The 55,952-nt window shown below is 72.8% G+C and carries 50 protein-coding genes (2 of these 50 cut by a window edge); 22 read left to right on the top strand and 28 right to left on the bottom strand.

Going from position 1 to position 55,952, the window contains the following annotated elements; translation table 11 throughout:
* Positions 1–3,633 carry the 3' portion of a chemotaxis protein CheB gene (locus ABD331_RS40150; RefSeq protein WP_344487346.1) on the top strand. The gene continues 135 nt to the left of window position 1, outside the view, so only the last 3,633 of its 3,768 coding nucleotides appear in the window; its start codon lies beyond the left edge, outside the window; its stop codon occupies positions 3,631–3,633.
* Between the two features lie 12 nt (positions 3,634–3,645).
* Here ABD331_RS40150 and ABD331_RS40145 read toward each other — a convergent pair whose 3' ends face one another.
* A complete protein-coding gene (locus ABD331_RS40145) occupies positions 3,646–5,685 on the bottom strand; it encodes a SpoIIE family protein phosphatase (protein ID WP_344487344.1) in 2,040 nt (679 codons plus the stop codon).
* A gap of 71 nt (positions 5,686–5,756) precedes the next feature.
* Positions 5,757–6,341, bottom strand: a complete 585-nt coding sequence (locus ABD331_RS40140; protein ID WP_344487342.1) for a TetR/AcrR family transcriptional regulator — start codon at positions 6,339–6,341, stop codon at positions 5,757–5,759.
* 66 nt (positions 6,342–6,407) lie between these two features.
* Between ABD331_RS40140 and ABD331_RS40135 the strand changes: the two genes are divergently transcribed.
* The 3 genes from ABD331_RS40135 (at position 6,408) to ABD331_RS40125 (ending at position 9,610) form a co-directional block, all read left to right on the top strand.
* Entirely contained in the window at positions 6,408–7,103 is a 696-nt protein-coding gene (locus ABD331_RS40135; protein WP_344487340.1) for an SDR family oxidoreductase, read from the top strand.
* Positions 7,104–7,114: 11 nt separating this feature from the next.
* On the top strand, positions 7,115–7,537 hold the full coding sequence (locus ABD331_RS40130; RefSeq protein ID WP_344487338.1) for a tautomerase family protein: 423 nt from the start codon (positions 7,115–7,117) through the stop codon (positions 7,535–7,537).
* 123 nt (positions 7,538–7,660) lie between these two features.
* Positions 7,661–9,610, top strand: a complete 1,950-nt coding sequence (locus ABD331_RS40125) for a glycoside hydrolase family 71 protein (RefSeq protein WP_344487336.1) — start codon at positions 7,661–7,663, stop codon at positions 9,608–9,610.
* A gap of 6 nt (positions 9,611–9,616) precedes the next feature.
* On the opposite strand, the gene ABD331_RS40120 is transcribed toward ABD331_RS40125, so the two are convergent.
* Complete coding sequence (locus tag ABD331_RS40120) at positions 9,617–10,009, bottom strand: Imm7 family immunity protein (protein ID WP_344487334.1); 393 nt, start codon at positions 10,007–10,009, stop codon at positions 9,617–9,619.
* 169 nt (positions 10,010–10,178) lie between these two features.
* Here ABD331_RS40120 and ABD331_RS40115 point away from each other — a divergent pair, with 169 nt between their 5' ends.
* Positions 10,179–11,327: a serine hydrolase domain-containing protein gene (locus tag ABD331_RS40115; protein WP_344487332.1), complete on the top strand. Its 1,149-nt coding sequence runs from the start codon at positions 10,179–10,181 to the stop codon at positions 11,325–11,327.
* A gap of 9 nt (positions 11,328–11,336) precedes the next feature.
* Here ABD331_RS40115 and ABD331_RS40110 read toward each other — a convergent pair whose 3' ends face one another.
* From ABD331_RS40110 to ABD331_RS40100, 3 genes are all read right to left on the bottom strand, one after another.
* The gene (locus ABD331_RS40110; protein WP_344487330.1) at positions 11,337–11,987 is read right to left on the bottom strand and encodes a class I SAM-dependent methyltransferase; all 651 of its coding nucleotides are present in this window, start codon (positions 11,985–11,987) and stop codon (positions 11,337–11,339) included.
* A 93-nt stretch (positions 11,988–12,080) separates the two neighbouring features.
* Positions 12,081–12,821 carry a MerR family transcriptional regulator gene (locus tag ABD331_RS40105; RefSeq protein ID WP_344487328.1) on the bottom strand — a complete coding sequence of 247 codons (741 nt, stop codon included), beginning with the start codon at positions 12,819–12,821 and terminating at the stop codon, positions 12,081–12,083.
* Positions 12,822–12,846: 25 nt separating this feature from the next.
* Positions 12,847–14,274, bottom strand: a complete 1,428-nt coding sequence (locus tag ABD331_RS40100; RefSeq protein WP_344487325.1) for a serine hydrolase domain-containing protein — start codon at positions 14,272–14,274, stop codon at positions 12,847–12,849.
* Positions 14,275–14,423: 149 nt separating this feature from the next.
* Here ABD331_RS40100 and ABD331_RS40095 point away from each other — a divergent pair, with 149 nt between their 5' ends.
* Positions 14,424–14,840, top strand: coding sequence for a DUF1048 domain-containing protein (locus ABD331_RS40095; RefSeq protein WP_344487323.1), 417 nt, complete (start codon positions 14,424–14,426; stop codon positions 14,838–14,840).
* 22 nt (positions 14,841–14,862) lie between these two features.
* On the opposite strand, the gene ABD331_RS40090 is transcribed toward ABD331_RS40095, so the two are convergent.
* Both ABD331_RS40090 and ABD331_RS40085 read right to left on the bottom strand, forming a co-directional pair.
* Positions 14,863–17,085: an arylsulfatase gene (locus tag ABD331_RS40090; RefSeq protein WP_344487321.1), complete on the bottom strand. Its 2,223-nt coding sequence runs from the start codon at positions 17,083–17,085 to the stop codon at positions 14,863–14,865.
* On the bottom strand, positions 17,082–18,425 hold the full coding sequence (locus ABD331_RS40085; protein WP_344487320.1) for an MFS transporter: 1,344 nt from the start codon (positions 18,423–18,425) through the stop codon (positions 17,082–17,084). The genes ABD331_RS40090 and ABD331_RS40085 overlap by 4 nt, the downstream gene beginning before the upstream one ends.
* A 72-nt stretch (positions 18,426–18,497) precedes the next feature.
* Between ABD331_RS40085 and ABD331_RS40080 the strand changes: the two genes are divergently transcribed.
* A complete protein-coding gene (locus tag ABD331_RS40080) occupies positions 18,498–19,442 on the top strand; it encodes a LysR family transcriptional regulator (protein WP_344487319.1) in 945 nt (314 codons plus the stop codon).
* Positions 19,443–19,538: 96 nt separating this feature from the next.
* Here the strand turns inward: ABD331_RS40080 and ABD331_RS40075 are convergent, their stop codons facing one another.
* Both ABD331_RS40075 and ABD331_RS40070 read right to left on the bottom strand, forming a co-directional pair.
* Entirely contained in the window at positions 19,539–21,071 is a 1,533-nt protein-coding gene (locus ABD331_RS40075) for an FAD-dependent monooxygenase (RefSeq protein ID WP_344487318.1), read from the bottom strand.
* Between the two features lie 131 nt (positions 21,072–21,202).
* Positions 21,203–24,031, bottom strand: coding sequence for an AfsR/SARP family transcriptional regulator (locus ABD331_RS40070; protein WP_344487317.1), 2,829 nt, complete (start codon positions 24,029–24,031; stop codon positions 21,203–21,205).
* 334 nt (positions 24,032–24,365) lie between these two features.
* On the opposite strand from ABD331_RS40070, the gene ABD331_RS40065 reads away from it, so the two are divergent.
* Both ABD331_RS40065 and ABD331_RS40060 read left to right on the top strand, forming a co-directional pair.
* Positions 24,366–25,466: a HesA/MoeB/ThiF family protein gene (locus ABD331_RS40065; protein ID WP_344487316.1), complete on the top strand. Its 1,101-nt coding sequence runs from the start codon at positions 24,366–24,368 to the stop codon at positions 25,464–25,466.
* Positions 25,463–26,695 carry a hypothetical protein gene (locus ABD331_RS40060; protein WP_344487315.1) on the top strand — a complete coding sequence of 411 codons (1,233 nt, stop codon included), beginning with the start codon at positions 25,463–25,465 and terminating at the stop codon, positions 26,693–26,695. The genes ABD331_RS40065 and ABD331_RS40060 overlap by 4 nt, the downstream gene beginning before the upstream one ends.
* Here ABD331_RS40060 and ABD331_RS40055 read toward each other — a convergent pair.
* Both ABD331_RS40055 and ABD331_RS40050 read right to left on the bottom strand, forming a co-directional pair.
* Entirely contained in the window at positions 26,692–26,883 is a 192-nt protein-coding gene (locus ABD331_RS40055) for a hypothetical protein (RefSeq protein ID WP_148432307.1), read from the bottom strand. The genes ABD331_RS40060 and ABD331_RS40055 overlap by 4 nt on opposite strands.
* Before the next feature lie 100 nt (positions 26,884–26,983).
* Entirely contained in the window at positions 26,984–27,880 is an 897-nt protein-coding gene (locus ABD331_RS40050) for a TIGR03564 family F420-dependent LLM class oxidoreductase (RefSeq protein ID WP_344487311.1), read from the bottom strand.
* Between the two features lie 88 nt (positions 27,881–27,968).
* Here ABD331_RS40050 and ABD331_RS40045 point away from each other — a divergent pair, with 88 nt between their 5' ends.
* The 4 genes from ABD331_RS40045 (at position 27,969) to ABD331_RS40030 (ending at position 31,069) form a co-directional block, all read left to right on the top strand.
* Complete coding sequence (locus ABD331_RS40045) at positions 27,969–28,499, top strand: TetR/AcrR family transcriptional regulator (RefSeq protein ID WP_344487309.1); 531 nt, start codon at positions 27,969–27,971, stop codon at positions 28,497–28,499.
* Between the two features lie 40 nt (positions 28,500–28,539).
* The gene (locus ABD331_RS40040; protein WP_344487307.1) at positions 28,540–29,592 is read left to right on the top strand and encodes an AraC-like ligand-binding domain-containing protein; all 1,053 of its coding nucleotides are present in this window, start codon (positions 28,540–28,542) and stop codon (positions 29,590–29,592) included.
* Positions 29,593–29,718: 126 nt separating this feature from the next.
* Entirely contained in the window at positions 29,719–30,294 is a 576-nt protein-coding gene (locus ABD331_RS40035) for a PadR family transcriptional regulator (RefSeq protein ID WP_344487305.1), read from the top strand.
* Positions 30,295–30,346: 52 nt separating this feature from the next.
* Positions 30,347–31,069: a VOC family protein gene (locus tag ABD331_RS40030; RefSeq protein WP_344487303.1), complete on the top strand. Its 723-nt coding sequence runs from the start codon at positions 30,347–30,349 to the stop codon at positions 31,067–31,069.
* A gap of 203 nt (positions 31,070–31,272) precedes the next feature.
* Here ABD331_RS40030 and lysA read toward each other — a convergent pair whose 3' ends face one another.
* The 3 genes from lysA to ABD331_RS40015 all read right to left on the bottom strand — a co-directional run bounded on the left by lysA (position 31,273) and on the right by ABD331_RS40015 (position 33,915).
* Positions 31,273–32,580 carry a diaminopimelate decarboxylase gene (lysA, locus tag ABD331_RS40025; protein WP_344487301.1) on the bottom strand — a complete coding sequence of 436 codons (1,308 nt, stop codon included), beginning with the start codon at positions 32,578–32,580 and terminating at the stop codon, positions 31,273–31,275.
* Complete coding sequence (locus ABD331_RS40020; RefSeq protein WP_344487299.1) at positions 32,580–32,840, bottom strand: SAV_915 family protein; 261 nt, start codon at positions 32,838–32,840, stop codon at positions 32,580–32,582. The genes lysA and ABD331_RS40020 overlap by 1 nt, the downstream gene beginning before the upstream one ends.
* Before the next feature lie 127 nt (positions 32,841–32,967).
* Positions 32,968–33,915 carry a hypothetical protein gene (locus ABD331_RS40015; RefSeq protein WP_344487297.1) on the bottom strand — a complete coding sequence of 316 codons (948 nt, stop codon included), beginning with the start codon at positions 33,913–33,915 and terminating at the stop codon, positions 32,968–32,970.
* A gap of 145 nt (positions 33,916–34,060) precedes the next feature.
* Here ABD331_RS40015 and ABD331_RS40010 point away from each other — a divergent pair, with 145 nt between their 5' ends.
* Positions 34,061–34,555 (top strand): mycothiol transferase, encoded by a 495-nt coding sequence (locus ABD331_RS40010; RefSeq protein WP_344487295.1) that lies wholly within the window; start codon positions 34,061–34,063, stop codon positions 34,553–34,555.
* A 30-nt stretch (positions 34,556–34,585) separates the two neighbouring features.
* Here the strand turns inward: ABD331_RS40010 and ABD331_RS40005 are convergent, their stop codons facing one another.
* A complete protein-coding gene (locus ABD331_RS40005; protein WP_344487293.1) occupies positions 34,586–35,821 on the bottom strand; it encodes a glycosyltransferase in 1,236 nt (411 codons plus the stop codon).
* Between the two features lie 54 nt (positions 35,822–35,875).
* On the opposite strand from ABD331_RS40005, the gene ABD331_RS40000 reads away from it, so the two are divergent.
* Positions 35,876–36,463, top strand: a complete 588-nt coding sequence (locus tag ABD331_RS40000) for a TetR/AcrR family transcriptional regulator (protein WP_344487291.1) — start codon at positions 35,876–35,878, stop codon at positions 36,461–36,463.
* Between the two features lie 91 nt (positions 36,464–36,554).
* Here the strand turns inward: ABD331_RS40000 and ABD331_RS39995 are convergent, their stop codons facing one another.
* From ABD331_RS39995 to ABD331_RS39960, 8 genes are read right to left on the bottom strand one after another with little or no spacing between them, the layout of a single operon-like run.
* Positions 36,555–37,589, bottom strand: a complete 1,035-nt coding sequence (locus tag ABD331_RS39995; protein WP_344487289.1) for an LLM class flavin-dependent oxidoreductase — start codon at positions 37,587–37,589, stop codon at positions 36,555–36,557.
* Positions 37,586–38,491: a serine aminopeptidase domain-containing protein gene (locus ABD331_RS39990; RefSeq protein WP_344487287.1), complete on the bottom strand. Its 906-nt coding sequence runs from the start codon at positions 38,489–38,491 to the stop codon at positions 37,586–37,588. The genes ABD331_RS39995 and ABD331_RS39990 overlap by 4 nt, the downstream gene beginning before the upstream one ends.
* 16 nt (positions 38,492–38,507) lie before the next feature.
* The gene (locus ABD331_RS39985) at positions 38,508–39,410 is read right to left on the bottom strand and encodes an ABC transporter ATP-binding protein (RefSeq protein WP_344487285.1); all 903 of its coding nucleotides are present in this window, start codon (positions 39,408–39,410) and stop codon (positions 38,508–38,510) included.
* Positions 39,407–40,273: an ABC transporter ATP-binding protein gene (locus ABD331_RS39980; RefSeq protein WP_344487283.1), complete on the bottom strand. Its 867-nt coding sequence runs from the start codon at positions 40,271–40,273 to the stop codon at positions 39,407–39,409. The genes ABD331_RS39985 and ABD331_RS39980 overlap by 4 nt, the downstream gene beginning before the upstream one ends.
* Entirely contained in the window at positions 40,257–41,123 is an 867-nt protein-coding gene (locus tag ABD331_RS39975; protein ID WP_344487281.1) for an ABC transporter permease, read from the bottom strand. The genes ABD331_RS39980 and ABD331_RS39975 overlap by 17 nt, the downstream gene beginning before the upstream one ends.
* Positions 41,120–42,112 (bottom strand): ABC transporter permease, encoded by a 993-nt coding sequence (locus tag ABD331_RS39970; protein WP_344487279.1) that lies wholly within the window; start codon positions 42,110–42,112, stop codon positions 41,120–41,122. Before ABD331_RS39970 ends, ABD331_RS39975 begins: the two co-directional genes overlap by 4 nt.
* On the bottom strand, positions 42,109–43,623 hold the full coding sequence (locus ABD331_RS39965) for an ABC transporter substrate-binding protein (protein ID WP_344487277.1): 1,515 nt from the start codon (positions 43,621–43,623) through the stop codon (positions 42,109–42,111). Before ABD331_RS39965 ends, ABD331_RS39970 begins: the two co-directional genes overlap by 4 nt.
* Positions 43,624–43,628: 5 nt before the next feature.
* Entirely contained in the window at positions 43,629–44,732 is a 1,104-nt protein-coding gene (locus tag ABD331_RS39960; protein ID WP_344487275.1) for an LLM class flavin-dependent oxidoreductase, read from the bottom strand.
* A gap of 236 nt (positions 44,733–44,968) precedes the next feature.
* On the opposite strand from ABD331_RS39960, the gene ABD331_RS39955 reads away from it, so the two are divergent.
* Both ABD331_RS39955 and ABD331_RS39950 read left to right on the top strand, forming a co-directional pair.
* Entirely contained in the window at positions 44,969–45,844 is an 876-nt protein-coding gene (locus tag ABD331_RS39955) for a LysR family transcriptional regulator (protein WP_344487273.1), read from the top strand.
* Entirely contained in the window at positions 45,844–46,344 is a 501-nt protein-coding gene (locus ABD331_RS39950) for a cupin domain-containing protein (protein ID WP_344487271.1), read from the top strand. The genes ABD331_RS39955 and ABD331_RS39950 overlap by 1 nt, the downstream gene beginning before the upstream one ends.
* 120 nt (positions 46,345–46,464) lie before the next feature.
* Here the strand turns inward: ABD331_RS39950 and ABD331_RS39945 are convergent, their stop codons facing one another.
* Positions 46,465–47,304 (bottom strand): helix-turn-helix transcriptional regulator, encoded by an 840-nt coding sequence (locus ABD331_RS39945; RefSeq protein ID WP_344487269.1) that lies wholly within the window; start codon positions 47,302–47,304, stop codon positions 46,465–46,467.
* A 142-nt stretch (positions 47,305–47,446) separates the two neighbouring features.
* Between ABD331_RS39945 and ABD331_RS39940 the strand changes: the two genes are divergently transcribed.
* Positions 47,447–48,391, top strand: coding sequence for an SDR family oxidoreductase (locus ABD331_RS39940; RefSeq protein ID WP_344487267.1), 945 nt, complete (start codon positions 47,447–47,449; stop codon positions 48,389–48,391).
* A gap of 126 nt (positions 48,392–48,517) precedes the next feature.
* Here the strand turns inward: ABD331_RS39940 and ABD331_RS39935 are convergent, their stop codons facing one another.
* The 3 genes from ABD331_RS39935 to ABD331_RS39925 all read right to left on the bottom strand — a co-directional run bounded on the left by ABD331_RS39935 (position 48,518) and on the right by ABD331_RS39925 (position 51,005).
* A complete protein-coding gene (locus ABD331_RS39935; RefSeq protein WP_344487265.1) occupies positions 48,518–49,723 on the bottom strand; it encodes a cytochrome P450 in 1,206 nt (401 codons plus the stop codon).
* 274 nt (positions 49,724–49,997) lie between these two features.
* Complete coding sequence (locus ABD331_RS39930; RefSeq protein ID WP_344487263.1) at positions 49,998–50,663, bottom strand: maleylpyruvate isomerase family mycothiol-dependent enzyme; 666 nt, start codon at positions 50,661–50,663, stop codon at positions 49,998–50,000.
* Between the two features lie 108 nt (positions 50,664–50,771).
* Positions 50,772–51,005, bottom strand: coding sequence for a hypothetical protein (locus ABD331_RS39925; protein ID WP_344487261.1), 234 nt, complete (start codon positions 51,003–51,005; stop codon positions 50,772–50,774).
* A gap of 200 nt (positions 51,006–51,205) precedes the next feature.
* On the opposite strand from ABD331_RS39925, the gene ABD331_RS39920 reads away from it, so the two are divergent.
* The 4 genes from ABD331_RS39920 to ABD331_RS39905 all read left to right on the top strand — a co-directional run.
* A complete protein-coding gene (locus ABD331_RS39920; protein WP_344487259.1) occupies positions 51,206–51,415 on the top strand; it encodes a hypothetical protein in 210 nt (69 codons plus the stop codon).
* A 26-nt stretch (positions 51,416–51,441) separates the two neighbouring features.
* Positions 51,442–51,918 carry a hypothetical protein gene (locus ABD331_RS39915; RefSeq protein ID WP_344487257.1) on the top strand — a complete coding sequence of 159 codons (477 nt, stop codon included), beginning with the start codon at positions 51,442–51,444 and terminating at the stop codon, positions 51,916–51,918.
* 378 nt (positions 51,919–52,296) lie between these two features.
* Positions 52,297–55,452, top strand: a complete 3,156-nt coding sequence (locus ABD331_RS39910; protein WP_344487255.1) for an AfsR/SARP family transcriptional regulator — start codon at positions 52,297–52,299, stop codon at positions 55,450–55,452.
* Between the two features lie 113 nt (positions 55,453–55,565).
* On the top strand, positions 55,566–55,952 hold the 5' end (the start) of the coding sequence (locus ABD331_RS39905) for a hypothetical protein (protein ID WP_344487253.1). 543 nt of this gene lie beyond the right edge of the window; only the first 387 of its 930 coding nucleotides appear in the window; it begins with the start codon at positions 55,566–55,568; the stop codon falls past the right edge of the window.

Here is a 55,952-nt window from a genome sequence, read left to right as displayed (position 1 = left end):
CAGCACCTGGGCGGCCAGGGCAGCGCGCTGACGCAGATCCTGAGCCAGCGCACCGGCCGCGAGGTGGCCTGGACGGTGGACGGCGGGCTGCTGTCGGCGGGGCAGATCCTGGTGTGCCCGCCGAGGGCGCGGATGGAGGTGCTGCCGGACGGCACGTGCGCGGTGATCGACAGGGAGGTGGGGGCGCGCGACCATCCGCACGACGCGCTGCTGCGCTCGCTGGCGGACGCGTACGGCTCCCGCGGGCTGGCGGTGGTGCTGACCGGGATGGGACGCGACGGCGCAAAGGGCGCGGTGGCGGTGCGGGAGTCCGGCGGTTTCGTGATCGCGCAGAGCGCCGAGAGCGCCGAGCACGAGTCGATGCCCTCCGCCGCGGCGCCGGCCGCGCACCTGGTGCTGCCGCTCGGCGAGATCGGCTCGGTGGTCGGCGACATGGTGCACGGCCGGCCGCTGCCCCGCCCGCGCTCGGAGATCGAGGCGGCGGCGCAGTTGTTCCACGGGCCGGGGGAGATCGAGCGGCTGCTGCGGGCCAAGGACTGGTTCGCCACGCCGCTGGGCCCGGTGACGCAGTGGCCGCCGGTGCTGCGGGCGATGGTGCGCACGACCCTGGACTCCGGTTATCCGATGGCGGTGTGGTGGGGGCCGCGGCTCATCCAGATCTACAACGAGCTGTGGCGGCAGTTCCTCGGCACCACCAAGCATCCGCAGGCGCTGGTGGGCCGGGCCGAGGAGACGTGGCCGGAGCTGTGGTGGTTCGTGGGCCCGATGACCGAGCACGTCATGACGCGCGGGCAGGCCACCGGCGGCGAGAACATGCCGATGCTGATGGACCGCAACGGCCTGCTGGAGGAGGTGTTCGCCACCTTCACCTACTCCCCCATCACTGACGCGTCGGGCGCGGTCGCGGGCATCCACAACACCGCGCTGGACACCACCGCGACGATGGTGGGCGAGCGGCGGATGCGCACCCTGCGGGCGGTGGCGGCCCAGACGACCGGGGCGGAGACGCCGCGCCGGGCCTGCGAGCTGGCCGCGGCGGCGCTCGCGTCCGAGCCGGCCGACGTGCCGTTCGTCCTGCTCTACCTGCTGGACCACCGGCGAAGGCAGGCGCGGCTGGCGGGCGCCGCCGGGCTCGAACCCGGCACGTTCGCCGCGCCGCACCTGATCGACCTCGCCCTCGGCGGCGCGGTCTGGCCGGTGCCGCGCCTGCTCGGCGAGACGGCCTCGGCGAAGGCGGGCGATCGCGGCGGCATGATGGTGGAGAACCTGGACGAGCGGTTCAAGGGGCTGCTCCCGCCGCCGCCCACGCCCGCCGGGGCGCTGCCGCCGCGCGCGGCGTTCCTGCTGCCGATGCATCTCGAGGCCGACGCGAACGTGCCGGGCGTCCTGATCGTCGGGCTGAACCCGCACCGGCCGTTCGACGACGGCTACCGGGGCTTCCTGGACCTGCTCACCGGGCAGATCAGCGCCGCGGTCGCCCAGGCGCGGGCCCGCTGGCGCGAGCAGCAGCGGCTGCAGCGGCTGGCCGACCTGGACCGGGCCAAGACGGAGTTCTTCTCCAACGTCTCCCACGAGTTCCGCACCCCGCTGACCCTGATGCTGGCGCCGCTGGAGGAGATGCTCACCCAGGCCGACCGGCTGCCCGGCGGGATGGCGGCCGAGGTCGCCTTGGTGCACCGCAACGCGCGGCGGCTGCTGCGGCTGGTGGGCACGCTGCTGGACTTCTCCGCCGTGGAGGCGGGACGGCTGCGGGCGCACTTCGTGCCGACCGACCTGGCGGCGCTGACGGCGGAGATCGCCTCCATGTTCCGCAGCGCGGCCACGGTCGCCGGGCTGGAGCTGATCGTGGACACGCCGCCGCTGCCCGAGGCCGTGTGGGTCGACCAGGAGATGTGGGAGAAGATCGTCTCCAACCTGATCTCCAACGCGCTGAAGTTCACCTGGACCGGATCGATCAAGGTCTACCTGCGGGCCCTGCCCAAGCACGCCGAGCTGGTGGTGCGCGACACCGGCGTGGGCATCCCGGCCGCGGAGCTGCCGCACATCTTCAAGCGCTTCCACCGGGTGCCGGACGTCCGCGGGCGCACCCACGAGGGCGTCGGCATCGGGCTGGCGCTGGTGGACGAGCTGATCCGCCGCCACCACGGCCGCGCGCGCGTCACCAGCGAGGAGGGCGGCGGCACCACCTTCACCGTGTGGCTGCCGCTGGGCCGCCGGCCCGCCCTCGGCTCGGAACCGGCCGCCGAGCCGCATCCGGGGGCGATCGCCGCCGCGATGGCGGAGGAGGCCAGGCACTGGGACGCCGACCGCGAGCAGACCCTCGCCGCGATCGGCCTCGACGACACGCCGCTGCCGGACGGCCTGGCCGCCCCCGGCTTCGCGGCGACCCTGGCGCGCGTCCTCGTCGTGGACGACAACGCCGACATGCGCGACTACCTGGCCCGGCTGCTCAGCCCCGCCTGGGAGGTGAGCGTCGCCGGCGACGGCGAGGAGGCGCTCCGCCTGGCCCGGCGCGACCCGCCCGACCTGGTGCTGGCCGACGTGATGATGCCGCGCCTGGACGGCTTCGCGCTGCTGCGCGGGATCCGCTCCGACGAGACGCTGGCCGCCGTCCCTGTCATCCTGGTCACGGCCCGCGCCGGCGAGGAGACCGCGATCGAGGGGCTGCTGGCCGGCGCCGACGACTACGTGGTCAAGCCGTTCTCGGCCCGCGAGCTGGTGGCCAGGGTCGAGGCGCAACTCCAGCTCGCCGGGATGCGCCGCCGGGTCGCGGCCACCGACGCCTACCGGCTGGCGCTCACCGACGCGCTGCGCTCTCTGGAGGACCCGACCGTCATCCAGCAGCGCGCCGTGGAGATACTCGGCCGGGAGCTGCGGGTCGAGAACGCCCACTACGCCGAGGTGGACACCGGCGCCGGGCTCATCCACGTCTACGGCGACTACAGCCCGGGACGCCCGCCGCTGCGCGGCACCTACCCGCTGGCGGACTGGGGCGGCGACCTGCTCGCGCGTACCCTCGGCAAGGGCGAGACGCTCGTCGTCGCGGACGTCACCGCCACCGACATGGGGCAGGACGCCCAGGCCCGCTGGCTGGGCGCGGGGGCCTGCGCGGTCGTCGAGGCGCCGCTGATCAACGTGGGCCGGTGGGTCGGGCACCTGGCCGTCCTGCAGAGCCTGCCGCGCAAGTGGACCGCTGACGAGATCGCCATCGTGGAGGAGACGGCGGTCAGGACGTGGGCGTTCGTGCAGCGCGCCCGGGCCGAGCAGGAGCTGCGGGAGTCGGAGCAGCGTTTCCGCTCGCTGGCCGACGCCGCTCCCGCGCTGATCTGGCACCTCGACACCCGGGGGCTCACCCGGTTCGTCAACCGGCGCTACCTCGACTACACGGGGCTCGCGCTGGAGCGGGTGCTCGGCGAGGAGTGGCATCACGTGCTGCACCCGGACGACGCGGACGGCTACCTGGCCGCGCTGCGCGGGGGTGCGGCCAGCCGCGGGGCGTGGCAGAGCCGGGCCAGGATCCGGGGGCACGACGGCCTCTACCGGGAGTTCGAGACGCACGCCTCGCCGCTGTTCGACCGCGACGGCACCTATCTGGGTCAGGTGGGCATCTCCTTCGACGTGACGAGCGGCTGACCGGGCGCGGGCTCAGCCCTGGGCCGGCAGGCGCAGCGCGATGACGGCGATGTCGTCCAGGCCGGTGGTGGGCAGCCCGCTGAGCAACTGGTCGCAGAACTTGTCCACGGGCTGGCCCGCGAGCGGCTCCGCCATCCGCCGCAGCCGGTCCAGCCCCCGGTCGAGATGCTCGCCGGGATGCTCGACGAGACCGTCGGTGTAGAGCAGGAGGGTGCTGCCCGGCGGCAGCGGCGCGGTCCGCGAGACGCGGCCCTCGCGGGAGGGCAGGCCGAGCAGCGGGCTGACGGCGTCGTCCAGGTAGCGGCCCCGGCCCTCCTGGGTGATCAGCAGCGGCGGCGGATGGCCGGCCGTGGCGTACCGCAGCCGGTGGCCGTCCTCGCACTCCTCCACCCTGGCGTACACGCAGGTGGCGGTGATGTCGCCGGACAGCGACTCCATCGCGATGTTGAGCCGGGTGAGGATCTCCCCCGGCGGCTCGCGGCGGTCCATGGCCAGCGCGCGCAGCATGTTGCGCAACTGGCTCATCGCCACGGCGGCGCCCAGGTCGTGTCCGGCCACGTCGCCGATCACCAGCGCGGGCACGCCGTCGGGCAGCACGAACGAGTCGTACCAGTCGCCGCCCACCTCCGCCGCGGCCGGGCTGGCGCGATAGCGGGCGACGATCCGCATGCCGGGCACCCGGGGCGGCTCGGCGAGCAGGCTGTACTGCAGGGCCAGCGCGATCTGCTGGGCGCGCTGGAAGCGGATGGCCCTGCTCAGCGCGTCGTGGGCGTTGACGAACATGCGGTTCAGCAGGGAGATGTCGGCCCGCCTGATCGCCGGGCGGTTCCCGCACGTCACCACGCAGACCAGCGCCGACACCGCCCCGTCGACGATGACCGGGAGCACCAGCACGCCGTTGGCGTCGTTCGCCTCCAGCCACGGCCTGGTGCCCCGGGGCACCAGGCCGGGCGGCGGCGAACCGGCGGGGAAGGTCTTGAGCACGGGCCGCCGCTGCCGGACGACCTGGGCGAAGGTGTTGCTCGCCGGCAGGCGCTCCTCGCTGTACGGCGGCAGCCGCACCAGCCCTGGACGCGCCGCGGTCGCCAGCCGCTCGACGACGAACGGGTCGGCGTCGTCCCGCTGGCCGATGAGGTCGGTGACGAGGTAGACGCCGCAGCCGTCGGCCAGCTCGGGCACGATCACGTCGGCCAGCGCGCCGAGCATCTCCTGCAGGCTCCGCAGTTGCGCCGTGGCGATGGCCGCGCGGTCCAGCAGGCGCTGGCGCCGCTGCTCCTGCCACTGCTGCTCGACGTCGATGGACGAGCCCACCCACTCCACGATCTGCCCGTCCTCGCAGATCGGCACCGCGCGGAGCTGGAAGTGCCGGTAGCCGCCCGCGACGGTGCGCAGCCGGTAGACGTGCTCCCACAGCTCGGTGGACCGGCCGACGGCCCGCAGCCAGGACTCCACGGTGGCGGGGCGGTCGTCGGGGTGCACGGTGCGCAGCCAGCGCTGGCCGCGGTAGTCCTCCCATCGCTGCCCAGTCACCCGCTCCCAGCTCGGGCTGGGCTCGGACACGTACCCGTCCCTGCTGGTCACCCAGAAGATGTCCGCGCTGACCCGCATCAGGCTCTCGTAGCGGCGCAGGATGCGGCGGCGCTGCTCGGCCAGGTCCGTGACCTGGCGGGCGGCCGTGGTCTGCTCGGTCACCTCCATCATCACGGCGAGCACGCCGTAGTCGCCCGGGCCGAACACGACGCGTGACAGGCTGCGGGTGTAGAACCGCTCCCTCGCACCCGGCTGCCCCGGCTCGGCCTCCGAAGTGGTGACGAACGGCTCGCCGGTGCTGTGGACGCGGTCGAACTGGCGGCGGTGGTGGCGCCGTACGAAGCCGGCGAACGCCTCGTCGAGCGGCACTTCGCCGCGCGGGTCGCTGAACTGTGACCGGTACAGGGCGTTGGTGTAGACCAGCCGGTGTTCGGGGCCGCGTGTCACCGCGATCCCCACCGGCGCGAGGTCCAGCGTCTCGAACGCCAGGCCGGTGTGCCCGTCGTCGCCAACAGCACCCATGGTGACCTCCCCCGAGGGCCACGAACACCACGGCTCTACCCGGTCATGGGCAGGTGAGAACGCTTTTTTGCTCAGCCCGTACGATCGCCGCCGTCCAGCAGACGGCCGCGCACGGCGTCGAGGATCCGCTCCGACAGGGCGTCGCCGGCGCAGGCCCGCGCCAGCATCAGCGCCCCGACCATCGCGGACAGCTCGGCGAGCACCGTCTCCTCGTCGGCCCCGTCGAGCTGCCGCATCGCCTCGACCAGGTCGCGCAGGCCGTCGGTGAAGGCCTGCCTGAGCGGGTCGCCGGGCTCCGCGCGGCCCGCGTCCACCGCCAGGGCCGCGCCGGGGCAGCCGAGCGCGGCGTTGTCGCGGTGCAGCACGGACAGGTAGCCGTCGAGGAAGGCGGCCCTGGCGGGGGTCTCGGGGTCGCCGCCCTCGGTCAGGTCGTCCAGGGCCTTGACCCGTTCGGCGAAGGCGGCCGAGCAGGCCCGTGCGATCAGGTCGTCCTTGGAGGCGAAGTGGCGGTAGAAGCCGCCGTGGGTGAGCCCCGCCGCCGCCATCGCCTGCGGGACGCTCACGTTTCCCGCGCCGTACGCGCGCACCAGCTTCGCCGCGGCCTCGATCACCTGCTCGCGGTGCCGCTCCGCGTCGGCCCTGGATGCTCTGGGCATGTCGTCCGCACTTCCCTCGTGATATAGATGATGCTCATAATCTATTCTATCGGAAGGAGGCCCCCCATGGTCGCGATCAAGAACGCGGTGGCGCTGGTGACCGGCGGTCAGCGAGGTCTGGGCAAGGCGATCGCCGAAGCGCTCCTGGAGCGCGGGGCGGCCAAGGTCTACGTGACCGCCCGCAAGCCCGCCCCCGACGCCGACCCGCGCGTCCACCCCGTGCCCCTCGACGTCACCGACCAGGACGCCGTCTCGGCCCTGGCCGGGCAGGCCCGCGACGTGAACGTCGTGGTCAACAACGCGGGCGTCCTGCTCCCCGCCCCGCTGCTGAAGGCCGACATGGCGGACGTGCTCGCGACGTTCGACACCAACGTGTTCGGCGCCCTGCGCGTGGCGCGCGCCTTCGCCCCGATCCTGGCCGCCAACGGCGGCGGAGCCCTGGCCGACCTGCACTCCGTGTTGTCCTGGGGCGCCGGCGCCGCCGCCTACGGCGCCTCGAAGGCCGCCCTCTGGTCGATCACGAACTCCCTGCGCATCGAGCTCGCGCCGCAGGGCACGCAGGTCGTCGGCGTGCACCTGGGCTTCGCCGACACCGACATGGTGGCGGCCATCACGGCCCCCAAGGTCTCCCCCGCCGAGGTCGCCGCGGCGGTGCTGGACGGCCTGGAGAACGGGGACAGCGAGGTCCTGGTCGACGACTACACCAGGCGGATGAAGGCGGCGCTGGCCGGCCCCGTCGAAGGTCTCACCGTGTCCATCTGATTGGAGCGAACATGCCGCTGTGGCAGGTCTACCATCCCGCCGATGCCTTCTCCGAGCAGCAGAAACGCGAGTTCGCCGAGGAGGCCACCGGCTTCTACACCCGGTTCGGGCTGCCCGGGTTCTACGTCGTGACGCTCTTCCATCCGGTCCCGCCGGAGTCGTTCCTGGTCGGCGGCGTGCCGTCAGGCGACACCGTGCGGGTCGTGATCGAGCACATCGCCCGCCACGCCGACGACCCCGGGCTGCGCGAGCGCATGGCAGGGGCGCTGGGGCGCCTGCTGGCCAGGCACACGCAGGAGCGGGGGCTGCACTGCGAGTTCCACGTGGACGAGACGCCGCGGGACCTGTGGATGATCGACGGGCTGGCGCCGCCGCCCACGGGCAGCGAGGCGGAGCGGCTCTGGGCACGTGAGAACCGGCCTGTCCCGTATTGATGACGTTCCAAAATCAGCATTTATGGCGAAGTACGAACAACGCAATGATCTTTGCCCCATCCTTGGTCCGCAGAGCGGGCTCCCCCTCTTCCGGAGCCCGTGCCGATCATCGATGGGAGTTTCATGCTCAACCGATATGGGGCGCTGCTGACGGTGGCGACGGCCCTGGCCGCCCTGGGAGCCGTCGCCCCCGCCCAGGCGTCCGCGGCGGCCCCGGTCAGCGTGTCGTTCGCCGCCGCGGAGGACGTGTTCGTCAGCCAGGCGGAGCCCGCCAAGAGCTTCGCCACCGCGACGTGGCTCAGCGTCTGCGGCTCCGGCTGCGGCGGGACCGCCGCCGGGCAGCGCCTGGCACTGACCCGCTTCAAGGTCACCGGCATCCCGGACGACGCCGAGGACGTCAAGGTCACCCTGGACGTCGTCTCGGCCAGGACGACCGCCACCACCGTCTCCGCCTTACCCGTGACGGGCTCCTGGACCGAGGCCGCCACCACCTGGAACACCCGCCCGGCCGTCAGCGGGAGCGCCGTCGCCACGCACACCGGGTTCACCACCGGCGCGACCGCCAAGCTGGACGTCTCCTCCGCGATCGACGGTGACGGCACCTACGCCTTCGCCCTCACCGGGACGTCCGACACCACGACCGTCCTGATGTCGTCGCGCGAGACCGGCGAGCGCGGGCCGAAGCTCACCGTCACCTACACGCCGGGGACGGGCGAGGAGCAGACCGACGGGCCGCTGCCGTTCACCCTGGCGAGCACCTCTGCGCTGCGGGCCGCGGGCAAGAAGGTGTTCGCGCACTACTTCCCGCCCTACCCGATCTCCCTTGACAACGCCGCTGCGGAAAACGATTACTACGCCCGCAACTACCTCAAGCCGGAAGGGGAGAGCGGCAAGCACGCCGCCTACGGCGGGCTGCTGCGCGACCGCCCGACCGGCCGCTCCCCCATCACCGGCGACTACGCGCTCGCCGACCTGAAGACCGAGGTCAAGCAGGCCATCGCCGCCGGCCTCGACGGCTTCACCGTGGACATACTCTCGGTGACCAGCGCGAACTGGACGCGGGTGCAGAACCTGGTCAAGGCCGCCGAGGCCGTCGATCCCGGCTTCAAGATCGTGCTCATGCCCGACACCAACGGGCTGGCCTCCGTGGACAGCGCCACCCTGGCCAAGGCCGTCGCCGGGCTCGCCGCGTCCGACTCGGTCTACCGGCTCGCCGACGACCGGCTGGTCGTCGCCCCGTTCAAGGCGGAGGGCAGGACCGCCGCCTGGTGGGCCGACTGGATGAAGACCATGGAGACGACGTACGGCATCAAGGTCGCCCTGGTGCCCTGCTTCGTCGACTTCGGCAAGAACCGCGACGCCTTCGCCTCCATCAGCTACGGCTTCTCCAACTGGGGCAGCCGCAGCCCCGCCGGCAACGCCGGCCTCAGCACCAACATCACCACCGCGCACAACCTGGGCAAGATCTGGATGCAGCCGGTGTCGGTCCAGGACGAGCGCCCCAACCAGGGCGTCTTCGACGAGGCCGGCAACACCGAGAACCTGCGCGCCTCCTGGAAGGGCGCCATCGACGGCAAGGCCGACTGGGTGCAGCTCACCACCTGGAACGACTACTCGGAGAACACCCAGTTCGCCCCGTCGAGGAACGCCGGATGGACCTACCTGGACATCAACGCCTACTACCTGACCTGCTACAAGCTGGGCTGCCCGAAGATCACCAACGACGTCGCCTACCTCACCCACCGGGTGCAGCCGGTCGCGGCCACGCCGTCGTACGCGCAGACCAAGCTGATGAAGCTGCGAGCGGGCAGCACCGCCGCCCGCGACACCGTGGAGGTGCTCAGCATGCTCACCGCCGCCGGCAAGGTTTCGGTCACGGTCGGCGGCACCACGCAGACCTATGACGCGCCCGCCGGGGTGTCCGCCAAGACCTTCCCGCTCAGGACGGGCACCGCCTCGGCCGTCGTGACCAGGAGCTCCGCCACCGTGGCGAAGGTGACGTCGCCGTACCCGGTCACGGCGACGCCGTACGTGCAGGATCTGCACTACCGGGCGGCCTCCAGTGAGCGCTGACGGCGGTCACGGATCTTCCAGGGCCGGGACCGCCGGGGACAGCAGCCCGTCCGCGTGCTCGGTCACCTCGCCCCTGACCAGCCGGAAGACGCGGAACTCGTTCGCGTGCGGGCCGCCCTCGGCGTCCCACACGTACAGGAGACCGTAGGAGCCGGGAGCGATCCTGCCGACGTCTGCGAACAGGCCGATGACCGCCGCACCCCACGCGCCGCCGCGGTTGGGGTTGCCGGCCAGGTGGACGAACGGCACGCCGTTCATCCACCGCAGGTCGATCAGCCCGTAGTCGCCGAGCGCGGCCAGGCGCTCCCGGATCTCCCCGACCTGCCGGCGCAGCAGCGCCGGATCGTCGTCCGGGCCCGCGCTCTCGCGGATGGTCAGCCAGCCGTGATACTCGAACACCCGGCCACGCTACCGATCTCCCCTACGACATCAGCAGCAGGGCGGCGATCGACGCCATGAGGCCCGGGCTGTGAGCTGGATCACGGTTGAGGTTGACCTTGGGTCAGGGTGGAAGCTCGGCGCACCGGCCCGGCAGCGGGCCGGATCCTCCAAAGGAACGGAACCCGCCATGACACTCACCAGCCAGGACCAGAGCACCGACGCCGCCGGGCCCGACCGCCCCGAGCTGCGCGAGACGATGGAGGAGCTCGTCGGCTCCGGCTTCCTCGGGATGTCGCTGCGCGTGCGCGACGAGCGCGGCGAGTGGGCCGGCAGCGCCGGGCTGGCCGAGCTGGGCGGCACCACCCCGCCGCCGATCGACGGGCACGTCCGGGCCGGCAGCAACGTCAAGCCGTTCATCGCGACCCTGGTGCTGCAGTTGGTGGCCGAGGGCAGGGTCGGGCTCGACGATCCGGTCACGCGGCACCTGCCCGGGTTCGCGCTGGACGGGCGGATCACGGTGCGGATGTTGCTGCAGCAGAACAGCGGCCTGTTCAACTTCAGCGGCGAGGTGTACGAGGACGGCACGATCGTGCATGGCATCCCCATCCCCTACGGCGCCACGGGCAAGGAGTGGGTGAACGACCGGTTCAGGACCTACCGGCCGCAGGAGCTGGTGGAGCTGGCGCTGTCGAAGCCGCCGCGGTTCGAGCCGGGCGCCGGCTGGAGCTACTCCAACACCAACTACGTGCTGGCCAGGCTGCTGATCGAGAAGGTCACCGGCCGTCCGGTCGCCGAGGAGATGCGGCGGCTGATCCTCGGGCCGCTCGGGCTGACCGGCACCCTCGTGCCGGACGACTCGCCGGAGATCCCCGCGCCGCACGCCCACGCCTACTACCGCTACGAGGAGGACGGCCGGGCCCGGACGGTGGACGTCACCCGGCAGAACCCCTCCTGGGTATCCAGCGGCGGCGACCTGATCTCCACCACCCGGGACCTGCAGACCTTCATCTCCGCGCTGCTGGGCGGCCGGTTGCTGCCCGCCGAGTTGCTGGCCGAGATGTGCACGCCGTACCCGACGGGCATCCCGGACATGGACTACGGGCTGGGCGTGTTCGTGCTGACCACGGCCGGTGGCGGCACCGTCGTCTCGCACAACGGCGCGAGCGTCGGTCATGCCGCGCTGATGTACGGCACGCCCGGCGGCGGCCGGACCCTGACGGCTGCGATCAACTGCGTGGACGACGCCGACCTGACCGTCGCGGCGGCCTTCGCCTCCGCCCAGCACCGGCTGCTCGACGAGGTGTTCGGCGAGGTGTTCGGCGACTCAGCCTCTTGACCCGGCCGTTCAGCCGGTCGGTCTGGCGACACCGATGACATGCTCGAAGTGCCGGAAGGCGAACCGTTCCGCGCTCTCGACGGTGAACCCAGCCCGCCGGATGGCGGCCAGGGTGTCACGCGCGGGGTGGCAGCCTCCTGCGGCCAGCGCCCAGAAGGGCGTCACCAGCCGCTCCGCCAGCGTCACCAGCGGGTTGCCGGAGCGCTGATGCTCGTAGAAGCGCAGCTCACCCCGGGGCGCCAGCACCCTCCGCACCTCGGCCAGCGTCTCCCGCACCCGGGCTGAGCAGCACAGCACCAGCGAGCAGACCACGGCGTCGCAGGAGCCGTCGGCGACGGGCAGGGCCAGCAGGCTCCCGTCCAGGATCCGCACCGGCGTCGCCAGCCGGTCGGCGACGCCCCTGGCCGCCGCCCGGAGGAACGGGTCGGGCTCCACCAGGACGATCTCCGTCACGTCCGCCGGGTAGCAGCTCAGCTTCACCCCGTCGCCCGCCCCCAGCTCCAGGACGCGCCCGCGCAGCCCCGCGAGGAGACGCCCGCGCTGCGGGGTCGGCGTGACGCCGTTCCGCACCCCGCGCGGGTGATGGAACTGTTCCATGCCCTCGGCGAGGCTCTGCCTCAAGAAGGGCGGGGCCGCCCGGCCGCCCGTGTGCACGGTCATGTCTCCTCCTGGGATCCGCATTTCCACTATCGGGCCGGGAGGCTCAGGAGGGGCGGGGTCGCTACGTAATCCTGACGGGTTCGGCCGGGATTCCTACGCGTCCTTGAGGTCAGGCCGGTCGTTCATGAGCCGGGCGAGGCGGTCCCAGGCCGGGGACGAGGCGCCGGCCTGCGACTGGGCGGCCAGCCTGGCGATGGCCGGGTTGGTGACCGGCCGCCCCTCGGATCGGCTGTGGTGGCGGCCGAACCAGTCGCGGGTGCGCTCGGCCAGGCCGGGCAGGCGGTCGTCGTCCGGCGGCCAGTCGTAGGCGGCGTCGTGCTCCAGGTACAGGTCGCGGAACTCGGGGTCGGCCAGCAGCTCGGCCTTCTCGGCGATCCAGATGGAGGCGTCCTCGGGTGAGGCCGTCTGCATGAGGATCCAGCCGTCGCGTTCCAGCCGCCTCTGCCGCTCGCTGACGCCGAGCCGTCGCAGGTCGTCGAGGTAGTCGGCGACCTGCGGGGAGACGAACAGCCGGTCGCCGCCGTGGAGCTGGGCGAGTTGCTCGCGGGTCCGCCGCAACTGCTCGATGCGTTCCTCGAGGCCCTGGTCGATCTCGGTGATGGCCGCCGTGAGCGTCTCCTGGTCGGCGTCGAGCAGGTCCTTGATGCGGGCCAGCGGCACGCCCGCCTGCGCCAGCGTCCTGATCTTGACGAGCAGGACGGCGTGCTCGGCGGTGTAGCGGCGGTAGCCGGAGGAGTCGCGGCCTGGTTCGGCGAGCAGGCCGCGCTCGTGGTAGTGGCGGATGGCCTTGGTGGTCACCGCGGCGTAGTCCGCGAGCTGGCCGATCGTGAGCATGCCGGACATCCTTCCACCCCCGCCGTCAGGCGCGTCTGGTCAGGCGGCCGCCCCCGTTGCGGAAGCGCGCCCGGCCGTCGCGGACGTCGTGGTAGGAGACGAGCAGCAGCCGCAGGTATCCGTCGAACGTCTCCAGCGGGTACCCGGCGGGCGCGAACAGGCCGGGCCTGATCGCCACGTACCGCTGCGGCGGGGCGGAGGTGGTGCCGCCGGCGAACTCCGTGAAGATCCGCTCCTGCGAGGCGTCCGCCGGCTCGTAGGTGGTCCGCTCCTCCAGCTCGCCGTCCACGATGGTGACGTCGATGCGGAGCTGGTTCGAGCGGTACGTGCCCACGTACGGGGTGAGGTCGACGTCCTGCCCCACCTCGGTGATCAGCGAAGGGATCGGGACGCCGAGATGGTCGCGCAGCAGCCACTGCAGGAGCTGGTCCTGCAGCATGAGCGCGCCCGGGGTGTTGCCGAACGCGGTGAAGACCAGGTCGTACTCGGGCACGACGCACAGGATCGACACGCCGCCGGGCGAGGCGCCCGACATGGCCAGCACGGTCGTGCCGCCGAACGGGTACAGCACCCAGCCCAGGCCCATCGGCGGGGTGTTGGGCGCTTCCATGTCGTACGAGACCCGCTGCATGAGCGCGACCGACTCGGCGGACAGGACCCGCTCGCCGGTGGGGGACACCCCGCCCGCGAGGTGGGTGCGCCCGAAGGCGAGCAGGTCGGCGACGGTGCCGATCGGGGTGCCGCCGGCCGGGCCCCAGGTGTCGGGCAGCGTGAACATGCCCGTGACCTTGGCCTCCATGGTCTCGGGGTCCGGGAAGTGGCCGACCGCCGTGCCGCGCAGGATGGCCTGCTCGGCCGAGGTGCTGGAGTCCTTCATCCCGGCGGGCGCGTAGACCTCCCGTTCGAGCAGCTCGGGGAACGGCGTGCCGGTGACCACTTCCAGCAGCCGGCCGGCGACGATCATGCCGCCGTTGGAGTAGCTGAGCTGCTCGCCCGGCTCGAACAGGGTGCCGCAGCCGCTCGCCAGCCCGGCGACGTACGTCTTCAGCGCGTCCCGGCCCTTGGCGTCGGGGAAGAACAGGTCGGCGTCGATGCCGTTGGTGTGCGAGATCAGGTGCCGGACCAGGATCTTGTCCGCCGCGCCCGGCACGGCCAGGGCGAACTCGGGCAGGTACGCGACGACGGGCGCGTCGAGGTCCAGCCGGCCCCGCTCGGCCTGCTGCAGGACCAGCGTGGTGGTCAGGACCTTGGTGACGGAGCCGAACAGGAAGCCGGTGTCGGCGAGCATCGGCGCGCCGGTGGCGAGGTTCGCGGTGCCGTGGGCGACGATGACCTGCTCGCCCGCGTGGTGGACGCCGGCGACGAACCCGGGGACTTGGGCGGTCTCGCAGTAGTCCGTGATCTGGTGGCGGATCTGGGCTTCGACGGCGGTTTCGAGTGCGTTGTTCTCCATGCGTCAGATCGTCCAACCTTGCCCCTGGGGCAAGGTCAAGCAAGAATCTCCGGGCGCTATCCGGCGTTGCTAAGTACCGGTAGTGAGTGCTACTTTCTACCGGTAGTCAGCGACACCGATTAGCTGAGCGCGTACGGGGGGACCTGGACATGGCCGCGGAGCCGACCGAGCCGAAGAGCCGCTACCTGCACTACCTGGAGGCCGTCACCGGGCCGCTGGAGGACAAGAAGCGCTTCCGGCAGTACAAGGCGCGCGTCAAGCGGCTGCCCGGCCACTACCGCATCGCCGCCGAGGCGCTGGAGCGCTACCTCATGCACTTCGGGCCCGCCGACGGCAGCGGCGCCATGCAGATGTACGAGGACCTCGCCGAGCTGCTCGAACGCAGCGCCGCGGACGGCACGCCGATCCGGGACGTGTTCGGCCAGGACCCGGTGGAGTTCGTCGAGGCGTTCATGGCCAACTACCCGCTCGGCCAGTACCGCAGGCGGGAACGCCGCCGCTTCACCGACGCCATCGCCCGCGCCGCCGGCGAGGAGCCCGCCTCCTCCCGCAGCGACGACCTCTGATGACCGCGCCGCGCACCGCCCGTCAGTCGAAGGTCTCGTGCACCGTCTCGGGACCGTCGTCGTCCAGCTCGATCCGGACCCGGTCGATGACGCCGGTGAACGCGAACCCGCGCGGATAGTCCCAGCTCACCGGCGACAACGCGTCCCGCCCCAGCACCAGCCCCTGCCACCCGATCAGGTACCGGGCGGTGGTGAGCGGCTCCTTGGCGGAGGCCGGGCGGCCGTCCACGGCGAGGCTGGCGACGCCCTGGCAGGGGCCGGTACGGGTGAGGACGACCGACAGGGTGTGCTCGCCGGGCGGGACGTCACGGTCGCCGTGCACGCGGTAGCGGGTGCCGTGGTGGTGGTACTCGTAGTGCAGGCGGCCTCCGGCGAGGTAGAGGACGTGGCCGCCGTTGACGTCGCCCTGCGACAGCAGCACGCCCTCGTCGCCGGCGCGCAGCCGCACCTCGGCGTCGATGCGGTAGGAGCGGTCGTAGATGAGCGGGGTGACGCCGCCGGGGATGCGGCTCAGCTCGGGGTAGAGGACGAAGCTACGCCGCCGCCTGGGTGAGGCGGCGCTGTGGTACCTGGCGGCGCGTTCGGCGAAGTTGCGGTCGTCCAGCGGGAAGACGTCGTACCGGTCGGCCTCCGACCACCAGCGGCCGATCAGCTCGTGCAGCACGTCCGGGCGTTCGGCGGCCAGGTCGTGGCATTCGGAGAAGTCGTCGTCCAGGTGGTACAGCTCCCACCGGTCGTCGTCGTAGGAGGTGCCGCGCTCGTGGTAGGCCACGGCCTTCCAGCCTTCGTGCCAGATGGCGCGGTGCCCGTACATCTCGAAGTACTGGGTGGTGCGGCGGGTCGGCGCGGCGGGCGCGTCGAAGGTGTAGCGCATGGAGACGCCGTGCACGGGGAGCTGGGCGAGGCCCTGGCGGGTGGCGGGCATCTCGGCGCCGACGGCGTCCAGGATGGTGGGGGTGACGTCGATGACGTGGTGGAACTGGCCGCGCACGCCGCCGGGCGGGGTGTGGCCTGGCCAGGAGACGATGAGCGGCGCGCGGACGCCGCCGGCGTGCGTGTTCTGCTTGTAGCGCTTGAGCGGGGTGTTGCCGGCCTGCGCCCAGCCCCACGGGTAGTTGCCGTGGCAGCGGGGCCCGCCGATCTCGTCGAGGCGGGCGAGGTTGTCGGCGTGCGGCACCTCGGCGCCGTTCTCGTAGGCGATGGAGTTGGTGTTGCCGAGCGGCCCGCCCTCCTGGCTGGCGCCGTTGTCGGACAGGAGGACGACGAGGGTGTTCTCGCGGGTGCCGAGCCTGTCGAGGTGGGCCAGGAGCCGGGCGAGGTGGGCGTCGGTGTGCTCCATCATCGCGGCGAACGCCTCCTGCAGGCGGGCGGCGACGCGGCGCTCGTCCCCGGGCAGCTCGTCCCAGGGGCGGACGCCGTCGTTGCGCGGGGCGAGCGCGGTGCCGGGCGGGATGACGCCGAGCTCGATCTGGCGGGCGTGCCGGCGCTGCCTGATGACGTCCCAGCCCTCGTCGTAGCGGCCCCGGTAGCGGCGCAGGTACTCCTCGGGCGCCTGGTGGGGCGCGTGGCCCGCGCCCATCGCCAGGTAGAGCAGGTACGGCTTGTCCGGGCCGACCGACTTGTGGTCGGAGACGCAGGCGATGGCCCGGTCCACGAGGTCCTCGGTCAGGTGGTAGCCCTCCTCCGGGGTGCGCGGCGGCTCCACCCGGTGGTTGTCCTGGACGAGCTCGGGATGGTACTGGTCGCTGATCCCCTCCAGGAAGCCGTAGTAGCGGTCGAAGCCCCTGCCGAGGGGCCACTGGTCGTAGGGGCCGATCGCGCTGGTCTGGTCCATCGGCGCCAGGTGCCACTTGCCGAACGCGTAGGTGTTGTAGCCGGTGTCGCGCAGCACCTCGGCGAGCGTGGCGGCGCGGTGCGTCACGGTGCCGCGCTTGCCGGGGAAGCCGCTGTCGGCGTTCGACAGCAGCGACATGCCGACGGCGTGGTGGTTGCGGCCGGTGAGCAGCGAGGCGCGGGTGGGCGAGCACAGGGGCGTGACGTGGAAGTTGGTGTAGCGGACGCCGGAGGCGGCCAGCGCGTCCATCGTCGGGGTGGCGATCTCGGAGCCGTAGCAGCCGAGGCTGCCGAAGCCGACGTCGTCGAGGACGATGACGATCACGTCCGGCGCGCCCTCGCGCGGCGTGGGCGGCTGCGGCCACCACGGCGTGGAGTCCCGGTAGGTGCGGCCCACGTGTCCGGGCGTCATGCGTAGATCCTCTCTTCGAGCTGGCGCAGGGTCAGGCCGCGCGTCTCGGGGGCGAGCCAGGCGGTGACCACCACGTTGACCAGGGCGAGGGCGGCGATCACCAGGAACGACGCGCCGCCGAGCGCGTCGAACATGCTGGGCAGCGCCAGCGTGCCGACCACGCTGCCGCTCTTGCCGACCATGTTCACGACACCGACCGCGCGGCCCCGCACGGAGGCGGGGAACAGCTCGGGCGCCCACGAGTAGAACGCCAGCGAGGTGCCGCCGTTGATGACCGCAATCGTCACGGCGAAGGCCACCAGCACGATCCACGAGGTGCCGAACGCGGCCCAGATGAGGAACGTGCACGCCGCCGCGACCGCCGTGCCGGTGATCGCGATGAAGCGGCGGCCGATCGACTCGATCACCCACAGGCAGACGACCAGGCCGAGCACGACGGCCAGGGCGGTCGTGGAGGCGGTGAAGAGCAGTGAGGTGAACGTGCTGGGCGTGACGATCCGGTTGATCAGGGTGGGCTGGTAGAGCAGGATGGCCGAGCCGTACAGGTTGTTGAAGCCCCAGTACACGCAGAGCATGACGAGGCTGGTCAGGAGGGGTTTGCGGAACAGGATGCGGATGGAGGCGGCCTGCCTGCCGGTGTGGGTGGCCGGGGCGGGGTCCGGGCCGGTGTTCTCGCCGGAGGTGGCGTAGCGCCAGGCGGCCAGTGCCTCCTCGTGCCGGCCGTGCGCGCGCAGCCAGTACGGCGACTCGGGCGTACGGCGGCGCAGGAACAGCAGCAGCACCGCCGCCAGCGCGCCCGTGGCCATCACCCATCGCCAGTGCTCCACCCCCGCCGCCGTGAAGATCAGCAGCGTGACGGCGATGGCGGTCAGCGCGCCGAGCATCCACGCCACCCCGCCCAGCCCGGTGAACGTGCCGCGCCGCCTGGACGGGATGAACTCGGCGATCAGCGCGGCCGAGGCCGGCATGTCGGCGCCGATGGCGAAGCCGACGAAGAAGCGCAGCGCGATGAGCTGCCACACGTCGCCGACGAGCAGGAACCCGAGCGAGGCCAGGACGAACACCGCCATCGAGGCGAAGAAGACCGGGCGGCGGCCGAGCCGGTCGGTCAGCGGTCCGGTGAGCAGGGAGCCGAGTGCCATGCCGATGAACGCCGACGCGCCCACCAGGCCGAGGATGCCGGGGTCCGGCGACAGCTCGGGCACCACGCCGAGCAGTGCGCCGGACAGGACCAGCAGGTCGTAGCCGTCCACGTAGTAGCCGCCGATGGCGGTGAGCGCGATGCGGCGCTGCCCGCGGGTCAGGCCTCCCGCGTCGAATTCGACAGTCTCGCTCGTCATGCGGGCGAATCTATGCGCGCCGTAACCATTCGTCTATTGCCATGGTGCGACTCATGACCATACGTTTTTCGGATGATCGAACGTATGGACCTGCAGCTCGCCTGGCTGACGACCTTCGTCGCGGTCGTGGACCACGGCGGTTTCACCGCGGCCGGGCGGGCGCTCGGCCGGTCGCAGCCCCGGGTCAGCGCGCACGTCGCCGCGCTGGAGCGGGCCGTCGGCGACACGCTGCTCATCCGTACGAGCAAGGAGGTCACGCTCACCGTGGCGGGGGCCAGGTTCCTGCCGAAGGCGCGTGCGGCGCTGGCGGAGCTGCAGGCGGGGGTGGAGGAGGTCCGCACGCTGCGCGCCAAGCTCAAGGGGCGCGTCACCGTGGGCGGGTACCCGGGGCTCAGCGCGGTGCTGCTGGCGCCGCTGATGCAGCAGTTCAGGCGGCTGCATCCGGGCGTCTCCGTGGTGCTGCGCGAGGGTGACCCGATGCAGCTGGAGGAGGGGCTGGCGCACGGGGAGGTGGACATCGCGCTGCGCACGTCGGACGTGCCGCAGGTGCACCACGACCTGCGGTCGTCGCAGCTGTTCCACGAGAAGATCGTGCTGGTGGCGCCCAAGGGGCATGCGCTGGGCGCCGGGTCGCCGGTGGAGCTGGCGTCGCTGTCCGGCGGCACCGTCATCGTCACCGGCGATCCGTATGCCGGGTGGGCCGACTATCGTGACCGGCTCGATCGGGCCGGGGTCGATCCGGCCGAGGTGATGGTGATCGCGCAGGCCACCACGATCGTGGCGATGGTGGCGGCGGGGCTGGGGGTGGCGCTGCTGGGGGCGTTCGCGGCGCAGGTGGCGGCGCTGGGGGACGGGGTGGTGACCCGGGAGCTGCCGGGGCCGTTGTGGCGGCGGGAGATCCGGATGTACCGGCGGGCGGGGCGGGTGTCCGCGCCCGCCGTCGATGCCTTCGTCGAGCTGCTTCGTCAGGAGGCGCCGGGCCTGACCTCCCGCACGGCCGTCTGGCCGCGCGGCTGACCTCATCGCCGCACGGCCGGGTGGCCGGCCGCAGAAGTGACCCCGTGCCGGTGCCGTCCGCTCGACAGGCCCCTTGCCGGGCGGACGGCCGCCGTCCTAGCCCTTCGAGGGCTGCCCGAACCAGCCGGTGAGCGCTTCCCGCAGCGCCTGCGCGGCGGTTTCGGCGGGCGCGTCGAGGGGGGCGGCCCAGGCGATGTGGGCGTCCGGGCGGATCAGCAGGGCGTCGGCGGGCCGCTCGTCGGTCTTGGCGGTGTGGACGTCGACGCGCCCGTCCCACTCCTGGGCGACCTGGCGCAGCTCAGGACGTCCGGCGAGGTCGAGCAGGACGGGCCGTGCGGCGCGCATGAGCTCGGCGACGCTGGTGGCGCCCTGGTCGGTGTGCAGGGCCAGGTCAGGGGCGAAGGCGCCGGCGAGGGGGTGGGGGTCGGCGCCCGGCATCGGGTAGCGGATGTCGGCCCCGGCGATGAGCGCGCCCATGCGGCGCAGCGGCTGCTCGTCGGACAGCAGTTCCTGGAAGACGGCCCGCAGCGCCTCGGCGGCCGGGTCGTGCCCGCGCCGCAGCGCCACCTGGGCGCGGGTGTGCAGCATGGTGCGGGCGCCGGCGAGGTGGCGTTCGTCGTGGTAGGTGTCGAGCAGGCCGGCCGGGGCCCGGCCGTTCAGGTCGGCGGCCAGCTTCCAGGCCAGGTTGACGGCGTCCAGCATGCCGGCGTTGATCGCCACGCCGGTCGCCGGGAACAGGTGCGCCGCGTCGCCGGCCACCAGGACGCGCCCCTGCCGGTAGCGTTCGGCCTGGCGGGCCTTGAAGGTGAAGCGCGACAGCCGGTGCGCCTCGCCCACCGGCAGCCGCACGCCGAGCACGCGGTGCAGGCTGTCCTGCAGCTCTTCGACGGTCATCGGGACGTCGTCGTCGTACTCGGCGGTCTCGTCCTCGATCGTGTAGAGGGAGACACGGCGGGAGTCCGGCGAGGAGCCCAGCCCGAACAGGCCGCCGTCCGTCCGGGTGAAGCCGGCGCTGACGGTGCCGGAGCCGGGGACGTCGAGGTCGCCGTTGCCGAGCACGGTGACCGTGTCGGGCAGGGTGACCTGGGCGAGCCTGTTGACCTCCGGGTAGGTGACGCCGGGGAAGCCGATGCCCGCCCAGTCGCGCACCCGGCTGCGGGCGCCGTCGCAGCCGACCAGGTAGCGGGCGGTGAGCTGGTAGGCGCCGTCGGGGCCGCGCACGTCCACGGTCACCGCGCTGTCGTCCTGGCTGACCGCGGTCACCTCGTGGCCGCGCCGGACGTCGAGGCCGAGTTCGGCGGCGTAGTCGTCGAGGACGCGTTCCAGCGACTGCTGCGGGAGCGGCAGGGCGTGCATCGGGGTTTCCGGCAGCTTGGTGAGGTCCACGTGCACGCCGCCGTAGGGGAAGACGGGCGGCGGGACGGGGTCGGTGCAGGCCGCCTGGAACCGGTCCAGCAGGCCGCGGTAGCGCAGCAGTTCCAGGATCTGCCCGCCGAGGCCGCCCGCCTTCGGCGTGTCGCGGCGTTGCGGTTTGCGCTCCAGGACCAGCGGGTGCACGCCGGCCAGGCGCAGTTCTGCGGCCAGCATCAGGCCGGTCGGGCCTGCGCCCACAATGATCACGTCAGTCATTCAGGTGTTTCCTTCACGTTCGGCTGGGCGGCGCGGGTCTGGCTACGACTGGCGCGTTCGGTCACCTCAGGGGCGATCCCATCTCGGGGTCGCATAGTAGTGCAGAGGACGCGGCACGGGCCTAACCGGACTTATCCGCCGAGCCCGTCGATCCGGGCGCGCAGGGCGCCGGCGTCGCCCGGGGCCAGCTCGGCGACGAGGTCGAGGGCGCGCCCCAGGGTCCGCCGCCCCTCCGCCACCCGGCCCGCCGCCACCTGCGCCTCCCCCAGCCGCTGCAACGTTCTGGCGCCCAGCGCGCGGTTGCCGCCCCGCCACGACAGTGACCGCAGGTAGTAGGCGATGGCCTCCTCGTACTGGCCGAGCAGGTGGTGGATGTAGCCCATGCTGTCGAGGGTGGCCGACTCGCCCGGCTCGTCGTCCAGCTCGCGGTGGATCAGCAGGGCCTCCTCGCAGCGGCGCAGCGCCTCCCCGTACGCGCCGAGCCGGGCGTGGAACCAGCCGACGTTGTTGAGCACCCGCCCCTCGCCCGCGCGGTCGCCCGCCGACCGGTGCAGCCGCAGCGCCTCCTCGCACAGGGCCAGGCCCTCCGCGTAGCGGCCCTGGCGGTCCTCCAGCACGCTCAGGTAGGTGAGGCAGACGCCCTGCCCGACCGGGTCGTCCAGCGTGCGGAACAGGGCGAGGGCCTGGCTCAGGTGGGCTCCGCTCGTCCCGTCCTGGCCGAGGCGGATGAGCGCCTGGGCGAGCCCGACGCGGACGTGCGCCTGCGCGGCCGGGTCCGCCAGCCGCAGGGCGGCCTCCAGCGCTGTCCGGTACATCGCCACCTGGTCGTCCGAGCGGCCCTCCTGCGACAGGAAGCCCCAGCAGGCGCAGGCGAGCTGCCAGGCGTGCGCGTCGAAACCGGCGCGCGCGGCATGCCGGATGGCCGCCAGCAGCGTGCGGTGCTCGCGGCCGAACCAGGCCAGGCTCTGCGCGCGGTCGGTGATGCGGGCCACGACCACGCCCGGCCTCGGCCCCGGCAGGGTCAGGGGCACCCGGTGCAGCATCTCCAGCAGCCCGTCGCCGAGGTGGGCGCTGTGCAGGTAGTGGTCGAGCAGCCGGTGCAGGGCCTCGCGGCGCTCGCCGTCCGAGTCGTGCAGGAGCGTCAGCTCCTCGGCGTACGCGCGGAGCAGGTCGTGCCAGCCGTAGCGGCCGGGTGAGGGTTCGGCGGCCAGGTTGGCGCGGGTCAGCTCGGTCAGCAGGCGGCGGGCCTCCCGGACGGTGACCCCGGCCAGGCTGGCGGCGGCCGACGTGGAGATCTCCGGCGCCGGTAACAGGCCCTTCAGGCGGAACAGGCGGGCGGCGTCCGGGGTGAGGGCGCGGTAGGACCAGGAGAAGACGGTGCGGAGGTTCGTCCCGGTGTCGCCGCCGTCGAAGACGTCGAGGTTGCCTGGTTCGTCCCCTGCCTCCGGGCCGTCCGCTTCTTCCAGGCCTGTGATCAGGGCGCGGAGCGGGAACGCCGGGCGGGTGTGGGCGCGGGCCGCCACGATGGACAGGGCCAGCGGCAGCCCGGCGCACCGGGAGACGATGTCGTCCACCGCCTGCGGCTCGGCGCCCACCTTGTCCTTGCCGAGCCGGCGCGCCAGCAGCTCGCGGGACTCGGCGGGCGAGAACAGCCGCAGCGACAGCGTTCGGGCGCCCTCCGCCGCGACCAGGCCGGTCAGCTCGGCCCGGCTGGTGATCAGCGCCAGGCAGCCCGGCGCGCTGGGCAGCAGCGGGCGGACCTGGTCGGCGTCGAGGGCGTTGTCGAGCAGGATGAGCATCCGGCGGCCGGCCAGCAGGCTGCGGTAGAGCCCCGCCTGCGCGTCCAGGGTGGCGGGGATCAGCTCGGGCGGCACTTGCAGGGCGTCCAGGAACAGGCGCACCGCCTCGGCGGGGGAACGGGCGGCGTGCGTGGGGCCGTAGCCCTGGAGGTTGACGTAGAGCTGGCCGTCGGGGAAGCGGTCGCGGGCGCGGTGCGCCCAGTGCACGGCCAGGGTGGTCTTGCCGACGCCGCCGGTGCCGGTGACGACGACGCACGGGGCCGGGGCCTGGTCCGGTCCTGGGGCGGTCAGCCGGTCCAGGGCGGCCAGTTCGTCCTGGCGGGCGGTGAACGGCTCGGTGTCCGGGGGGAGGTGGCGGGGGACGGCGGGCTGCGGCGTCGAGGGCGAAATCGGGCCCTTCACCGCAGAAGCCGCGCCGCGTGCCGAGGCTTCTTCGCGGCCCGCCAGGATCGCCTGGTGCAGGCGTTGCAGCTCCTCCCCCGGCTCGATCCCGAGCTCCTCGGCGAACCGCCGCCTGACCCCGCGGAAGACCGCCAGCGCCTCCGTCCGATGATCACCCCGCAGCAACGCCGTCATCAGCAAGGACACCAGCCGCTCCCGCAGCGGGTTCTCCCCCACCAGCGGCGTCAGCTCGGCGGCCACCTCCTGGTGCCGCCCCTGCCGCAGGTCGAGCGCGACCCGCCGTTCAAGGGCCGCCAGCCGCTCCTCCTCCAGGCCGGGCAGCACGACGTCGGGCAGCCAGCGCCCCGCCACGTCCGCCAGGGGCGGCCCCTGCCAGAGCGTCAGGGCGGCGCGCAGCAGGTCGGCGGCGCGTGCGGGGTCCGGCTCGCCGCCGGCGTCGCGCACCAGGTCGCGGAAGCGGTGCAGGTCGACGCGGTCGCGGCCGGCGGTGAGGCAGTAGCCGCGCGCCGAGGTGGTCAGCGCCGCCTCGGGGAACGGGGCGAGCAGGCGGCGCAGCCGGGAGATGTGCCCCTGGACGGCGTTGCGGGACGACTCGGGCGGCTCGCTCCCCCACAGCGCGGTCTGCAGCCGGGCCACGGGCACCGGACGTCCCGGTTCGAGCAGCAACATCGCCAGAACGGTCCGGTGCTGCGGCGTGGCCGGGCCCAGGCGCCGCCCGGCGTGCCACGCTCCCACCGGCCCCAGCAGACGGAACTCCACGCCCTCGACGGTCACGTCGTCCCAAGCCTCCAGCCGCTTCCCCGGCGATCGCCGTCATTGATCACCGAGGGCAGCCTAACTGCGCGTTCAGCAGAAAATCAGCGCTATTTCAGTACCTCATCGCACTCTGGTCACAGTTGGCATCCAGCGCCACATGAGCCATGAGGAGGCACATCATGGAGATCAAGGTCAAGAAGGTCGAGTCCGTCAAGGCTACTCAGAACCCCGCCACGTGAGGCGCTGACACCGCCTGACGATTTTCCCCGCGGGGAGGGGCGCCACGCTCCTCCCCGCGGGCCCTGGCATGTGTACTTGGCTGGCCGCGGGAGGCACGATGCGTGTGGCGTTGAAGGAATGCGAGTGGGAGACGATCGGCGCGGATCTCCTGGTGGTCTTCGACGCTCGCGAGGCGATCACCCTGGACGATCCGGAAGGGCACGTGGCCGCGCTCCTGGCCGAGCTGCGCCGGGCCCCGCAGACCGCGGCCGAGCTGAGCGTCTCGCTCCAGCGGCGCGGCATCCCGCTCTCGGAGGAGGACGTCGGCGGCGGCCTGACCGGCCTCGACTCGCTGGGCCTGGTGGAGGACGCCGACGGCCGTACGCTCGGCGACCTCGACGAGGACGAGCGGCACTTCTCCAACCTCAGCTTCTACGGCACCTACTCCGGTCTGGAGCGGCGGCGGGCCGGGTTCCACCGGCCGCTGAGCGAGGCCCACGTGCTGGTGCTCGGGGTCGGCGGCGGCGGTTCGTCCCTCGTCCAGTGCCTGGCCGGGCTGGGTGTCGGCGAGCTGACGCTGGTCGACCAGGACCGCGTCGAGTCCCGTAACTTCGCCCGGCAGTTCCTCTACCACCACGCCGACATCGGGCTGTCGAAGGCCGAGCGGGCCGCCGCGTGGGTGCGCGACTACGACCCGCGCATCAAGGTGCGCGCCGCCGATCGCTGGGTGTCCGCGCCGGAGGATCTGGAGGACCTGATCCAGGGCGTGGACCTCGTCGCGGGCGGGCTCGACGGCCATCCGCACGCCAACCTCTGGGCGAACGAGGCCGCGGTGCGCAACGGCGTCCCGTACGTGCTGGGCGGGGCCAACCGCAGCCAGCTCATGTACCTGTCCGTGGACCCCGGCCGCACGGCCTGCCTGGCCTGCGACTACGCCGACCGGCCTGTCGGTGACGGGCCGGACGCGGCCGCGTACCGGATCGTGGAGAACATGAAGCTGAGCAACCCGCTCACCGGGCCGATGGCGATGCAGGTCGGCTCGCTGCTCGCGCTGGAGGCGCAGCGCTACCTCACCGGGTACGAACCGCCGCGCGCGGCCGGCCACCGCGTCACCCTGGACCTGCGCACCGGACTGGTGCCCGAGTGGCAGCCGCTGCCCAGGAACCCCGGCTGCCAGGTCTGCGCCCTGGCCCCGGCGCGCGAGAGCGGGCGCCGATGAGCACCGCCCCGGTCAGGCTGAAGCCGCTCAGCGTCGTGCCGGAGGGCGACGACGAGGTCCTGGTGGGCGACCCCGCCAGTGGCACGTTCGTGACGATCCCGGCGGTGGGCGGGGTGGTGATCGCCGCTCTCCAGCGCGGCGCGAGCGTCGAGGAGGCGGCGGCCGAGGCCGAGGCGTTCGCCGGGGAGCCGGTCAACGTCCCGTCCTTCGTGGAGACGCTCGGTGAGCTGGGGTTCCTGGCTCCCGGGGAGAACGGGGACGCCGCGGAGCCCGTCCGCACCGCGCCCATCCAGGCCCGCCGCTGGATGACCAGCGTCCGCCCCGAGCTGGTCCGCCCGTTCTTCGGCCGGGTGGCCTGGGCCTGCTACGCCGCCTGCCTGCTGTACGCGCTGGCCGTCTTCGCGCTGCGGCCCGGCCTGCTGCCCGACCCCGCGGTGGACGCGTTCCCGTTCGAGGACGTCGGCCTGAGCGCGCTGGCCTGGCTGCCGTTCGTCTGGTTCGCGGCGGCCAGCCACGAGTGCGGCCACTGGCTGGGCGCGCGGGCCCTCGGCATCCAGACGCGCTTCGGCGTCGACCGCCGCCTGTGGATGCTGGTCTTCGAGACGGACCTGACCCAGCTCTGGACGCTCCCCCGCCGTCAGCGGTACGGCCCCCTGCTGGCGGGCCTGGCCGTGGACTGCGTCCTGCTGGCCGCGCTGCTCACCGGGCGGCTGCTGATCGACACCGGGGTGTGGCACGCGCCGGAGCTGGCAGGGAGGCTGCTGGCCGCGTGGGTGTTCATCAAGGTCATGCAGATGCTCTGGCAGAGCCTGGTCTTCCTGCGCACCGACCTGTACGCGGTGCTCGTCAACGCCCTGGGCTGCCGCAACCTGTGGCGGGTGAAGACGCTGATGCTCAAGCGGGCCCTGTCCGGGCTGACGGCCGAGGAGGCGGCGGAGCTGGCGGACGCGACCGACACCGACCTGCGGGTGGGCCGCTGGTTCCGGTGGGTGTGGCTGGCGGGCTTCGCCGGTGTGATCGTCTGGTTCTGCGTCCTGCTGCTGCCGGTCTTCGCCGAGACGCTGAGCTGGGCCGCCGAGGGGCTCGCCGAGGGGCCGCTGACGGCCGCGTTCTGGTACCGCCTGCTCTGCGTCACCCTGCTCCTGGGGCCCGAGACCCTGGCGCTGGTCCTGACCGTCAAGGAGTACGCGGGCCGCCTCACGGCCCGGCGCGCGGCGCGCGCGAGCTAGTCGGCGGACCTCAGCAGCATCGCCTCCACCTCGGTGCCCGCGTCGGCGGTGCAGACGTACGTGCAGCTCCCTGTCGCCGGCTCGACGTAGTACAGGGTCGCCCGCTTGCCGCACTTGGCGCAGAAGGCGGACGGCCCGCCGCCGAGCTCGGCCAGGCCGACCTTGATCTCCGGGATGAGAAAAGCCATGCGGGCAGCATAGATCAGCATGTCCCGGACTTCTGGGGCGACAACGGGTCTTGCCGGATTCATGGCCCGCAGATGGTCCTACAGGGATGCCGGCGCTTGGCTAGAGCTGCCGGACGAGGTCGAGCGTCCGCCGCCGGACGGACTCGTCGCCCAGGGCGCTGACGAGCAGATCGGTGACGCCCGCCTCGGCGAAGCGGGCCAGCTCCTTGGCGACCGTGTCCTCGTCCCCCGCGATGACGGTCTCGTGCAGGCCGGACAGCCCTTGCAGCTCCAGCAGGGACCGGTAGCTGGCGAAGCCCGCCGCGAAGCCGAGCCGGTCGGCGACCTGGCGGCGCACGCCGTCGGGGTCGGACGACACGGCCACCAGGGCCGCGGCGACGACGCGCGGGGCGGGGCGGCCCGCCGCCCGCGCGGCCTCGGTGATGCGCGGCACGATGTGGTCGGCGAGGGCGGCTGCCCCGGTCCAGGTCGTGACGGTGCCGTCGGTCAGCTCGCCGGCGATGCGCAGCATGGCGGGGCCGAGCGCGGCCAGCAGGACGGGCGGCGGGGTGGCGCCGGGCACCTCGACCTGGCCGGCGGCCGACAGCGTCTCGCCCCGGTACTCGACGGCCTCGCCGCGCAGCAGGGGCAGCAGCGCGTTCAGGTACTCGCGCGTGTGCCGGGCGGGCCGGTCGTAGGACAGGCCGTAGGAGCCTTCGATGATCTGCCGGTGGCTGGGGCCCACGCCGAGCGTGAAGCGGTTGCCGCCGGCTGCCTGCGCGGTGAGCGCCTGCACGGCGAGTGCGAGCGGGTGGCGCGGATAGGTCGGGACGACGGCGGTGCCCACCTCGATCCCGGGCGTCAGGCGGGCGGCGAGCCCGGCGACGGTGATCGCGTCCAGGGAGGTGAGCTGGCTGAGGAAGGCGCTGGTGAGCCCGCTCGCGGCGGCGGCTGCCACGTCGCCCAGCAGGGTGTCCAGGTCGGTTCCTGCGGTGTTGAGGTAGACGCCGACGCGCATGGGGGCCTCCTTAAGGTGAAGCGGAAATTCCGCTTCCTGTTCCGCAGGGTACAGTAACCTGAATCTGAGATTCCGGATAGGGGAGGCCATGCGAGCCGACGCCAGGCGCAACCGCGAGCGCATCGTCGGCGCGGCACTCGGACTGTTCGCCGAGCACGGGTCCGGCGTGTCGATGGAGGAGATCGCCCAGGCCGCCGGCCTCGGCGTGGGCACGCTGTACCGGCACTTCCCCGACCGGCGCGCGCTGGTCGAGGACCTCGCGGTGAGCACCCTCACGGCGCTGCGCGACCGCCTGCGGTCCACCCGCGACCGGCCGCCGTGGGACGCGCTCGCGGACCTGGTCGGCTACTGCGCCGGCCAGCCCCTCGCCCTGGTCACCTCGCTCACCGGTGCCGCGCCCGCCTCCGAGAGCCGCACCCGGCTCGTCGGCGAGGTGGACGTCCTGCTGCACGACCTGGTCGAACAGGCCCAGAAGCAGCGCGTCCTGCGCGGCGACCTGTCGCCCGAGCAGATCGCCGGGCTGCTCAACGTCGCCATCTGCCGCCCTGGCGCCCGCGCGGACGACCCGCTCACCACGGTCCTCCTGGACGGCCTGCGCACCCACCGTCCGGGCGCCTGACGGTCTTGCGCGGCGGTCCGGGGATGTGCACCCTTGGACGGTGCCCGAGAACGTGGACGGGGTGTGCGAGCACCCGTACGGAAACTCGTGGATCCACCACACGCCCCAGCGGAGCCCCGTGGTCAGCGTGTCGACCGACGCCGTGCCGCGCCAGGACCGCCTGGCCTGGTGGGCGCACATGTCCGCGCACGAGATCGCGCCGACGGCGCTGTCCAGCTCGCACGCCGACGACTTCCACGGCCGGACGCACTCCGTCGACCTGGCGGGCGTGCGGGTGGCCGAGTTCGCGGTGTCGCCGGTGACCGGCACCCGCACCCCCGCCCACATCAGGCGGCACGACCCCGACGTCTACCAGCTCCTCCTGGTGCACGACGGCCCGGTGCGGCTGGAGCAGCGGCGCACCGACTCCCTCCTGCGGGCCGGCGACTTCTCCCTGTTCAGCACCTCGCACCCGTACTTCACCACGTTCGCCGACCTCGGCGCCCTCACCCGGCTGACCATCCTGTTCCTGCCGGGCGACGCGCTCCCCCTGCCCCGCGGCAAGTTCGAACGCCTCCTGGCGCACCGGCTGCCCGCCAGTACCGGCACGGGCGCGATGCTCGCCCGCTACCTCACCGGCCTGCGCGAGCACGCCGCCGGCTGCGACCCCGCCGACCTGCCCCGCCTGGGCACCATCGGCCTCGACCTGGCCGCCACCTTCCTCGCGGGCCGCCTCGGCGCCGAGAGCCTGCTCACGCCCGAGACCCGCCGCCGCACCCTGGCCGCCCGCGTCGACGCCTTCATCGACCGCCACCTCGGCGACCCGGACCTCGATCCGGCGGCCATCGCCGCACGTCACCACATCTCCGTGCGCACGCTGCACCTGCTCTTCCAGGATCAAGCCGAGACCGTGAGCGCCACCGTCCGGCGGCGCCGCCTCGAACGCGCCCGCGCCGACCTCGCCGACCCGCGGCTGCGTGACCAGCCGATCGGCGAGGTCGGGCTGCGGTGGGGGTTCAGGACGGCCGCCGAGTTCAGCCGGGCCTTCCGGACGGCCTACGGCGTCAGCCCGCGCGACCATCGGCGGCAGGCGCTCGGGGCGGAACCCGCCTGAGCACGGACGCCGAAGGCTCATGAGGGGGCCCACGCGACCGGGCGGCATTTGACCTGCCGCGTCCGCGGTGGTGATACTTGTCCCCCAAGCTAGCCAAATTTGGCTAGTGAGCCCCCGGGGAGTCTCATGAGTTCGGTACGGCTGCTGGTGCTGGGAGCGTTGCGCAGGCGAGGCCGCGCGCACGGCTACCAGGTGCGCGCGGATCTCGAGTCATGGGGCGCCCACGAGTGGGCCACCGCCACCTCGGGCTCGGTGTACCACGCGCTCAAGAGCATGGCCGGCCAAGGGCTGCTGGTGGCGCACGGGCAGGCGCCCTCGCAGGCCGGCGGCCCGTCCAGGATCGAGTACGAGCTGACCGGCGACGGCGAACGGGAGTACCTGACCCTCCTCAGCCGGGCCCTCGCCGACCGCACCCCCGACCTGGACGTGCTGGGCGCCGCCATCGGCCTGATCGAGGACCTGCCGAGGGAGCACGCCCTGCGCATGCTGCGCGAGCGGGCGCACGCGATGCGCGAGTGGCGTGCGAGCATCACCGCCCACCTGCCCGCCGGCGCCGACCTGGAGACGTGGGGGCCGATCGGCGAGGTGCTGTCGCTGTGGCTGACCACGGCCGACACCGGCGCCCGCTGGACCGACCGGCTCATCCGCCGCCTTGAGGAAGGCGCGTTCACCATGGCCGGCGAGAACCCCGCACCCCGATAGCCGGAGACACCATGGCCGGCGAGAAACCCGCACCCCGATAGCCGGAGACATCATGGCCGACGAGATCACCGTGCCGTTGCTTCCCTGCCGCTCCATCGACGAGATGGTCGGCTTCTACACGATGCTGGGCTTCGCCCGCACCTACTACCAGACCCGCCCGAACCCGTACGTGTCGCTGCAGCGAGAGGACCTGCGGCTGGACTTCTTCGGCATGCCCGACTTCGACCCGGAGAACTCCTACGGCACCTGCGTGGTCCTCGTGCCCGACACCGGCGAGCTGTTCGAGGCGTTCGCCGCGGGCATGCGCCGGGTGCACGGCAAGCTCCTGGTGACCGGCATCCCCCGGATGACCCGGCCGCGCAAGAGGAAGAACGCCGGCAACGTGTCCGGGTTCACCGTCATCGACCCGGGCGGCAACTGGATCAGGATCATGGCCGCCGCCCCCGTGCCCGAGGAGGAGACGGCCACGGGCAAGCTCACCACGACCCTGCACAGGGCGGTCGTGATGGGCGACTCCCACGGCAAGCACGTACGGGCGGCTCAGATCCTGGACGCGGCCCTCGACCGGGACAGGGACACCGCGACGGCGGCCGAGCAGCTCGAAGCGCTGGCCTACCGGGCCGAGCTGGCGCTGCGGGCCGGGGACCCGGCGGCGGCCGGCGACGCGCTCGCCCGGGCCCGCGCGCTTCCGCTGTCCGGCGACGAGCGTGACAGGCTCGCCGGAACGCTGGCCGCCCTCGACGACGTGGCCGCCGCGCTCCGGCCCGCACCCTGACCACGGGACGAGATCACGACAGGGGTGGCTGCTCCGTGCCCGGGGTGGCCGACGATCCCCCGCGAGCCCGCGCGCGACCTGCTTCGCCACCATCACCACCACGGAGCTGGTCACTCGCCGGCGGTAGGTCTCCCCATGTGCGGCGGCCTGCGCTCGGTCGGCGATGCGGGTTCGGATCCTCGGAGGTGCGGGCCGGATCCTGATCACAGCCCCACGTCCCGGCGGAGCAGGTCGTCGATCTCCTCGCGCCGCACCACCACGCGGGCCGCGCCGTCGACGACCGCGATGACGGGCGGGCGGCCGGTGAGGTTGTAGGTGGAGGCCATCGAGTAGTGGTAGGCGCCGGTGGCGGGGATCGCGACGACGTCGCCCGCCCGCAGGTCGGCGGGCAGCGGCACGTTCTCGGCGAGCACGTCGCCCGCCTCGCAGTGGTGCCCGACCAGCGTGACCTCACGGTCCGGCGCCGTGGCGGCCCGGCCGATCAGGCGGGCGGTGTAGCGGGCGCCGTACAGGGACGGGCGCGGGTTGTCGCTCATGCCGCCGTCCACGGCGACGTAGGTGCGCATGAGCGTGCGCTTGACCGCGATGACCCGGTACAGCGTCAGCCCTGCGGGGCCGCTGATCGACCGGCCGGGCTCGACGCTCAGCCGGGGCACCGGCAGTCCCAGCTCCGCGCACGACTCCTCCAGCGCCTTGAGCACGGTGGCGGCGTACTCGGCGGGGGTCAGGCCGTGCTCGGCGGGCAGGTAGGCGATGCCCTGGCCGCCGCCGAGGTCCAGCTCGGGCAGGACGACGCCGTGCGTGTCCCGGACGCGGGCGAGCTGCTCCACCATGACGCGCACCGCCCGCCCGTACGGCTCCGCGGCGCCGATCTGGGAGCCCAGGTGGCAGTGCAGCCCGGCCAGCTCCAGCTCCGGCCGGCGCAGCACCCGGTCCACGGCCGCGGCGAGGTCCCCGGTGGCGATGGACAGGCCGAACTTCTGCCCCTCGCCGCCGGTGCGGACGGCCGCGCAGGCGCCCGCCTCGATGTCAGGGACGACGCGGAGCAGGATCTTCTGCCTGCTCCCCGGCGGGACCAGCGCCGCCAGCCGGACGATCTCGGCGAGGTTGTCGACGACGATGCGCCCCACCCCGTACCGCACCGCCTCCAGCAGCTCGTGCGGGGTCTTGGCGTTGCCGTGGAAGACGATCCGCCCGGCGGGGAACCCGACGGACCGGGCGATGGCCAGCTCGCCGCCCGAGCAGACGTCCAGGCCGAGCCCCTCCTGGCGGATCCAGGTGGCCATCGCGCGGCACAGGAACGCCTTGGCCGCGTACAGGATGGTCGCGTCCGGCAGCGCGGCGCGGAAGGCGCGGCACCGCTCGCGCACGTCGGCCTCGTCCACCACGTACGCGGGCGTGCCGTGCCGCTCTGCGATCCGCATGAGCGGCACTCCCCCGGTGCTGGCGACCGGCTGGAAGCGGGTGGTGGCCGACCAGGGCTCCACGTGGTCCTGGTGGAGGGCGTGCATCAGGCCACCCGCCTGGCCGGGCGGGACATCGTGCCCGCCGGGTCGATGACGATGCCGACGACGTCCAGCTCGGTGAGCATGCCGCGCAGCGCCGGCTCGGTGAGCACCACCCACCGCTGGTCCGGTCCGAGCACCTGGGCCAGCTTGAGCGGCGAGGTGAACGCGACCGCCGCCCGCTTGCCGGCGGCGGTGCGGAACAGCCGCAGGGCCGAGGCGAACCTGCCCATGCTGACGGGGACGAACAATCGGGGCTCTGACATCTGTTTCCCTCCTGCGAAGGTCGTACATGAGGGACGCTAGAACCGTTTCAGGGCGTGTTTCGCAATCGCTGCGCAATCCGGACGCGCGACCCCGGGAATCCTGACGCGATGTTGACAGCCGACGCGATCACCACAGCCTGCCTCGGGCGCGGAACACCCCGGCGGCCGAGCCGATCACGCCGGTGGCCAGCAGCGGGCCGCCGGGGACGGCGGACAGCGACGTCAGCTCGCCACCGGCCGGAACCCTCGTCCACCGGCCGGATCGGTCGCGGTGGGCGAGGGCGGAGTCGATCCCGTTGACGTCCATGGAGCCGAGGAACCAGTGGCCGCCCCTGCCGTCGGGCACGGGCGGCACGTCCCGGACCATGCGCCCGGCCTGCGCGGAGGTGCTCTCGCTCCGCCAGCCGGCGTCGGTCCGGTGAAGCAGGAACGACGACGTCCCGATCTCCCCGGTGATCCAGACGCCGGACGGATCGGCGGTGATGGCGCGCAGGGGAGGGCTGAGCGGGGCCTCCGGCAGGTGGGCGCTCAGGTCGGCACGGGTCCAGGCCCGCCCGTCGAAGTGGTGCACGAAGGGGCCTTCGGCGTCGAGGGCCCAGATGTCCGAGGCGGAACTGGCGCTGACCCGCATGGCACGGAAGGCGATGTCCGATTCCGACCACTTCGTGCCATCGTAGCGCCACGCCTTGAAGTCACCGAAGATCCACACGTCGTGCCCGGCGACGGCGAGCGTCCAGGCCGTCGCGGGCGCCTTCCTCGCGGCCGTCCAGGCGCTCCCGTCCCAGCGCAGGACGCGGCCACCGGCCAGGGCCCACACCGCGGACGGGCCGGACGCGGCGACCGGGCCGACATCTCCGCGTTCGACGGGGAGATCACTCTTCTTCCAGGAGCCGCCGTCCCAGCGGAAGGCCATGGGCCGGTGCGGGCCGTCGGCCACCGGCACCCAGGCGGCGATGCCCAGGACCTTCCAGCCGAACGCCCAGGCGTCACGCTCGCCGGTGGCGATGACCCGGCCGTAGGTGACGGACGGCCGGCGGGCCACCAGTTCCCAGCGGTCGTTCCCGTCCATCGGCATGTTGCGTAGCGTAGAGCCCGCCGCGTCCCGCCAGTGCGGTGACCATGAACATTCACCGGCTTGACCGCGCTCACGGTGACCCACGCGTTCGCCGATCTCGTCGTTGTGTATGGTCTGTCTTCCGCATCGTGGGGAGGGCAAGGCCGTGGAGCGCGAAACACTGACCGGTTACCTGGACTCGCAGCGCAAGCACGTCCTGGGCATCCTGGACGGCCTTGGAGAGGGGCAACTACGCGAGGTGGTGCTGCCGTCCGGTTGGTCGCCCCGCGACCTGGTGCACCATTTGACCTGGTCCGAGGCGCTTTGGTTCCGCGGCGCGATGGCCGCCGATCGCCAGGTCATCGACACGCTCGTGGAAGGCGAGTTCGGTTGGAAGGTCCCCGAGGAGCTCTCCGGTGCGGACGTGCTCGCGCGGTATCGACGGACGATCGAGCTGTCCAACATGGTCATCGGGGCGACGGCGATCGATGCCGCGCCGGCCTGGTGGCCGACGAAGATGTTCGGTTCGGGGTCATGGCGGCTGGATTCTTTGCGCGAAGTGCTGCTGCACGTGATCGTCGACACTGCGACGCACGCCGGACAACTCGACGCGGTTCGGGAGCTGATCGACGGACGGCAGTGGCTGGTCAACGACGACTGACCGGCCGCGGGTCACTGAACCCGGTGAACGTCAGCGGTCACCGCACCAGCCGAGCCCGAGCCTGTTCACCGCCTCGACGACGGGCGCCGCGCCGTCCTCCACCGAGACCTGGGCCGCGAGCGCCCGCGCCCGCCGCTCATACGCCGGGTCGCCGGCCGCGGTGCTGAGCGCGGCGGCCAGCCGTGCGGAGGTCAGGCGGCGGAACGGGATCGCGGCCGGGGCCACGCCGAGCGCCGCCAGTCTGGACGCCCACAGCGGCTGGTCGTTCATGACCGGCACGGCCACGGCAGGCACCCCCGCCCGCACCCCGCTCCCGGTGGTGCCGCTGCCGCAGTGGTGGGCGACGGCGGCCATCCGGGGGAACAGCCAGTCGTGCGGCACGTCACCGACCGCGAGCACGTCGTCCGAGAGCGGTCCCCGCGGGCCGGTCTGCAGCACGCCGCGCAGCCCGGCCCGTCGCAGCGCCCGTACGGCCAGTTCCGTGTACCGCTCGGCCCGCGCGCCCGCCAGGCTGCCGAACCCGACGAAGACCGGTGCGGGCCCGGAGGAAAGGAAGTCGCGCAGCACCGGATCCGGCTGCCAGGCCCGTGACCGGAACGGCCACCAGTAACCGGTGACCTCCAGGCCAGGCCGCCAGTCGGCAGGGCGGGGCAGCACCAGCGGGCTGACCCCGTGGAAGACCGGCCAGCGGGTGTCCTCCCTGCGCCGGTAGAGGTCGCGCGGGCTCATCGGGGGCAGCCCGAGCCGGGCCCGCAGCTTCGTGTTCGCCCCGGCGAGCAGCGGCGACTCGAACCAGAGCCGGGCCGCCCTGCGGTTCCCCCACCGTCCGAGCGAGCGGCGGAACAGGCTCATGACCGGCGGGAAGTCCCCGGTGGGTTCGATCGGCTGCAGGTGGACGCCCATGCTCGGCACGCCCATCGCCTCGGCGACGTGACGGCCCGGCGCGCCCGCCACGCCGAGCAGCAGCAGGTCGGCCTCCTGTTCGGCGAGCCCGGCCAGGCCGTCCATGAGCCGCCCGCCGTACTCCGCGTACGCGCGGACGGAGAAGCGGCCGGTCAGCGCGGCGAGGGGGTCGCCGGGAAGCGGCAGGTGCTCCAGGCCCGCGCCGGTCACCAGGTCCGCGTACGGCTGGTGCGCGGCGACGGCCACCTCGTGCCCGGCCTCGCGTAAGCGCGCTCCCAGCCCCGTGTACGGCGCCACGTCCCCCCGCGTACCGGCGCCGACGATCAGAACCCGCACCCCCATCACCCCATCCCCGTTTATCATGCACTCGCATGATAAACCTTTTCCCATGCACTCGCATGAGAAAGCGACGGGGAGATGCCGAAGATCGTGGACCATGACGCCAGGCGGCGGCACATCGCCGAGGCCGTGCACCGCATCATCCACGACAGGGGCATGGAGAGCGTCAGCCTGAGGGAGGTCGCCGCCGCGGCCGGGATGTCCATGGGGACGGTGCAGTACTACGTCCAGACCAAGGACCAGATGCTGCTGCTGGCGCTGGAGCACTTCAGGGTCTGGATCGGGACCCGGGTGGCGGCCGTGGCCGCGCGCCGCTCCACGCCGCTCGACCTGCTGCGGGACACCGTGCTGGAGCTGCTGCCGCTGGACGACGAGCGCCGCCACCTGAACCGCGTCGGGCTGGCGTTCCAGGCCAGCTCGGTGGTGGCCGCCGATCAGGCGGCGGCGATGCGGCTCGGGCTGCCGCACCTGCTGTCCTTCCTCGCCGAGCAGATCAGCGCCGCCCAGACCGCCGGGCAGCTCGCCGCGCACCTGGACCCCGGCAAGGAGGCGAGCATCCTGTACGCCTTCGCGCAGGGCATCGTGAACGCCACCCTGGTCGGCCACTACTCGCCCGAGGAGGTCGTGGCGGCGCTCGACTACCACCTGGCACGGCTGCGCGCCTGACCCCCCTCCTCGGGTTCCAGCACCTCGGCCTCGGGGCCGAAGCCGAGCAGGCAGCGTCCGGGGGCTCGGCGGCGCCCTCACCATCGGCGGGTCAGCTCAGCTCGGCGCGGACGACCGGCACCACCTCGCCGAAGAAGCGCTCCAGATGGCCCCGCGTGGTGGCGGCGTCGGTGAGGAAGAAGCCCTCGAAGCCGACGCCGAACAGGTCGTTGCCGAAGTCGGCGTGCAGGGCGAGCAGCTTCTCGGTGATCTGCGCGGGGCTGCCGATCAGCGCGGAGCCGCGGGCGACGAAGTCCTCCAGGCTCTCGTACGGGAATCCGTTGCTCGCGGCGACCGGCTGCCGGCGGAAGCGTTCGAACGCCGGGCGGGCCAGCTCGTAGGCGTCCTGGGAGCGGGTGGCGATCACCGGCGAGTGGGCGCCCAGCCCGAGAGGGATCCGCGCCGGGTCGTGGCCGTGGTGCGCCAGCCGTTCCCGGTAGTGCCGGACCAGCTCCAGGTAGTGGGCGGCGGGCCTGAAGCCGTTGGCGGAGTACAGCGGGTCGCCGAAGGCGGCGGCCAGCTCGGTTGAGCGCCTGCTGGAGGCCGAGCCGTGCCACACGCGCGGCGCGGGCCGCTGGAAGGGGCGCGGCCGGGTCGTCACCTCGTCGAGAGGCGGACGGAACCGTCCCGACCAGGTGACCCGCTCCTCGCGCCACAACCGCCGCAGCAGCTCGTACGCCTCGGCGAGCCGATCCCACTGCTCCTCCTCGCGCGCCCCGAACAGCTTCAGCGACGGCGCGTCGTTGCCCTTGCCGATGATCAGTTCGAGGCGGCCCTCGCTGAGGTGGTCGAGCAGGGCGTAGTCCTCGGCCACCCGCACCGGGTCGTTGAGCGACAGCACGGCCACGGTGGTGAACAGCCGGATGGCCGAGGTGCGTGCGGCGATGTGCGACAGCAGCACCGCCGGCGACGGGGACAGGAAGCCGGGGTTGTGCCGCTCCCCCACGCCGAAGCCGTCGTAGCCGATCCGCTCGGCCCACACGGCGAGGTCCACGGCGGCGCGCAGCCGGTCGTGCTCGGTCTCGCCGGGCAGCGACAGCGCCGGATCGGCCGACAGCAGGGTGCTCGCGAGGAAGCGCGGGCTCACCAGGCGCTCGTCTCCACGGTGACCGCCGGGACCAGGTCGTCGCGCAGCGTCTCCAGGAACGTGACGACCTCGGCGGCTACCGCGCGGTGCTGGAGGTCGTTGAGTACGTCGTGGTGGGCGCCGCGGACCACGGCGAGCCTGGCCTTGGGCAGGGTCTTGGCCGTGCGGGTGATCGCGTCGCGGTCGGCCAGCGGGTCGGCGTCGCCGACGAGCAGGAGGTGCGGGATGGTGGCGGTGCTCTCGTACGCCGTGGTGAGGAGGTCCTGGGGCACGGCGCCGGACAGCGCGCCGCGCCGCACGGACGCGTCGCCGGTCAGGACGCCGCGGTGGGTGGGGCAGTGGGTGCGGACGTCCAGCTCGTCCTCCCAGCCGCCACCGGCCCGCGAGCCGCTGCCGGGCAGCCCCGCCAGCACAACCGCCTCCGGCCACCAGCCCACCGCCGCACCGGATGCCGGGCCGGAGGATGCACCCGCCACCGAGCCCGCCGCCGAACCAGAGGCCGCGCCCGCCACCGAGCCCGCCACCGTCCCGGAGGCCAAGCCTGCCGCTGCACCCGACGTCGGCGTTGCCGTTGCGGAGGCTTTGGCGAGCAGGGCGGCGAGGGCGGCGGCGCCCAGGTCGGCGCCTGCCAGGACCAGCGGCCGGGGCAGGCCGTCCGCCCCCTCGCCCGCGACGCCCTCGACGGCCTCCGACAGCCGCCGGGCGAGCGCGTCCAGGAAGGGCTCGGCCTCGGAAGGGTCACCGTCCGGCAGGTCCACGACCCGCACCCGGTAGGCGTCGGCGGCGAGCCGCGCCCCGAACCGCGCGTACGTCGCGCGGGTCTCCCCGCGCCCCGGCACGACGATGACCGTGCCTCTGGTCCGCAGCCCCGCAGGGGCGTGAAAGTCGGTGCTCTGCGTCATGTCTTGCTCCAATTGGTCAGAGGGAGGGGGCGGCGAGGGCGCGCACTTCCTCGCGCAGCGCCCGCCGCAGCTCGGGATCCGGCGGCTGCTCGTCGCGGATCGACGGCACGGACGTCACGAGCAGGCGGGTGTACGGGTGCCGCGGAGCCAGGAGGATCTCCTCCGTGGTGCCCGTCTCCACCACCTGCCCGTGGTAGAGCACGACGACGCGGTCCGCGACGCCGCCGAGCGAGCCGAGGTCGTGCGTGATCAGCAGGACGCCGAGGTCGCGGGTCTCGCGCAGCCTGGTCAGGAGTTCGAGGACGGTGATGCGCGTCGAGGCGTCGAGGGCGCTGACCGGCTCGTCGCAGATCAGCAGCCGCGGATCGACGGCGACGGCGCGGGCGATCGCGACCCGCTGCCGCTGGCCGCCGGACAGCTCGCCGGGGTGCTTGTCCAGCAGCTCGATCGGCAACGAGACGAGCCGCGCGACGCGATGCGCGGCGTCCCGCAGCTCGGCGCGAGTGTGCCCGCGGCGCGCGGCGTTCTCCGACGCGCCGCGCACGGGCCCGCCGCGCCCGGGCCCGCCGCGCACCACGAGCCCTTCGACCAGGGTGTCGAACACGGTGCGGTCGGGGTCGAGGCTGCGCAGCGGGTCCTGGAAGACGTACTGCACGGCCCCGCTGCGGCGGAACGCCCGCAACGCCCGGCCCCGCAGCCCGCCGACCTCGCGCCCGTCCACCGAGACGGTGCCGCCGCGGGCCTGCACAAGGCCGAGGACGGCGCGGGCGAGCGTGGTCTTGCCGGAGCCGGTCTCCCCGATGAGCCCGACGATCTCACCGGGCGCCACCGTCAGATCGACGCCGTGCAGGATCTCGGTGCGCGCCCGGCCGCGGCCGAGCGCGACGTGCAGCCCGGAGACGTCGAGCAACGCGGTCATCGGCGGCTCCTCTGCTCACGCACCCGGTCGATGCCGAAGCGCTCGTGGTTGTCGATCAGCTCGCGCGTGTACGGGTGGGCGGGGGCGCGCAGCACCTGCCGGGTGGGCCCCGTCTCGACGACGCCGCCGTCGCGGAAGACGTGCACGGTGTCGCACAGTTGCGCGATGACGGCCAGGTCGTGGGAGACGACGACGAGGGTGAGCCCTCGTTCGCGGCGCAGCTCCGTGAGCAGTTCGAGCACCTCGGCCTGCACGGTCACGTCGAGCGCCGTGGTGGCCTCGTCGGCGATCAGCAGCTCGGGGTCCGCGGTGATCGACATGGCGATGAGCACGCGTTGCAGCATCCCGCCCGACAGCTCGAAGGGGTACTGCGCGTAGACGTGCTCGGGGTGGCGCAGCCCCATGGCGCGCAGCAGCTCGACGGCTCGCTGCCGCGCGGCCCGGCGGGCCAGCCCGACCTTGACCCGCAGCACCTCGGCGAGCTGGGCGCCGACGGTGATCGACGGGTTGAGGTAGGAGGCCGGGTCCTGGAAGACGGCGGCGAGGTGGGTGCCGCGCAGGCGGGCCCGCTCGGCGGCGGGCAGCGCGGTCAGCTCGGTGTCCCGCAGGGTGATCTCTCCGCCGGTGACCTCGACGCCGGCGGGCAGCAGCCCGAGGATGGCGCGGCAGGTCAGGGTCTTGCCGCTGCCGGACTCGCCGACCAGCCCGACGGCCGAGCCGCGCGGGAGGTCGAGGTCCACGCCGTGCACGACCTCGGTGCCGTCGGCGACGGCGACGCGCAGCCCGCGTACGGACAACAGCGTCTCGCGCCCGGCGTCGGCGACCGGGCGGACGGCGGTGGCGGAGTCAGGCGAGACGGACACGGCGCGCTCCTCTCCTCATCAGCGTCCGCGCACGCCCGTGGTCGCCGCTGGTGTCCCTGATCGCGTCGGCGAGCAGGTTGAGCGCGCCGACGGTGGCCATGATGAACAGGGACGGGAACACAGGCCCGTACGGCCGCTGCGTCAGGTAGCCGAGATCGCTGGCGACGATGCCGCCCCAGGTGGGCTCGGGCGGCACGACGCCGATGCCGAGGAAGGTCAGCGACGAGACGATCAGGAGGCCGCCGGCGGTGGCGTTCGCGGTGGCCACGACGAGCGTCGGCAGGATCTTGGACCACACGTGCGTGCGCAGCACCCGCCACGTCGAGGCGCCGAAGAGCTGCGCGGCCGTCACGTACTGCGCGTTGGCGTGGCTGAGCGCGGCGGCCCTGGTGATGCGGTAGAACGACGGCGCGAGCAGGATGCCGACGGCGATCATCGCCTGGTGGACGGCGTTGCCGAGCAGCGCGGCCACCGCGATGGCGAAGATCAGGAAGGGCAGCGCGATGAGCCCGTCCATGACCCGCAGGGTGATCCACTCGTAGACGCGTCCGAGGTGGACGGAGGTGATGCCGGGCACGACGCCGATGACCAGGCCGATGGCGACCGCCTCGAACGCGGTGAACACCGACCCCGGCGCGCCGGCCAGGACCCGGCTGAGCACGTCGCGGCCGAGGTAGTCGGTGCCGAACCAGTGGGCGGCGCTCGGCGGCTGGAGGATGCCGGGGCTGTTGCGCAGCGAATCGTACGGCGCCACGAAGGGCCCGATCACCGCGAGCAGCAGCACGGCCGCCAGCACGATCGCCGCGACGGCACCCGCGCGGGTGCGCAGGGCGTCGGTGACGGTCCTCATATCTCCCTCCTGGCGGCGGGGCGCAGCTTGACCAGCAGGACGTTGACGAGCGCGGACGAGATGAGCACGACGGCGATCGTCACGAGCAGGGCGCCCTGCACGACGGGCACGTCACCGCCGAGCGCCGCGGTCTTGGTCAGCTCGCCGATGCCGGGCAGCGCGAACACGGTCTCGACGATGACGGCGCCGCCGATGAGCCGCGGCACGTGCATGCCGAGCACGGCCACCGCGGGGCCCGCGCCGTTGCGCAGCGCGTGCACGAGCACGACGCGCCACCCCGGCAGCCCCCGCACCTGCGCACCCACGATGTAGTTCTCGTGCAGCGTGTCGGCCAGGCCGGTGCGCAACTGGCGGGCGACGTCCGCGGCGGCGTCCAGACTCAGTGCCACGCTCGGCAGCAGGAGGAAGGTCGCCCAGGTCAGCAGCCCCTCGGACGGCGGCGCCCAGCCGCCGGACGGCAGCACGGGGATGAGCAGCGAGAACACCGTGATGAGCGCGATCGCGGCGACGAACCCGGGGACGGTGGCCAGCACGGAGGTGACGACGGTGACGGCGCGGTCCAGCCGGCCGCCCTGCCGGACGGCGGCGAGGATGCCGGACACGCCGCCGAGCACGACGGCGATGAGCAGCGCCCCGGCGGCCACCGACAGGCTGACCGGCAGCCGCTCGGCGATGCTCTGCGCCACGGGGATCTTCGTGAACCAGGAGGCGCCGAGGTCGCCGTGCAGGGCGTCCCACAGCCACAGCGCGTAGCGCGCCGGCAGCGGCTGGTCGAGGCCGAACGTCTCGCGCATCCTGGCCACGTCGGCGGGGGTGGCGGAGTCGCCGAGCACGAGCGACGCGGGGTCCTGCTCCGTCAGCCCGCCGAGCATGAACGTGAGGAAGGTGGAGACGAGCAGCACGGGGACGGCGATCAGTAGGGCGCGGCCCACGGCGGCGGCGGGCGCCGTGACCGAAGGCAGGCCCCCGCGCACGTTCAGCGTGGTCATCTCGCTACCCAGACGCCCTCGAAGCGCTGGATGTCCACCCAGTGCTGCAGGCCGTGCACCTTGGGGGTGTGCGCGGTGAAGCGCGTCACCGTGAACAGGAACACGTTCGGCATGTTCGTCACCGCGATCTTGGTGGCGTCCTGGATCGCCGCCGGGTAGGCGGGATCCTTCAGGTCGTAGCCGCTCGCCTTCGCGACCGCCTCGGGGAGCCGGTCGGGGGTCGTCTTGCCGAGGTTCATCAGCCCCTGCGGCCCGAACAGCACCTGCAGCGCCTGCACCGGCGACTGGCGGGCGTTGAACTGGTCGAGCACGAACGGGTACCTGCGGGTGATGTAGTTGTTGACGCCCGGCGTCTGGACGGTGAGCGTGGTGCGGATGCCGGCGGCGTTCAGCTGCTGCTGGATCAGCTCGCCGACGGGGTCGTCGGCCTTGCCCAGGGCGAGCTGGACGTCGATGCCGTTCGGGTGTCCCGCCTCGGCGAGCAGTTGCTTGGCCTTGGCCACGTCGTGCGGGTAGAGGTTGTCGAGCTGCGCGTTGTGGGCGACGTACCCCTTGGGGAACGGCTGCCAGACCGGCTGGCCGTAGCCGAAGTTGGCCGTCTTGACCAGCGCCTGCCGGTCGATGGCCGTGCTGATCGCCTGGACGACCTTGGGGTTGTCGAACGGCTTGACCGTGTTGTTCACGTCGAGGACGCGGACCGGCAGCACGTCGGTCGTCTCGACCGGGAATCCGGCGGCCTTGACCCCGCCGACCTGCGACGCGGTGAGGTCGGCGACGTCGAACTGGCCCGACTGGAGCCCCGCGACCGCCACGGACGGGTCGGGGGTCGGCTTGAGCACGAAGTTCGTGACGAGGATCTGGTCGGCGTTCCAGAACGCGGGGTTCTTCACCAGCGTGGCCTGCGACCCGGGCACGTAGCTCTTCAGGATGAAGGGCCCTGCGCCGACCGGCTGGGTGGCCAGCTTCGTGGCGTCCTTCGACGCAGCCGGGCTGACGATCTGCCCGGTCTTGCCGGACAGCAGCAGCGGGATCTGGTAGTCCACCTGGGTCAGGTGCAGCGTCACGTCGGTGGCGCTGTCGGCGGTGACGCTCTCGACGGTGGCCAGTTGCGGCGCGATCGTCGAGTCCTTCGCGCTCTTGCCGCGTTCCAGGCTGGCCTTGACGGCGGCGGCGTCGAGCTTGGTGCCGTCGGAGAAGGTCAGGCCGGGCCGGAGGTGGAAGGTGACCGAGCGGCCGTCCTCGGCGTAGGCCCACGAGTGCGCGAGCCCTGGGACGGCCTCGCCCTTCGCGTTCACCTCGGTGATGCCCTCGTAGACGAGGGTCAGCGCGTGGACGTCGTTGCCGACCGCGGAGGTCACCGGGTCCCAGGTGGAGGGCAGCGACCAGCCCCAGGTCAGGGTGTCGCCGCGCTGGCCGCCGGCGGACACGGTGACGCCGTCGCCGACGGCCGCGCGGGAGGCGCAGCCGGTGAGCACGAGCGCCGCGACGGCGGCGATGAGCGCCTTCCTCACGTTCATCACCCTTGACCCGCGGCGATGAGGGCTTCCTCGCGGGCCGCGGCGCCGGCGCGCAGCAGCGGGACCAGCTCCTCGCCCCAGTCGCGCACGTCACGCAGCGGGTCGAAGCCGCGGATCAGGAAGTTGCGGATGCCCAGGTCGTAGTACTTGAGCAGGGCGTCGGCGACCTGCTGGGGCGTGCCGACCAGGGCGGTGGAGTTGCCGCCGCCGTCGGTGAGCTGGGTGACGCCGAACCAGAGCCGCTCGTCGTGCACGAGCTTCTCGTCCGCCTCGTCCTTCAGCCGCTGGGCGCCGACCGCCGTGTTCTCGCCGCGGCCGATCCGCCACGTGCCGCCGCCGTTGCGGGCGAGGTTGTCCTCGAAGGCGCGGCGGATCCCGGCGGCCTTCTCCCAGGCCGCGTCCTCCGTCTCGGCGACGATCGGGCGTACGGACAGGGAGAAGCCGATCTCGCGGCCGTGCCGCGCGGCCTCGGCGCGGATCAGGTCGACGCGTTCGCGTGTCTGTGCCAGGGGCTCGCCCCACAGGGCGTAGACGTCGGCCCACCGGCCACCCACCCGGATCGCGTCGTCGGACTGCCCGCCGAAGTAGATCGGCACCTCCCCCTGCGGCTTGACCGAGCTGAACGCGCCCTCGTAGCGGTAGAACTCCCCCTCGTGGTCGAAGGGCTCGCCTGAGGTGAGGGTGCGCCGCAGCACCTCGATGAACTCGGCGGTGCGCCGGTAGCGGGCCTGCTTGTCGGCGAAGTCGCCGTCGCGCCGCTGGTCGGTGTCGCTGCCGCCGGTGATGTGGTGGATCGCGACGCGGCCCGCGCCGGTGAGGTTGTCCAGCGTCGCGAGCTTGCGCGCGGTGAGGGTGGGCTGGATGAAGCCGGGCCGCTGGGCGATGAGGACGCCCAGCCGTTCGGTGTTGTAGAGCACGTGGGCGGCCGCGGCGAAGCCCTCGGGCGAGCTGGCGCTGTGGGCGACGAGCGCGCGGTCGAAGCCGGCCTCCTCGTGGGCGCGGGCGAAGTCGGCGAGGTAACCGGGGTCGACGACGGGTCCCCGCCAACCGGCGCTCTCTGAGCCGTAGGTGGTCGAGACCATTCCCAGGATCTGGATCGACAAAGTGCGAACCTTTCGAAACGTGTGGACTGAGCCGCTCAGCTGGGGCGAGCGGCGCGACGGCAGGCGCTGCTTCGTCGGCGACATCGTGTCTGCTGGGTCATGGTGGCTGGCTGGTTCACGCCCCTCAGCCTGCGGTCTTGCCGGTCGGGGTGTCCAACGACGATTCCTCATCACAACCGATCACGACGGCTAATAAACCCTTACATTTGGTAGGGATAATGGGTATTATGGCGGGCATGAACCGTACGCTGGACATCGCTCCGTTGCGCAGCTTCGTCGCTGTCGCCGACGCCGGCGGCTTCCAGCGCGCCGCCGACGCCCTGCACCTCAGCCAGGGGGCGGTCAGCCAGCACGTGCGCCGGCTGGAGACCGCGATCGGCCGCCCGCTGGTGGAGCGGCGCGGCCGCGGTTCCCGCTTCACCGCCGACGGCGAGAAGCTGCTGAGCCTGGCGCGCGGCATCCTCGCGCTGCACGACGAGGCGCTGCGCGGCTTCGACCACGAGGCGCGCGGCACCGTCGTCATCGGCTCGACCGAGCACGCGGCGGCCCAGTTGCTGCCGCACCTGGCGGCCACCCTCGACGGGGCCGCGCCCCGCTACGGCGTCAAGTTCAGGATCGACCGCGGGACCAAGCTGCGCGAGAGCTTCGCGACGGGCATCATCGACCTGGCCCTGCTCATCGGGCCCGCCGACGACCCGCGCGCCACCCCGGTCGGCGACCTGTCACTCACCTGGTACTCCGCCCCCGGCTGGACGCCGCCCCGGCGGGGTGAGCCGCTGCCCGTCGTCGCCTTCGACAACCCGTGCGCGCTGCGCGACCGCGCCCTGGTGACCCTGTCGCACCACTCGATCCCGGTCTCCATCGCCGCCGAGGCCAACCAGCTCGCCGGCGTGCACGCCGCCGTCAGCGCCGGCGCGGGCGTGGCGCTGCTGGCCACGCTCGGGCAGACGCCGGAGGGCCTCGCGCCGCGCGACGACCTGCCGAGGCCGAAGCCCCTGCCGCTGGCGCTGTGGGCCCGCCAGGGCGTCGCGCCGACCGTCGCCGAGCGCGTGTCGCAGGTGCTCCGCCGCCTTCTGACGACCCCGGTACTGACCCTCGCAAAAGGAGCTTGATGCCTGTTCAGCCGTCCGACGGAGGCTACGTCCGCACGCCCGGCGGCGTCCTCGTGCCCGGCGACATCGACCCGTTCCACCGGACCCTGCACCACGTCGCCCCGGGCGGCCTGATCGGCCAGACGTCCCAGACCTCGGGGATGAAACGGCTCGAAGCCGTCAGCGGCAAGACGGTCGGCGCGCGGAGCCTGTGGATGGGCCAGACGCATGTCGCCGCCTCGACGTCGTCGGGCAACCACCACCACGGGGCGTCCGAGACCGCGATCTACGTGGTGTCCGGCAACCCCGTCTTCGTCTTCCTGGACGTGGAGGGCGACGAGCCGGCAGAGCGCCGGATCCGGACCAGTCCCGGCGACTACATCTTCGTGCCGCCGTTCGTCCCGCACCGCGAGGAGAACCCCGACCCTGACTCCGAGGCCGTCGTCGTCATCGCCCGCACGACCCAGGAGGCGATCGTGGTGAACCTCGACGGGCTCGACTGGTCCGAAGTCCGGCTCTGACCCGTGAGCGCCGACGTCCGAGATCGGCCCTGCCACCCGGTACGCGGTCACCTCACCCACCGGCGTGCGGGCGCGCTACGCGGTCGAACCGGCCGACCGGCACCCACCACTTCAGGGTGGTCAGCGCAACGTCTGCGTCCCGATGACGGACAGCACCTGCAGCTTCTCGTAGCTCTCACTGCCGGGAACGGCGGTGTAGACGAGCAGCGAGTGCGCCTGGGCCGGGTCCACCAGCCGCTGGCAGGTCAGCTCCAGAGCGCCCACCTCGGGGTGCACGAAGCGCTTGACCTCGTGCGGGCGGATCCCGATCTCGTGGTCGCTCCACACCCGCCGGAACTCCTCGCTGCCGTTCAGGAGCAGGTCGGCGAGGCGCGCGGCCCTGGAGCCGGGGCCGCGCAGGGTGACGATCTCGCGCAGCCCGGCGGCGTACATGCGGGTGAGGAACGCGTGCTCCTCCGGCGCGTACAGCCGCCGGGCGGCGGGATCGGTGAACCACCGGTACCCGATGCTGCGCTCAGGCCCGGTGTACCGGGTGGTGTCGCCGGTGAGCGCGACGCCCATCGGCGTCTGCCGCAGCGTCTCGCCCAGCTCGGTGACGATCTCCGCGGGCGTGTCGTTCAGCCGGTCGAGGATGCGCAGCAGGCCCGGGGTGATGTGGTCGCCCGAGCCGCCCCGCGTCGGCGGGTTGTGCCCGGCCAGGCGGAACAGGTGGTCGCGCTCGTCGAGCGACAGGTGCAGCCCCTGCGCGATCGAGGCGAGCATCTGGCTGGACGGCTGCGGCCCGCGCTCCCGTTCGAGGCGGGCGTAGTAGTCGGTCGACATGTTGCACAGCGACGCCACCTCCTCGCGCCGCAGCCCGCTGGTCCTGCGCCGCTGCCCGCGCGGAAGGCCGACGTCCTCGGGTTGCAGAGCCTCCCGGCGGTTGCGCAGGAACTCCGCCAGCCCGGCGCGATCGATCACGACACCTCCTCCTTCTCGGGTACGGCCTTTCTACCAGCAGCTCACGGTGGTAACCACGGACCGCCGATCCACCCATCCGGCCTGCCAGCGGGGGATCGGGAGGTCCTGGATACGTCCGCGCCGCCCCCCGAGGATCGATGCCATGACCCGCGACCGCATCGACATCACCGTTCCCGACCTGTCCGGCAAGCGCGCCGTCGTCACCGGCGCGAGCGACGGGATGGGCTTGGCCATGGCCACCCGGCTCGCCGCGGCCGGCGCGCAGGTCGTCCTGCCCGTCCGCAACCCGCGCAAGGGCGAGGCCGCGATCGCCGCGATCAGGCGGGCCGTCCCCGGCGCGGACGTCTCGCTGCGCACGCTCGACCTGTCCTCGCTCGACTCCGTCGCCGCGCTCGGCGCGGACCTGCGCGCGGAGGGCCGCCCGATCCACCTCCTCATCAACAACGCCGGCGTCATGACCCCGCCCGACCGGCAGACCACCGCCGACGGGTTCGAGGTGCAGTTCGGCACCAACCATCTGGGGCACTTCGCCCTCGTCGGGCACCTGCTGCCCCTGCTGCGCGCCGGGCGGGCGCGCGTCACCTCGCAGATCAGCATCGCCGCCCGCCAGGGCGCCATCAACTGGGACGACCTGAACTGGGAGCGCGGCTACCACGGGCGGCGCGCCTACAGCCAGTCCAAGATCGCGTTCGGGCTGTTCGGCCTGGAGCTGGACCGGCGCAGCAGGGCCCGCGGGTGGGGCATCACCAGCAACCTCTCCCACCCCGGCGTGGCGCCCACCAGCCTGCTGGCCGCCCGCCCCGAGCTCGGCCGCAGCCGCGACACCCTCCAGGTGCGCCTGATCCGCCGGCTGTCCGCGCGCGGCGTCCTCCTCGGCACGGTCGAGACGGCGCAACTGCCCGCGCTCATGGCCGCCACCGGCCCCGACGCCAAGCCCGGCGTGCTCTACGGGCCCAGCGGGCCGGGCAACCTCGGCGGGCCGCCCGCCGAGCAGCGGATGTACGCCCCGCTGCGCGCCGCGGACGAGGCGGCGCGCGTCTGGGAGGTCTCCGAACGGCTGACCAGAACCACCATCCCGGCCGTCTGAGCCGCGGACGAGGCGGCGCGCGTCTGGGAGGTCTCCGAGCGGCTGACCAGAACCACCATCCCGGCCGTCTGAGCCGCGGACGAGGCGGCGCGCGTCTGCCCGATCAGCCGACCCAGTAACTCCCCATTAGCCGAAGCGCAGCAGCAGCTTCTCCGGGCCCAGGATCCCGAGCGGCCCCGGCCAGGTCACCGGCCCCGCCACCGACGGCGGCCCCAGCCGGGCGGCGAGGACGGACAACGCCTCACCCACCTCGACCCGCGCCAGCGCGGCCCCCAGGCAGTGGTGCGGCCCCGCGCCGAACTGCAGCGGCGGCACGTCCCTGACCTCGGTGATGTCGAACCGCCCCGCGTTCTTGTACGCCCGCGGATCGCGCTGCGCGGCCTTCACGCACATCGTGAGGTACATCCCCTTCTCCACCGCGAGCCCCTTGTACTCGAAGCTCTCGGCCGCGAACCGGTAGACGCTGCCCGACGACGGCTGCCAGCGCATCACCTCCTCGACGGCCAGCGGCGTCAGCTCCGGCCGGCGGCTGAGCAGCGTCCACTGGTCGGGGTGCTGCGCGAAGGCGAGCATGGCGTTGGCGAGCTGGTGGCGGGTCGTGTCGTGGGCGGCGAACACGAGGGTGACCAGCAGGTTGCGCAGCTCGTCCCGGCTGACCTGGCCGTCGCCCGCCTGGTACGCCTCCACCAGGTCGGAGCTGAGGTCGTCGCCCGGGTGCGCGATCTTGTCGTCGATCAGGTAGTCGGCGTAGTCGTTCAGGCCGTTGACCGCGCCCTCCAGCCTGGCCACCACGTCGCCGCCGCCCGACAGGCTGAACACCAGGCCGAGGTCGGCGGTCCAGGTGCCGAAGTGGTCGTAGTCCTCGGGCCGCACGCCGAGCAGCCGGCACATGACGGCGAGCGGCAGCCGGATGCCGAACTCGGCGACGAAGTCGTGCGTCCCGCCGTCGTCCAGGCGTCCGGTGAGCCGCTCGGCCTGCTCGTGGATGAACGGCCGCAGCAGCGCCATCCGGCGGGCGGTGAACGCCTTGTTCATCAGGCCGCGCAGGCGGCGGTGCACTTCGCCGTCATGGTTGACGATCATCGGCACGAACCAGTCGTAGATCGGGCCGCCGGTGATGCCGTGCGTCTCCATGTAGCGGCGGCCGTCGTGGGTCAGCCTGCGGTCGCGCAACAGGTCGTTGGCCTCTTCGTAGCGGAGCACGAGCAGGCCGAAGGGGCTGTTGGCGTACCAGCTCTCCGCCTGCGCTGCGTAGACCTCCGGGGCCTCGAAGTCGAACGCGGGGTCCAGGACGTCGAGGAACGGGACGTTCGGGGCTGCGGGTGTCGCCACGCCATCCTCCTGCGGGATTCTCACTTACGTGATGCGTGCCGCTTCAGCCTCTTCCGGCATCGTCCGCCTGGAAAGTAACGCTCTACTGTCCTTGTGAATATCGGTCAGCCTTGTGGTGAAGAGGCGCATGTCGCCGCATTTGAGGTCGTGTCATGTGGATCAATTCGCCCGGGCGCCGGCGTCCCGGACCGATCACCGACCTCCCCGCCACCGTGGACGAGGCCCCGCGCCCGGGCGGGCGTCACGGGGCCTCGGACGACGAGCACCGCAAGGGTCATCTCATGTCGCGCCGGTCGTGCAGGGTCGCGACGCCGTCACCGTCCAGCTCATCGCAGTAGACCGAGCGCCCGGTCATGGCCATCACCAGCGCCACGGTCGTACCGGACACCAGCGGCCCGGACCCCGTCGCGAAGGGTCCGTCGGTGGCGGCGAGCCGCAGGCCGACGATCCGCTTCTTGGCGGCGACGACCAGGTCAGAGCCCCGGTAGTACTCGGCGACCCGGGTGGCGGTCTCGATCGGGTAGTCGTGGCGGATGCCCAGCGGTCGGCGGATGTCCTCGGCGTGCACGATCGTCTCCCCCAGCATCGCCACGACCGGGAGCGGCGGTTTGCTGGTGCTCGCGACGACGCGGCGGAACCTTTCGTACGTCTCGGCAGGGGTGGCGCCGAGCTGCGCGGCCAGTTGCATGGCGACCTGCTTGTCGAAGTCGAACCGGCAACGGATCACTCCCGCCAGCCACCGCACCCCGTTGAGGCTCGCGCCCGCGGTGAGGTGCGCCAGCACCTCCCGCACGCTCAGCCCTGCGCACAGCGACGGCGTCGCCCACTGCTCGCCGGTCAGTTGCGCCAGGTCGTCCGCCAGGGCCGCTCGCTCGGCGTGCACCATCGGCCACAAATCGGCCGCGCGACCACCGCGCGTCTTCTGTGCTGGATTGCTCATGTCAGACAGCCTTTCCTTCTCACTCAGGCATGAGACTTGCGCCGGGGGACAAAGTCATCGCTGGTCCATCACCATGCGCGACCCCGGGCCCGCGTCCGAGGCCCCGGATCACACCTCACCGACGACTCTGGCCGGCACCTGGGTCTTGGCGTGCGATGGGTTGTACAGCACCGGCGACACGCCCCCGGCGCTCTCGGCCGCGCCGGCGTGGAACCGGATCACCTCGTCGTCGTTGAGCGGCACCCCGTCCGGGTTGGGCGGCACCCAGTCCGGCTGGATCACCTGGCTCGTGCCCGGCTCCAGCGCCGCGGCCCTGCGCACCCGGCCGAGCATGACGGTCACGGCCGGATGCGACCCTCCGATCTGCCCGCAGCCTCGCCACGTCCCGCGCGGATGCCCTTGCCCGCCCGCGCAGATGAGCGCCGCGATCTGGCCCCTCCTCCGAGGCGCCGCCGGGGCGATCTCGTCCCCCGGACCGGCGTAGAACTGTGCCGTCCATCACCTCGACGTTTATTGTCGGTGGCGTGCGGCACAGTGGTCGCATGAGCAACTCTCCCGCCGAACTGCAAGACCCGCCCACCAAGGTGGACGATCACGCCAAGAGCACCCCTCAGGGGGCCGACTCCCTGACCTGCCCCACCTGCCAGGGGGTGGTCGTCGGCGTGGACGCGGGAGCCTACACGGTGCTGCGCGGCCAGCTGATCGTCAGCAACGGCTACTGCAAGGGAGACCGCTGCGGCGCAGCAAAGTGACCGGGCGGTGCGCGATCATGTAGTCCATGTCGGCCCCCCGCCCCGAACCCGCACGTTCCCCCCGAGCCCGCCGGCTCGGCTGTTTCGCCTGGGCGCTGGCGCCGTTCGTGCTGCTCGGCGCGATCGTCATGGCTCCTGGATGGGTCAACGACTATCGGCTTGCGCGCATGGTGGACCGCATCCAGGAGTATCCCCTGCCGGCCGGGGCGGAGTTCGGCTCCTTCGCCCCGCAAGCCGAGACGAGCGGCGGCGACTCCGGCGACTGCTGGTACACCATCCGCGTCCCCATCTCCACCGACCTGCCCGTCCACGAGGTCCTCAGCTACTACCAGCAGGCCAAGATCGAAGACCCTGACGGAGAGGTGGGCGACATCTCCGTCTCGGCCTGGACCCTGGTCGGCAAGCCCGGCGACCGGACAGACGAGACCACGGCGACCGGCCCGGTGATCATGGACGTGAGCGGCACCTACTCGGGCGGCATCCTGGACGACCGCTGCCGGTGAACCCGCCGCCTTGGTGGAAGTGCGGGCACGGACGCTGACGCATCGTCCAAGGGGCCGCAGTCCTGCCAGTCGGGCGCGATGGAGATCTTGCGGAGCAGCCCGACCCCGCACAGCACCCGCCACGTTTCCTCGTAACAGCCCACAGATCCATCCAACCGTCACATCGTCATCCGTCACCCGACGGATCGTCACCGACAAGAACGGCCGGCCCGGATGGGGGCCGGCTTCCGGTGGAGACGGTGTGGCGTACTTGGTCTCACTTACCTGGAATGCGACCTCCCCAGCGATCTTGTCCGGTACGGTCACGCCGATAACCGAGGAAAGTCGGCGACCACCTCACGAAGAAACTCCGCTGGAGAGGAACCGCGTGTAGTGGACATGATGGTCAGAGTCCTGGGGCCGATCCAGCTGTGCGGCATCGACGGGCGGCCGGTGCGGCTGAGCGGCAAGTTACGCGCGCTGCTGGCCGCCCTGACCTTCAACGTCAACACTCTGGTCTCCAGGGAACGGCTGGTGGAGGCGTTGTGGGACGACCCGCCCCTGTCGGCTGTGAAGAACCTGCACAGCTACATCACCCAACTGCGCAGGACGTTGCCGGTCGGGGCGCGACTGCTCACCAAGGAGGTCGGGTACCTCCTGGAGGCGGGCGCCGGGGAAGTGGATCTTCTGCAGTTCGAGGAGGCGATGGGCGCGGCCAGGGGGCACACCCAGCAGGGCGAGTTGGAGGCCGCTGACCTGCAGTTCCGTAGGGCGCTGGCGTTGTGGCGGGGGAAGCCGGCGGAGGGCACCTGGCTGGCGGGGCCGCTGCTCGCCCAGGTGAGCGAGCTGAACGAGCGGTTCGCCACCGCGAGGCTCGACTGGGCGGAGACGAAGCTCGCCCTAGGCCGGCCCGAGGAGGTGATCGAGGACCTGCGAGTCTTCCTCGCCGAGCAGCCGTTGAACGAGCGCGGGTGGCGGCTGCTGATGCTGGCGTACGCGCGGTCGGGGCAGCGTGACAAGGCGCTCGAGTGTTTCCGGCGGGCTCGATCGGTGCTGGTCGACGAGTTGGGGGTGGAGCCGGCCGAGGAGCTGCAGCAGCTCAACGCCGCCGTGCTGGGCGGCACCGTGCCGGCGTTCGATCCCGCGTCGCTCGCGCGGCGGGCCCTTCCGGACGATGAGGCTGAGGAAGGTGAGCCCGGCGTCCAGTCCGTCCAGGAGGAGCGGGACGAGCCGGGCCGGGGCGGGACCGTTGAGCCGCAAGCCCCGGCAGGGCGTGGGGGTGGTGTCTGCCAGTTGCCGCCGGACATCGCCGACTTCGTCGGACGGCAGGGCGCGCTGACGGCGGCGGTGGAGTCCCTGCGCCCCGGGAGCGCTCCCGCCGCCCTGGCGCTGTGCGTGATCTCGGGGCAGGGAGGCGTCGGGAAGTCCGCTCTCGCCGTACATGTCGCTCATCGGATGCGGGACGACTTCCCCGACGGTCAGCTGTACGTGAACCTGCGGGGCGGCAGTGCCCATCCGGTCGATCCGGAGGAGGCGCTGGGCCGGTCGCTGCGGGCGCTCGGGGTGGACAGCGCGGCGGTTCCGGCGGGGCTGGACGAGCGGGCCGAGCTGTATCGGGGCATCCTCGCGGGCGGCCGGTACCTGGTGGTGCTCGACGACGCCGCCGGCGAGGGGCAGGTCAGGCCGTTGCTGCCGGGCACGCCGGAGTGCGGGGTGCTGGTCACGGCGCGGCACCGGCTGACCGCGCTGCCCGCCGCCGCCCTGATCGACCTGCCCGTGATGCCGCCCGCCGACTCGCTCGACCTGCTGCGGCACCTGATCGGGGCCGAGCGGGCGGCCGAAGCGCCTGAGGACACCGACCAGCTCATCCGCCTGTGCGGCGGGCTGCCGCTGGCGATGCGCATCGCGGGCGCCCGGCTGGCGGCGCGTCCGCACTGGGCGGTGTCCCAGCTCGTGACGCGGCTGAGCGACAGTCGCGACCTGCTGGGCCAGCTCTCGCACGGCTCTCAAGGGGTACGCGCCAGCCTCGCCGTCGGCTACCAGGGGCTGACCGGCCCGGCGCAACGGCTGTTCCGGCTCCTGGGCTTGCTGGAGGTGCCCGACTTCGCGGCCTGGGTGGCCGCCGCGCTGCTCGACCGTCCCTACACGGAGGCGGAGGACGTCGTGGAGCAGCTCGTGGACGTACGGCTGCTGGATGTGACCAGGGACGAGCCCACCGGCCGCGTCCGCTACCGCTTCCACGACCTGACCCGCGTCTACGCCCGCGAGCGCGCCGAGGCCGAGGAGCCCGGCGACGAGCGGGACGCCGCGCTGCGCCGCGCCATGCACGGCTGGCTGACGCTGACCCGCCGCGCCCACATCAACCTGTGCGGCGGCGACTACCGCCGCTCGCGCGGCCCCGGCCCGCTCTGGTCGCCGGAAGAGCCGGTTCTGGACGGTTACGTCGGCGGCGATCCGCTCGGCTGGGCCGACGCCGAGCGGGCGGGCATCGTGGCCGCCGTACGGCAGAGCGCCGCCATGGGCGCCGGGGAGCTGTGCTGGGAGCTGGCCTCCACCGCGACGCACCTGTTCGAGACCCGCTGCCTGCACGACGAGTGGCGCACCACCCACGACATCGCGTTACGCCACGCCCGGGCGGCAGGCGACACGCGTGGCCAGGCGGTGCTGCTGAACGGGCTCGGCAGGCTGTATCTCGCCCAGGACGAGGTGAGCCGCTGCCGGGAGGCCTTCGAGGAGGCGGCGGCGCTGTTCGAGCGGGCCGGTGATCGGCACGGGCGGGCGCTGGCCCTGGTGAACCTGGCCGAGCTGTACCGCATGCAGGGGCGGGGTGAGGAGGCGATGGTCTGCTACGAGCAGGCGGCGGGCCCGCTGGCGCAGGCCGGTGACCGGGGCACCGAGGTGACCGTGCTGCGCGGGATCGGCCGGGTGCACTTCTCGCACGGACGGCTGGAACTGGCCGACCGGTACATCCGGCGGGCCATGCAGATGGCCTGCACTCTGGACAAGGGGCGGTCGTGCGAGTTCAGCCGGATCGTCCTGGGCGAGATCGAGCTGGCGCGTGGCCGTCATGCGGCGGCGGAGACCTGTTTCCGGCTGGCGAAGCAGCGGTTCGACGCGATCGGGTTCCCGCGCGGCACGGCGTACGCGACCCTGGGGTTGGCCATGGCGCGGCGCGAGCAGCAGGACCTCGCCGCCGCGCAGGACCTGCTGGGGCAGGCACTGTCCATCAATCGCGAGCTGGGCGATCACCACGGCGAGGCCCGGGTGCTGTTCGAGCAGGCCGGAGTGCTGCGCCTGCTGGGCCGCCACCGGGAGGCCGCCGCGATGCTGGCCGACGTGGTGGCGATCTGCCGGGCCATCGGCGTGCCGCGCCGCCACGGCCTCGCGCTGCGCGCGCTCGGCGACGTCCGTCATGACGTCGGCGACACGTCCGCCGCCCTCGATGCCTGGCGGAGTGCGCTGGAGCTGCTCGACGCGACCTCGTCGCCGGAGGCGGCCGAGGTCGCCGCGGTGATCGAGCGGCACTCCGCCGGTGAGAAGCAGGCTTCACGGTGATGTCCTCGGTCGTCATCTGGCATATGCCGTCTCCATGGCCGTTGTATGGCGCAGCAGAAGATCATTTCCGTGTGGTCTCGCACCGAGCATCACGTACGGCAAGAAAGGGAGTCATGTCGGAGCAAGGCATCAATCGGCGTCGTCTGCTGACCTCGGCCGCGGCCCTGGGCGGCCTGTCCTTAGGGATGGCCGCCGTCCCCGGCCTCGCGCAGGCCGCGTCCGCCCGCCGCGCCGCCCGCAGCGCTGACACCTGGGAGAACCTCGCGGACACGTCGTCCTTCAACAGCTGGACGGCCTTCAACACGCAGTGGAAGGTCAACTACCCCTGGGGCCCCTACCACAACGGCGCCGCCATGATGGACGCGAGCCAGCTCTCACTCTCGGGGGGTGTGCTGACCATGACGGCGACCAGGCTCCCCAAATCCGAGGTGACCAGCCCGAGCAAGCCTGAATGCCCCATCTGGTACAAGTCGGGGGCGATCCACGCCAAGCAGCAGATC

The sequence above is a fragment of the Nonomuraea monospora genome (assembly GCF_039531895.1).
GTDB lineage: Bacteria > Actinomycetota > Actinomycetes > Streptosporangiales > Streptosporangiaceae > Nonomuraea > Nonomuraea monospora.
Note: the sequence above shows the minus strand (reverse complement) of the source record. Positions and strands in the feature narration are given on the sequence as shown.

Bases quoted from the DNA above. Each gene is read 5' to 3' on its own strand.
- ABD331_RS40145 (WP_344487344.1), bottom strand. From the start codon at position 5,685: ATGGGTGCTGTTGGCGACGACGGGCACACCGGCCTGGCGTTCGAGACG.
- ABD331_RS40140 (WP_344487342.1), bottom strand. From the start codon at position 6,341: ATGCCCAGAGCATCCAGGGCCGACGCGGAGCGGCACCGCGAGCAGGTG.
- ABD331_RS40135 (WP_344487340.1), top strand. From the start codon at position 6,408: ATGGTCGCGATCAAGAACGCGGTGGCGCTGGTGACCGGCGGTCAGCGA.
- ABD331_RS40130 (WP_344487338.1), top strand. From the start codon at position 7,115: ATGCCGCTGTGGCAGGTCTACCATCCCGCCGATGCCTTCTCCGAGCAG.
- ABD331_RS40125 (WP_344487336.1), top strand. From the start codon at position 7,661: ATGCTCAACCGATATGGGGCGCTGCTGACGGTGGCGACGGCCCTGGCC.
- ABD331_RS40115 (WP_344487332.1), top strand. From the start codon at position 10,179: ATGACACTCACCAGCCAGGACCAGAGCACCGACGCCGCCGGGCCCGAC.
- ABD331_RS40110 (WP_344487330.1), bottom strand. From the start codon at position 11,987: ATGACCGTGCACACGGGCGGCCGGGCGGCCCCGCCCTTCTTGAGGCAG.
- ABD331_RS40105 (WP_344487328.1), bottom strand. From the start codon at position 12,821: ATGCTCACGATCGGCCAGCTCGCGGACTACGCCGCGGTGACCACCAAG.
- ABD331_RS40100 (WP_344487325.1), bottom strand. From the start codon at position 14,274: ATGGAGAACAACGCACTCGAAACCGCCGTCGAAGCCCAGATCCGCCAC.
- ABD331_RS40095 (WP_344487323.1), top strand. From the start codon at position 14,424: ATGGCCGCGGAGCCGACCGAGCCGAAGAGCCGCTACCTGCACTACCTG.
- ABD331_RS40090 (WP_344487321.1), bottom strand. From the start codon at position 17,085: ATGACGCCCGGACACGTGGGCCGCACCTACCGGGACTCCACGCCGTGG.
- ABD331_RS40085 (WP_344487320.1), bottom strand. From the start codon at position 18,425: ATGACGAGCGAGACTGTCGAATTCGACGCGGGAGGCCTGACCCGCGGG.
- ABD331_RS40080 (WP_344487319.1), top strand. From the start codon at position 18,498: ATGATCGAACGTATGGACCTGCAGCTCGCCTGGCTGACGACCTTCGTC.
- ABD331_RS40075 (WP_344487318.1), bottom strand. From the start codon at position 21,071: ATGACTGACGTGATCATTGTGGGCGCAGGCCCGACCGGCCTGATGCTG.
- ABD331_RS40065 (WP_344487316.1), top strand. From the start codon at position 24,366: ATGCGTGTGGCGTTGAAGGAATGCGAGTGGGAGACGATCGGCGCGGAT.
- ABD331_RS40060 (WP_344487315.1), top strand. From the start codon at position 25,463: ATGAGCACCGCCCCGGTCAGGCTGAAGCCGCTCAGCGTCGTGCCGGAG.
- ABD331_RS40055 (WP_148432307.1), bottom strand. From the start codon at position 26,883: ATGGCTTTTCTCATCCCGGAGATCAAGGTCGGCCTGGCCGAGCTCGGC.
- ABD331_RS40050 (WP_344487311.1), bottom strand. From the start codon at position 27,880: ATGCGCGTCGGCGTCTACCTCAACACCGCAGGAACCGACCTGGACACC.
- ABD331_RS40045 (WP_344487309.1), top strand. From the start codon at position 27,969: ATGCGAGCCGACGCCAGGCGCAACCGCGAGCGCATCGTCGGCGCGGCA.
- ABD331_RS40035 (WP_344487305.1), top strand. From the start codon at position 29,719: ATGAGTTCGGTACGGCTGCTGGTGCTGGGAGCGTTGCGCAGGCGAGGC.
- ABD331_RS40030 (WP_344487303.1), top strand. From the start codon at position 30,347: ATGGCCGACGAGATCACCGTGCCGTTGCTTCCCTGCCGCTCCATCGAC.
- lysA (WP_344487301.1), bottom strand. From the start codon at position 32,580: ATGCACGCCCTCCACCAGGACCACGTGGAGCCCTGGTCGGCCACCACC.
- ABD331_RS40020 (WP_344487299.1), bottom strand. From the start codon at position 32,840: ATGTCAGAGCCCCGATTGTTCGTCCCCGTCAGCATGGGCAGGTTCGCC.
- ABD331_RS40015 (WP_344487297.1), bottom strand. From the start codon at position 33,915: ATGCCGATGGACGGGAACGACCGCTGGGAACTGGTGGCCCGCCGGCCG.
- ABD331_RS40005 (WP_344487293.1), bottom strand. From the start codon at position 35,821: ATGATAAACGGGGATGGGGTGATGGGGGTGCGGGTTCTGATCGTCGGC.
- ABD331_RS40000 (WP_344487291.1), top strand. From the start codon at position 35,876: ATGCCGAAGATCGTGGACCATGACGCCAGGCGGCGGCACATCGCCGAG.
- ABD331_RS39990 (WP_344487287.1), bottom strand. From the start codon at position 38,491: ATGACGCAGAGCACCGACTTTCACGCCCCTGCGGGGCTGCGGACCAGA.
- ABD331_RS39985 (WP_344487285.1), bottom strand. From the start codon at position 39,410: ATGACCGCGTTGCTCGACGTCTCCGGGCTGCACGTCGCGCTCGGCCGC.
- ABD331_RS39975 (WP_344487281.1), bottom strand. From the start codon at position 41,123: ATGAGGACCGTCACCGACGCCCTGCGCACCCGCGCGGGTGCCGTCGCG.
- ABD331_RS39970 (WP_344487279.1), bottom strand. From the start codon at position 42,112: ATGACCACGCTGAACGTGCGCGGGGGCCTGCCTTCGGTCACGGCGCCC.
- ABD331_RS39955 (WP_344487273.1), top strand. From the start codon at position 44,969: ATGAACCGTACGCTGGACATCGCTCCGTTGCGCAGCTTCGTCGCTGTC.
- ABD331_RS39950 (WP_344487271.1), top strand. From the start codon at position 45,844: ATGCCTGTTCAGCCGTCCGACGGAGGCTACGTCCGCACGCCCGGCGGC.
- ABD331_RS39940 (WP_344487267.1), top strand. From the start codon at position 47,447: ATGACCCGCGACCGCATCGACATCACCGTTCCCGACCTGTCCGGCAAG.
- ABD331_RS39930 (WP_344487263.1), bottom strand. From the start codon at position 50,663: ATGAGCAATCCAGCACAGAAGACGCGCGGTGGTCGCGCGGCCGATTTG.
- ABD331_RS39920 (WP_344487259.1), top strand. From the start codon at position 51,206: ATGAGCAACTCTCCCGCCGAACTGCAAGACCCGCCCACCAAGGTGGAC.
- ABD331_RS39915 (WP_344487257.1), top strand. From the start codon at position 51,442: ATGTCGGCCCCCCGCCCCGAACCCGCACGTTCCCCCCGAGCCCGCCGG.
- ABD331_RS39910 (WP_344487255.1), top strand. From the start codon at position 52,297: ATGATGGTCAGAGTCCTGGGGCCGATCCAGCTGTGCGGCATCGACGGG.